Origin of the sequence: Vibrio sp. 1CM7H (genome assembly GCF_023161645.1) — a bacterium.
GTDB lineage: Bacteria > Pseudomonadota > Gammaproteobacteria > Enterobacterales > Vibrionaceae > Vibrio > Vibrio diabolicus.
Genome location: NZ_JALNTV010000001.1, coordinates 1,268,774 through 1,326,208, shown reverse-complemented (window position 1 = coordinate 1,326,208; position 57,435 = coordinate 1,268,774). Strand labels below are relative to the sequence as shown.

The window sequence follows — 57,435 nt, the reverse complement described above, 5'->3', positions numbered from 1 at the left end:
AGCTATAACCTGGTCGGTTAGAGGTTTTATCTTGGTATTGCCAGTCGGCTTGCAGCTGTACCCAGCGTTTAATTTGATAATCGATACCAAAAGATAGGGTGTAGCGATCGTCGTTTCTGGTGATCCCCGTATAGTCATCTTGTTGATAAATAGCACCTAAGCGAGTTGCAAGGTAACTATTCCAATCGTGCTTGAGGTTCAGTCGATAACGAGTTTGTAGGTTGTAATCGCCATCTTGATCTGGGTTAACTGCCGCTTGAGTGGTTTTCACGCTGACTAGAGTTTGTTCTTGAGGCAACCATTCAAAGCCGATATCCCAACTAAAGCCTTTAAATGTCTCTCGGTGAGCGCTGTCAAAATCTTTGATTTGATAACCGAGTCGAGCGATGCCTTTGGTTTTTCCTGTGACTTCCCATTCGGCACCGGTGTAATAGAAACTGGTGTTGTTATCTTTGGATGGTTGCGAAGAATTTCGGTGCTGATAGTCGGTTACTATTTGTTTTGTCCCAACCAACCAATAGGTTCTTGGCGTCGCCCTTAAATAGAATTCCAAGTGTGCATTGGGGGCTCGAAAATCGTTGTATTTTGTTTTAGCGTTTGTGCGCCCAGGCAAGCCGTCACGGTAGTTTTGATAGGTTTTATCACTGTAGCCTAAACCGAATTCGAGTCTGCCTTTTGCACCGTTAGAGCCAAAGACATAATTGGTTTTGATATCGTTACGGTTGAACTCTATTGGTGAGTCGATTGCGCTACCATTACCTTCGGTAATATCTTCTCCTCGAACTTCATGCTGGGCGCGAAAACGGTAATCAACCACTAAACGATGACGATGATTGAACTCAAAAAAGTTGGAAAACTGAAAGGTATGATCGTCGAAGTCATTGCGGTCATCGGATGAAAAACCTGCTTTCAACTTGTATAAAATATCTGCGCGATAGCGATTCCTTTCTATACGTGCTAATAAGCTTGGCTCTATACCCCAAATATTGACCGATTCTACATTGCCGGATTCCTCCGCTTTGTTGATGTTGTCATCGCCCTCGTAGAAAGTTCTTACGAGGGGAATAAACTCAATGCCAGACTCAGTTTGGTAAGCCATCGGTTCTGCGAGTAAGCCAGTTGAAAACAGACTCAATGCTATTGCCATTGTCAGTTTCTTCATAATCTCAACCTTAGTAAGCGTTAGCACCAGTGAACCCTTTGAAAACGGTCATGAAGATGATTTTGATGTCCATCCAAACAGACCAGTGGTGGATGTAATCCAAATCAAACTCGACTCTCTTTTCCATTTTTTCTAAGGTGTCTGTTTCGCCGCGATAGCCATTAATTTGCGCCCAGCCAGTAATGCCCGGTTTTACTTTGTGACGTAGCATGTAGCGGTCAACAATCTGGCGATACTCTTCATTGTGTGCCACGGCATGAGGACGTGGACCAACAATAGACATGGTCCCTTGCAGTACATTGATAAATTGAGGCAGTTCGTCCAAAGAGGTGCGACGCAGAAAACCACCAAAAGGCGTAATGCGTGGGTCGTTCTTTGTCGCCTGTTTCACGTGAGGGCCTTGATCCATGGTTGTCATTGAACGGAATTTCCAGACTTCAATCTTGCGTCCATCGAGGCCGTAACGATGCTGTTTAAAAATGACCGGACCTTTAGAGGTCAGCTTAATGCCAATCGCAATGGTGAGCAGGACTGGAGAGATCAAGGCTAAAATAATGCTCGAAAACAAGATGTCTTCAAACCGTTTTACCCAGGAAGAAATTCCAGCAAATGGCGTATCAAATACGCTGAGCGTTTGAACTTGGCCGATTTGCGCCCAACGAGAATGCAAAAGGTTATAGGTAAAGAAGTCGGGAATCAGATACGTATTTGCGGTGGTGTCTGAGAATTGGTTAAGAAGCGATGCAATACGTTCTTTTGCGTGCATTGGCATTGCGATATAGACGTAATCCACTTCCCCTTTCTTGGCTCGCTCAAGAGCGTGGTCAACTGCCCCTTTAATAGGGTAAGCAGAATTTGGCAATCTGTCGGAAGAACGCTCATCGTAAAAGCCATCAAAAAGTACACCGTGTTCAGTGTGGTTTTGAATTTCGTTAGCAAGGGTAATGCCGTGAGGAGTTTGGCCGATGATGATCGCAGTACGAGTGTTGAATCCTTTTTTTCTTAAATAGGCTAATCCGGTACGGAATGTCACTCGCCATGCCAAAAGTAGAGCGGGCGTAATCGCAAACCACAATGCCAGAATAGTGTTATCAAATAAGTCATAGACTTCCGAAAAATACAGAACAATAAAGATAAGCGCGGAAGTTACTGCCCAGGCCACACAGACAATAATCATCTGCTCTTTAAACGAACTGGTTCGCCAAGAGCGGTACAGGTTGCCGCTTTCTGCCATAAATAGAAAGGAGATGCCTCCAACAAAAGCCAGTATGACGTAATCTTTCCCCATCGCAGTATTCATGTCTTTGAACACTAAAAGCAGCATAAAAGAGACGATGACAGCAAGATCTGAGATGCGATATAAAAAAGCGAACTCCATCTCGTGAGAGCGGATAAGTCCTTTTTGTTTCATGACTCAGTTTCCCTTCTTACACGCTACCGCCCTTGGGTGTCTCCCCCAATTGCCGTGTCGTGAGCGTTATTAGTAGTTGGTGAACAGAGCATTCTGTTGAATGCTTCTGAGTTTTTTGTCACGTGTAATTTCGTTGATAAGTGTAAAAATTTGCGTTGTTGAGGTAAGTGGAAATAAGAATGAAATTTAGACCTTTGGCTAAGTTTGGCGGGTTAGGAAAAAGCTGGTACTTACTCATGAGGGATGAGGAAAAGTATTAAAAATGAAGTATCAGTACAAAGACAATGGTTTATGTAAAGGTAGAAGAAACGGGTGATCTTATTCGTTAACGATTAATGATTTAGTATCGAATTACTTATATTTATTAGGATAAAAAAATCCCTCTCAAGTGAGAGGGATTTATTGTGAATCAGGACGAATGAATTATTCGACTTCTACGCCGTTTTCTTTGTATAGGCGGCGGCATGCACGACCATCACTGTGGAACAGGTGACAACGGTGTGCTGGAATACCAATCTCGATTTTATCGCCGGTATCGACTGCGAGAGTGTCAGGCTGACGGAAAATAACGTCCGCGTCCGCACCTTCTAGGTTTAGGTATACTTGAGTTTCGTTACCTAGCTTCTCAACAATCATCACTTCACCGTGAATGCTTGCATCAGCTTCAGAAGCGGATAATAGGTGCTCAGGGCGAATGCCTAAAGACATGCGGTCGCCACGGTTAACCGTCGTGCCATCCACTGGAATCCAGAAAGATACGCCATTAGATAGTTGAACTTTGACGCGCTCTGCTTCTACTTCATCAATGAATACGCTCATGAAGTTCATTTTCGGAGAACCGATAAAGCCTGCTACAAAGCGGTTTTGTGGGTAATGGTAAAGCTCAAGCGGCTTACCAACTTGCGATACATAACCGCCGTCTAGTACAACGATTTTATCTGCCATTGTCATTGCTTCTACCTGATCGTGCGTTACGTAGATCATGGTACAACCAAGTTGACGTTGTAGCTTAGTGATTTGCGCACGCATGTTTACACGCAGTGCGGCATCCAAGTTTGATAGTGGTTCATCCAGAAGGAATACATTAGGTTGTGATACCAGTGTTCGACCGATAGCCACACGTTGACGCTGACCACCTGAAAGCGCTTTTGGTTGGCGTTCAAGTAAGTGGCCCAATTGTAGAATTTCTGCAGCTTGCTCAACACGTTTGTCGATTTCTGCTTTGTCTGCTTTTGCTAATTTTAAGCCAAATGACATGTTGTCATATAAGTTAAGGTGTGGGTAAAGAGCGTAAGATTGGAATACCATACCAACACCACGTTTGGATGGTTCGACGTCATTCATGCGCTGGTCACCAATATACAAATCACCTGAAGTAATGTCTTCAAGACCGGCAATACAACGTAAAAGGGTAGATTTACCACAACCTGATGGACCTACGAAAACAACAAATTCACCTTCGTTGATTGTTAGGTCTACGTTCTTAGAAATCAGTACGTCGCCATACGCTTTACAAACATTTTTTAACGTGACACTCGCCATGTAGCTCGTCCTCGATCAATTTTTTATTATTCACCGCTCATCATTATATGAATTATCTAGCGAGCAGTAACAGTAGGAATCGGTAAGTTATTGCGGTTGGTAAGAAAAGTAGGGTAGCACTTCAATAAAATGTCCTGAATAGAAGTGCTACCCATCATAGCCAAGTACGAGTTTCTCTCCCCCACATTATTCGTGTTGTCTCCCCCGTGAAATAATTACCACAAACAACACCAATAATGACATTCCACTCGTCTGGCAATGCAAAACCAGCAAATCTTTTTCCTAATACGTAGGCACTGCTGGGAAAGGGTTCTTACCATCCACTCTTGGATGACTGAAGTTTGTAAGATTGTGCGAGGTGCGACATCCTCCTAATAGAAATAATTGTAGGGGGAGTAGGTAGGGAGGAGTAAAAAAGGAGGAGGAATAAAGCAGTTGGTCGGAAATCACATTATTGCACCACCTAAAGTTGAAACCGATCACAGGAAGTATCCGTTTTGTGATTTGAGTCTCTTACCCTTGGCGATTTAGATCACGAAAATACGTCATAATTGTAAGGGCGTAGGGATTAGGAGGATGAGACATATTGGATTATTTCAGATGATATATGTCGAAATACGGCTGAACCTCAATGGACTAGCCCTACATCAAAAATATAAAAAGGATACGAACATGAAAAAGTTAAGCGCTGTAGCACTAGGTACTCTTGTTGCTTTGGGTTCTTTTGGTGCTAATGCTGCCATCGAAGAAGGACAACTTACTATCTGGATCAACGGCGACAAAGGTTACAACGGCCTTGCTGAAGTTGGTAAAAAATTCGAAGAAGACACTGGCATTAAAGTGACAGTGGCTCACCCAGATGGCCTTCAAGACAAATTCCCTCAAACTGCAGCGACTGGTGACGGTCCTGACATCGTATTCTGGGCTCACGACCGTTTCGGTGGTTACGCAGAAGCTGGCCTGCTAGCAGAAATTAAACCTTCTAAGAACATTCAAGAAGGTATTGTTGATTTCGCTTGGGATGCTGTACGTTACGACGGCAAATTGATCGGCTACCCAGTTGCGGTTGAGTCTCTATCTCTAATCTACAACAAAGACCTAGTTCCAAACCCACCGAAGTCTTGGGAAGAAGTTGCAGCGCTAGATGCAAAACTTAAAAAAGACGGCAAGTCTGCAATCATGTGGAACCTAAAAGAACCGTACTTCACTTGGCCACTAATGGCTGCTGATGGCGGCTACGCGTTCAAATACACTTCTGAAGGTTACGATGTTAAAGACGCTGGTATCGCGAAAGAAGGCGTTAAAGACGCGATGAGCTTTGTAAAAGGCTTGGTAGACAAAGGCGTAATCTCTGCAGATATGGACTACTCAGTATCTGAGTCTGCATTCAACCAAGGCAAGACAGCGATGACGATCAACGGTCCATGGTCTTGGGGCAACATCGAGAAGTCTGGCGTTAACTACGGCGTGACTACGCTACCTAAGTTCCAAGGTCAATCTTCTAAGCCATTCGTTGGTGTTCTAACGGCTGGTATCAGCACTGCGTCTCCAAACAAAGACCTAGCGGTTGAGTTCATTGAGAACTACCTACTAACAAACGACGGCCTACGTATGGTTAACAACGATAAGCCTCTAGGTGCGGTAGCGCTTAACTCGTTCCAACGTGAACTAGATTCAGATACTCGTATTGCTGCGACAATGGACAACGCGATGAACGGCGAAATTATGCCAAACATTCCTCAAATGAACGCATTCTGGGGCGCGGCTAAGAACGCAATCATCAACGTAGTTGATGGTCGTCAAACTGTCGATGCAGCATTGGCAGACGCAGAAAAACAAATGACTAAATAATTAAGTAAGACCTTTTTAAGGAGGGGGCAACTCCTCCTTACTTTTCTATATTTATTCTATATTCGCTAGCAGGTTCCCTATGCAGTCAGTTCAAGGTACAAATGCTATGACAGCACCAGAAGCCAGCCTTCCGAGCAGCAAAAAAGTGTTCATGAAATGGTCACTTTTAGGCACAGTCGGCATTATCAATGGCTACGCAACAATCCTTATGTATTCACGCGGTGAGATTGCGTTTGCACTACTTACGATCATTCTTACCGCTTTAGCGTTGTTCATCTTTGGTAGTAAAAAGACGTACGCACACCGTTACATCTACCCTGGTATCGCAGGGATGATCCTTTTCATTCTTTTCCCTCTGGCGTACACCATAGGTTTGGCGTTTACCAACTACAGCGCGAAAAACCAACTCTCTTTTGATCGTGCGCAGAGCGTACTTTTGGACAGAACTTATCAAAGTGGTGATAGCTACCCGTTCACTTTATATAAAACGGATCAAGGACATCAGCTTGTGGTTGAAAAAGATGGTGAGCTACTTGCTACGCCCACTTTTCAACTAGATAGCCTTTCAGCATCGGATCTTGACCTATCGCCAATTGAAGAAGCTACGGGCGAGAAAGAATCAATCAAGACGATTGTCAAGAGCCGTAATACGTTGAGCAGTGTTGATTTACATCTGCCGAGCGGTGAAGACATCCGCATGAGCGGGTTACGTAAGTTTGCGGCAGTTGTGCCTTTGTACACGCTGCAAGAAGACGGCGAAACGCTTTACAACAATCGTACTGAAGAGACGTTACGTCCAAATATGGAAGTAGGTTACTACCAACCTGTCGATGAAAATGGTCAGTTTGTTGGTAGCACAGTGTCTCCTGGCTTTGTGGTGAACATTGGCACACACAACTTTGAGCGTGTGTGGAAAGATGATGGCATCAAAGAGCCGTTTATCAGTATCTTTATCTGGACGATTGTGTTCTCAGCACTCACCGTACTATTTACGCTTGTAATTGGTCTTGTTCTAGCAAGTGTTGTTCAGTGGGAAGCATTAAAAGGCCGCTCGGTTTACCGACTCTTACTGATTCTGCCTTATGCGGTACCGGCGTTTATTTCTATCTTGATCTTTAAAGGTTTGTTTAACCAAAGCTTTGGTGAGATCAACATGCTTCTGGAAGGTTTGTTCGGTATTAGCCCTGCTTGGTTCTCAGACCCGTTCATGGCGAAAACCATGATCCTGATTGTGAACACGTGGCTTGGTTTCCCTTACATGATGATTCTATGTATGGGTCTACTAAAAGCGATTCCTGATGATTTATATGAAGCGTCAGCAATTGATGGTGCGAACTTTATTACTAACTTTACTCGTATCACGCTACCAATGATGTTGAAGCCTTTAACACCACTGTTGATTGCGAGCTTTGCCTTCAACTTCAACAACTTCGTACTTATCCAGTTGTTGACAGGCGGTGGTCCAAACATGATTGGTACGTCAGAACCTGCGGGTTACACAGACCTATTGGTAAGTTACACCTACCGAATCGCATTCGAAGGTGCGGGCGGTCAAGACTTCGGTCTAGCAAGTGCAGTAGCAACACTTATCTTCCTATTGGTTGGCGCATTGGCACTTATCAACCTACGCGTAACTAAAGTAGCTCAGGACTAAGGAGAGATTACAATGGCAATGGTACAAGGCAAGTCATTAAAGTATCGTGTTTGGGCTACTCATATTGCGATGTGGGCATTCTTGGCACTGATTATTTTCCCTTTACTGATGATCATCGCGATTTCATTCCGTGAAGGTAACTTTGCAACGGGTAGCCTTATCCCAGACAACCCAACACTTGATCACTGGAAATTGGCATTAGGTTTCTCGGTGACTAATCCAGACGGTACAGTTACACCGCCACCATTCCCAGTCATGACATGGCTGTGGAACTCTGTAAAAGTGGGTGGTATTTCTGCAATCCTAATCGTGGCGCTATCAACCACATCGGCTTACGCGTTTGCTCGTATGAAGTTCAAAGGTAAGAACACCATTCTTAAAGCGATGATGATCTTCCAGATGTTCCCTGCGGTGTTGGCATTGGTTGCTCTGTACGCGTTGTTCGACAAACTGGGTCAGTACATTCCTTTCCTTGGCCTGAACACGCATGGCGGTCTGATCTTCGCGTACTTAGGTGGTATCGCACTGCACGTTTGGACCATTAAAGGCTACTTCGAAAGTATTGACTCGTCTCTAGAAGAAGCGGCGGCTCTTGATGGTGCGACACCATGGCAAGCATTCCGTTTGGTATTGCTGCCACTGTCTGTGCCAATCCTAGCGGTAGTATTCATCTTGTCGTTCATCATGGTAATTGGTGAAGTTCCTGTAGCATCACTACTACTTTCTGATGTAGACTCGTACACACTTGCAGTGGGTATGCAGCAATACCTATATCCACAAAACTACTTGTGGGGTGACTTTGCTGCAGCTGCTGTACTTTCAGCAGTGCCAATCACTGCCGTATTCTTACTTGCTCAACGCTGGTTGGTTGGTGGTCTAACCGCTGGTGGTGTGAAAGGATAATCTCTTGTGGTCTGAGATTGATAAGAATAACTAGAAAAGGGCGACCACATGGTCGCCCTTATACGTAGCGCGGATATTACAATTTTGGTTTGGCCGCCGATCAGTAATATCTTGGCTTTTATTGGCGTTACGCATAGCTGGCTGTTAGCTTAGTTCCTTACGATTCAATCACTAACAGTTTTTGTAACCATAACCTGAGTTTAGACTCAGGTTTTTTTATACCTGTTAAATACAGTTATTCAATAAGCGGATAAAGATTAGCGGCTTTGCAATGGATTACACAGGGCTTGAATAATGCCCTGCGTAGCACTTCACATAAATAACCTGAGTTCAGGTATCAGTAAAATTGAGGTAGGTAAGGATTAAAACTCTCGACTGGAGGGGGCACATCCAACGTATTGAAGCAGCGTGTATAAGCTTTCTTGCTGTAGTGCGACGCGACGAAATAAATTTGCAAAGGTGACATCACCGCCAAAGCAGGTTTGAATGTAATGGTTAATTTCTGTTTCGTTATACCCCTCGACGTACATGGTTCTTACCCACTGGTACTCGACCGCTTTTAAATTGGTCAACGTCTCTTCACTTAAGGTCGTTTCTTTTAGTCTCAAGATCCAAACTCTATCCAACTCCAAAATAGTGGATGGATTTAAGCAAAGCTAGGTGAAGGATTTATGACAGAGGAGGCCGAGTGTGAAGCAAATGGCAAAACCATGATGTTGCTCCACACTCTGGATATAAGTAACGTTGAGGTAGTCAATAGCGTTCTTAACGGATGTAGGTTACTTGAGATACTTTACGTGCGCTTCCATCTCTTCCCCGATTTCTTTGCGCATGTTCATAAGGCGGATAGCGGATTGTTCCAAGGCTTTATCTTCATCAGATTCTGGAACCCATTTCGGTACGTCGGTTGGTTTTCCGTTTTCATCCACAGCAACCATAATAACGATACAGTGAGTGGTAAGTCTGTTTTTCATTTGCTTTGGGTCACTGGCTTGCACGTCAATCGCGATGTGCATTGAGCTTCGTCCGGTATAAATGACTTTTGCGCTAACTTCGACTAAGTTGCCGACATGAATCGGCGCAACAAAACGAATACCACCTGCGTATGCAGTAATGCAATATTTGCCACTCCACGCTGCAGAGCAGGCGTAGGCTGCTAAGTCGATCCATTTCATTACGGCGCCGCCGTGCACTTTTCCGCCGAAATTGACGTCACTGGGTTCTGCTAAAAAGCGAAGGGTAATGTCTCTTTGACCACTGCTCATCTGTCTTTCCTTGATGGGTTATTGTTTTCCCAATTTAGCAGTAAGATGAATTTTCGGGAATAGCGAATGAAACAAAATATTAACTTTTATTCGAACGCTGGAAGTGACAAGCCACAGCGTAGCTCTGTGGCTTGGGGAACTGGGATTAATTGGCGGTGGAGGCAATCTCAGAATTGGGCAATGGCTTTCTGTGTCGTATTTTTATTTGCGACAGGATAACGCCAGAGATGACTAACAACCCACCAATAATGTGGTAAGCGTAAATTTTCTCACCAATCAACGTTGAAGCAAGTACGACAGAAACCACGGGCATTAAGTTCATGAACATGGCACTTGAATCAGCGCCAATTGAATCAATCGCTTTCACCCACATTAACGGCGCAAAAATGGAAGCCGCAATGCCAGCATAGGCGATTAATGGTAGCGCGTCTTGGCTTGGTAACAGTTGCTCACTAGAGAGCCAGAGTGGTGTAAGCATCACAACCGAGAAGAAGCCTTGCATGTAAACCAGAGTCAAACTACTGAAAGGCATCTTCCAGCGTTTTAGCAGCACGCAGTAAGCCGCGTATACCATGGCTGCAATCAGCATAAGGCTATCACCTTGGGTCATGTCTTGATGTAAAAAGTAGGTGATATCACCATGACCAAGCATAAACGCCAAGCCGCCGAGCGAAATCACACCACCGACGATACTTAACATTGATACAGACTTGCCTAACAGAGGAACACTTAAAAACACACTGATCAAAGGAACCAAAGAGGTAATCAGTGCCATGTTGGAAGCCGTTGTCGTTAAACCAGCGTAGTAGCCAAGTGATTGGTTGAGCACCATGCCAAGTAACGCAAGAAATGCCAGCTTAGTTAAGTAAGGTCGAATAATGTGTCGTTGTTTGATGATCGCAGGCAGACAAAATGGAGTTAGAAGTACCATTGCGACAAACCAACGATAGAAACTCATCGCACTTGGTTCAATGGCGCTTGCTGCCATCTTATTCACAATTGAGTTACCACCCCAAATCATAACGGTGAAAAACGGAAGTAAATAAATCATGAGAACCCTATAGCACAATTATTGATGGCGCTAGTCTGGCAGGTCTTTATAATAAAAAGTATCTCTTAAAAGACATCGTAAGCGATAGGAAGACAATTTTGAAAAAGAGCGCCAGAAATCTTCATCCCTCATTATCAATCGACCGCGCACCATCGGATGTATTTATGAATTTTGAAGCCTTTCTCTCTAATACAGAAACGCGAATTCATAGCCATCCTTGGGGGCAAGTGCAGCTGATCAGCGGTGGGATCCTAGAGATGGATGCAGAAGATACAAGATTTCTAGCGCCTCCGCATCTTGCAATTTGGGTTCCTGCTGGTATCCGTCATACTAGTTACAACCGTAAACCTATCGAATATTGTTCTTTGAACATTGCCCCTGAATTGACGGCGCACTTTCCTACCAAAACGAGTCTGATCAAAGTGACTCCAATCGTGTCGTCCATTATTGAGGACTTTCGTCAACGAGACATTAACGTGGCGCAAAGTGATGAAGACAAGCGATTGGTACAAGTGTTATTGGACCAGCTTGCAAAGCAAGAAGTGGAACACCACTTTTTACCAACGACCGATAATAAGTATCTTGAACCGATTTTAAAAGCAGTAGAAGAATCGCCGACGGATGAGATCAGTTTGGCGGAGTGGGCGGAAAAAGTGCATACCACAGAACGCACGTTAGCGAGACATTGCCAGAGTGAGTTGGGCATGAGCTTTACTGAGTGGCGCTTACGTGTGCGATATTTACATTCTATGGAGTTGCTGCGTAAAGGGCAGACCGTAAAGGAAGTCGCGCTAACGTTAGGTTATAACCAAGCCAGCCCTTTTATCGCGATGTTCAAGAAATACTCCGGCATGACACCGGAGCAATATAAGAACCGCTTATTATAACTGAGCCAGAACGTAATTCAGACCACCGACCACGGCTGCAACTTGCGCATCGTTGCACTCTTCGTCGGTCACCGTTGGGCTGTCTGGGTAGACTTCCGTTGTCGTGCCGTAAACGCAATTTGTTACGCCGCCACACAGACCCAGCTTCACCATTGGGTAGTTGATAACGCCAAACTGTACGACTGGTGAACCAATGATTTCGCCATTTTCATCTGCAGGTGCAATGTGAGTCACTTTCGCAACCGATTCAATCACCGCTTTTTGAAACTCGGGTTGAGGGTTTTCACTATCTCCAACTGTGTAAAAACCGTCTGGGATCATGCCCTCGATGTACTCAATGCCATCACGAGCGGCAAGCGCAGGACGGAACTCTGTTTCATCGGAGTCTGTCGTCTCGTGCAAATCAATGTGCATTAATACATCGCCTAATGTCGCAACGAGCTTCATGAGGTTGGCAGATTCTTCGGCAGGGCTATCCTTATAGAAAGAGCGGTTTGGATCAATCGCGTTTGGGTTCCAGCGGTTGATCACCTCGTAACCCCAAGGGCTCACGCAAGGTGCAACGACAATATTGAAATGCTCTGCGTAGCGCTCTGCTTCTGTTTCTACAAACTTTAAAGCGCCATGTACACCACTCGTCTCGTAACCGTGCACGCCACCTGTGACCAAAACAACAGGCTTCGTTGAATCCCAGTTGCGAGTTTTGATACAAAACAGAGGGAAACGTGCCTCGTTGTATGAGAGCGCACCGTATTGTTCAACATCAAAACGCTCGCGTAGGGCATCGATTTTACTGACGACTTCATCTTGGTAGCTACGTTTTACTTCTTGCGTTGCTAACCAAGCTTTACGTTCCTCTTCGCTCCAAGGTTGGCCAGGGGTACCGATTGGGTAAATGTATCCACTTTTCATCTATACTTTTTCTTTTGACTGCTGAAAGGTACCACAAGACTAGACCTGTCTTATCTTAACGGCAATATAAAACACCATTTGGGATAGTATTCTTTGCAAAATCATCACTTTGATGAGTGATTTATTGGTGTTACATTTTGTTACTCACTCAATTTCATATAAGAGACAAAAAATGGCTGGAGCAAGTTTACTCACACTGTTGGATGATATTGCCACGGTACTCGACGATGTCGCCTTAATGTCGAAAATGGCGGCAAAGAAAACCGCAGGTGTGTTGGGTGATGACCTAGCGTTAAACGCTCAACAAGTGTCTGGTGTTGCATCTGAGCGAGAAATTCCAGTGGTTTGGGCGGTTGCGAAAGGCTCGTTCAAAAACAAATTGATTTTAGTTCCTTCAGCATTGCTAATTAGCGCGATTATTCCATGGCTTATCATGCCACTATTGCTAATTGGCGGCTTGTTTCTCTGCTTTGAAGGGGCAGAAAAGGTGCTTGAGAAAGTATTCCCTCACTCCCATCCGCACGAAGAAAAAGAAGAGTTAGTTAATACTGGCGAGTCGATAGAAGAGTATGAAAAACGCAAAGTTGCTGGTGCGATTCGAACGGACTTTATTCTTTCAGCGGAAATCATTGTGATTGCGTTGGGTACCGTGACTGGGGCGAGCCTTGTGACGCAAATCTTAGTGGTGAGCTTAATTGCAGTCATCATGACCATTGGTGTTTATGGCTTAGTAGCAGGCATCGTGAAATTGGATGACTTGGGCTTCTACCTTGAAATTCGCTCAAAAGGTAAGGGCTGGATGGCGAAAGTCGGCAGTGCTTTAGTTGCTTTTGCACCAAAGCTGATGAAGTTGTTAACGATTGTGGGAACTGCCGCGATGTTTTTAGTCGGCGGGGGGATTGTAGTGCACAACGTACCTGCCATTCATCACTTTGTAGAGCCGATTATTATGAACTTTAGTGGTCATTCGGTTGCTACAGCGATTCTGCCTATTTTGCTTAACGGCATTATCGGCTTTGTGGCGGGGTTGATTGTGGTTGCTGTGTGGGCTGCTGTAGAAAAAATTCGCGGCCACTAATAATCACAGCTCAAAACAAGAAAAGAACAACAAGGGTCATGACTTCTTTTCACAGAAAGGCATGACCCTCTTTTATGGATGGAACGTCAGTAAAGTACTTACTTCACTTTCCATTCGATCTGTTCATTTGCTCGAATAGGCACAACGATATCATTGCCAAATGGCATCGTTTCCGGCACATCCCAAGCGGATTTTTCTAACGTTACCGTATCTGTGTTGCGCGCAATGCCGTAAAAATCAGGACCATTGAAGCTTGCAAACGCTTCCAAGTTTTCCAGCTTGCCTTCATTCTCGAATACTTCTGCATAAAGCTCTAGCGCTGCGTGTGCGGTGTAAGAACCAGCACAACCGCAAGCTGACTCTTTTGCCCCTTTCGCATGTGGCGCAGAGTCAGTACCTAGGAAGAACTTCTTGCTACCACTGGTTGCAGCTTCGATCAGCGCTTGCTGGTGGGTGCTGCGCTTAAGAATTGGCAAACAGTAGAAATGAGGCTTAATACCACCCACAAGCATATGGTTACGGTTGAAAAGAAGGTGGTGAGCAGTGATGGTAGCAGCTACGTTATCTGAGGCGTTATTAACGAAGTTTGCTGCGTCGGCAGTGGTGATGTGTTCTAGAACGATTTTAAGATTAGGGAAGTCATTGACGATAGGAGCGAGGACAGTATCAAGGAATTCTTTCTCTCGGTCGAAGATATCAACATCGTGATGTGTTACTTCGCCATGAACCAGAAGTAACATTCCGACTTCTTCCATTGCTTCGAGAACGTGGTAAATGTTCTTCGCATTGGTCACACCGGAATCTGAGTTTGTGGTAGCGCCTGCAGGATAAAGCTTGGCAGCAACAATGTTTCCGGTGGCTTTAGCCTTACGTATTTCATCTGGTGTGGTGTTGTCTGTGAGGTAAAGCGCCATCAAAGGTTCAAACTGTTCGCCATGTTGCTCTTTTAGAATTCGGTCACGGTAGGCTAGGGCGAGCTCAGTTGTAGTAACTGGTGGGACGGTATTTGGCATGATCAGCGCACGGCCATTGTAGCGGCTGATGTCGCGAACGGTGTCTTTAAGAACTTCCCCATCGCGTAAGTGAACGTGCCAGTCGTCAGGACGAGTGATTGTCAGTGTTGTCATTAATTGCTCCCACCATTGAAAAGTTGTCTGATTGGAGCCCAAGCGCCGTATTTGCTTTTGAGCAAACGCTTGCGCTTAGGCGACAGGATGATAGAGGAATTGCCCTCACATTTCATCCCATTTTTCACTTTTCTACAGAGTGAGAGTGTAAGTGATTACTTCATTGTTAACCAAAGCGCGTGGATCGTACCCGGCAGAAAGAAGAAACACGTCAATATTAGGTTAATCAAAAAGTCTTTATTTAGACCTTTCTCCATAAACACCGCGACAGGCGGAAGAAAGATACATAACAAAATCAGAACCAGTTTTCTTGTATCCATAATTAAGCTCCAAATCAATAAATGGGGGCAGTGATAACTCAGATGAATTATGTGTGCCGTATCACACTTTATCAAACGGTATTTGGTCAGAACGATGTTAAAAAACGCGAATGTTGAGTGTAGTAAATACTTGTCGCTCAAACCAAATTTATAAGAATAGCATTCAGAAAAAATTGAGTTGGATGAAGCGGCAATAGACTCTGCACCTTAATGTGATTTGGGTATACAATACTGCAACAAATAAAAAACACCCTGTAGGAAGAAGGCTATGTCGCAACCCATTTTGTCCCAAATTAATGTTTTTCCGGTTAAGTCAGTTGGCGGATTATCGCTGTCGTCAGTATGGGTTGAGAAGCAAGGATTGAGCTTCGATCGTCGTTTTATGATTGCGAAAGCTGATGGCTCGATGATCACTGCGCGAAAGTATCCGCAAATGGTAACCATTAAGTCTGCCTTATTGTCCGATGGAGTGGTGTTTAGTAGTTTGGGGATGGAGCCGCTTAAAATCCGTTATCAAGACTTTAAAATGCAGGAAACGCCAGCAACAGTTTGGAAAGACACCTTTACTGCATATACCACCACAGATGATGCAGATGATTGGTTTAGTCGTGTATTGGGTCAACGTGTTGAGTTGTTGTTTAGTGGTGAGCAATCGAATCGTGTTCGCGAAAAGCTAGGACAAAACGTTAGCTTTGCCGATGGTTATCCGGTGTTAGTGATTAGCCAGGCTTCCCTTGATGAACTGAACCGAAGAAGCTCTGAGCAACACTCTATGGATCAGTTCCGTACTAACTTAGTGGTCTCTGATACCAAGCCGTTTGAAGAAGATTCATGGAAGCGCATACGAATCGGTGAGGTAGAGTTTGAGTCTCTCAAACCTTGCGAGCGCTGTATCCTGACTACGGTTAATACCCAAAGAGGCACATTCCGTGAGAGCAAAGAGCCGCTCAAAACCTTGCAACAGTTCCGTGCAAACGATGTCGGTGGTGTGTTCTTTGGCCAGAATCTTGTCGCGCGAAATGAAGGCATTATTCGTCAAGGCGATAAAGTTGAAGTATTGGAGTACAAAGAGCCGGAGTTTTACGCAGATAACTCGCCAGTGCGCATGACGTTAACATGTGTTGAGCGTGAAGAAATCGCCCAAGACTTCGTGACCTTATGGTTAGAACCAAACAAAGGTTCTTTACCTAATTACTTGCCAGGACAACACCTGCCAATAGAAGTGAATATTGATGGTAAGAAAGTAGGTCGACGCTATACGCTATCATCCAGTCCGTCTCGTCCGGGTCGCTATGCTATTTCTGTTAAGCGTATTGCAGGTGGAAGAGTCTCTAATTCGCTCTTAGACAATTTACAAGTCGGTGATGTTTTAGAGGCAGAAGAACCTGATGGCCAGTTCCACCTAAAAACTCATGAAGCGCAGCCTCTATTGTTACTCTCTGCAGGCAGTGGAGTAACACCAATGCTATCGATGGTACGTTTCTTAGCGGATCACAATCAGTTGGAGAACGTGGTTTTCTACCATCAATGTCGTACCGAAAATGATATTCCTTGTCGCTCAGAGTTGGAGCAGTTAAAGCGTAAGCACCCGGGGTTAGAAGTGAAAATCTGCTTGACGCAGCCTGCCGTTGATTGGTTTGGGTTAAAAGGGCGTTTAAGTTTGTCACACATTAAGCAAATCAAAGATGTTGAACAGCGCCAAGTGTTTGTGTGTGGTCCTGATGGTTTTATGGAGAAAGCGAAAAATATCCTACTAAGAAAAGGGCTGCCAGAAGAAAACTACCATCAAGAAGCGTTTGGCGTATCTTCAGTCACTTCAAGACCAGAGAAGAGCATAGCGATCGATTTTAATGGGACGAAAGTTGTAGGGAATAATCAGAAAACGTTGTTAGATCAGCTTGAAGACGCAGGGAAGGTTGTTAGCAATAGCTGCCGTGCTGGCTTATGCGGAGCGTGTAAGGTTCAGCTTACGTCGGGTCAAGTACATCATCCGGACGTGCCTGCGTTGACAGATGAGGAACGTGCGATGGGAACCGTATTGGCGTGTTGTGCTGTTCCAGAGACGGACGTGACGGTAACAAACTAAGCGAGAAGGCTCCCCGGTTCTCAATAAAAACGCTGCTAACTTTAGCAGCGTTTTGAGTTTAAAAGTGAACGGAAAATATCGCTTAGTCGTAAATCGTTGGGATTGGCTGACGTTTGTGCTGCGTTGCTTTGTAAATCGCTACCAGACGATCACTCACTTGCTGTGGAACGGGTTTGCCTTCTAAGAAGTCATCGATCTGTTCATAAGTTAAGTTCAGAGCATCTTCATCTGCTTTCTGCGGCTCTAGTTCTTCTAGATCTGCCGTTGGTACTTTCTTAACAAGTAGTTCTGGTGCGCCTAATGTTGCAGCCAACTCACGGACTTGACGCTTGCTTAAACCAAATAGAGGGGCAAGGTCGCACGCGCCGTCACCAAACTTAGTGTAAAAACCGGTGATGTTCTCTGCTGAGTGGTCTGTTCCCAATACTAAGCCGCCAACGTAACCAGCGATTTCATATTGTGCAATCATACGAGCTCGCGCTTTTACGTTACCTTTTACGAAATCAATTTTGTCGGCTTCAGTCGGGAGCAGGCCCGTTCCTTGCAACGCGGTATCAGTCGCCGCATGCAAACCGTCAACACCATCTTTAATGTTCACAGACACAGAGTGTGTTGGCTTGATGAAAGAGAGTGCCAGTTGCGCTTCATCTTCATCTTTTTGCTCACCGTAAGGCAGACGTACTGCGATAAACTGATATTTGTCAGTACCAGATTCCGCATTCAATTGTTCTACTGCAAGCTGGGCAAGGCGACCTAACGTGGTTGAGTCAACACCGCCACTAATGCCAAGCACCAGTGACTTACAACCTGCTTCTTGTAGCTTACGCTTAATAAAAGCAATACGGCGTTCAATTTCAAAATGCGGATCAATTGAAGGGAGTACACGCATTTCATCACGGATGGATTGTTCCATTTAGGGTTCCTTTTCCTGCAAATATTTCAGACACCAAAGCCCGCTTGCTCAAATGGTGATAAACCATGCAATTGAGACTGATAAACACGACTTTAGGGTCAAAAGCTGTAAAGATTAGTAGTATCATACCGAAATCATCAGATTAGAAAACTCTCTTCAACCAGGTAATCACCGGATATGAAAAAAATCGCCATTTTTGGTAGTGCATTTAACCCACCTAGTTTAGGGCACAAAAGTGTTATTGAGTCATTGAGCCACTTTGACCTTGTGCTACTTGAACCTAGCATTGCACACGCTTGGGGCAAGAATATGCTCGATTACCCAACTCGGTGCAAAATGGTTGATGCATTCATCAAAGATATGGGGCTTTCTAATGTTCGGCGTTCTGATGCAGAGCAAGCTTTGTACCAACCCGGACAAAGTGTGACAACCTATGCGTTGTTAGAAAAAATTCAAGAAATCTACCCAACAGCCGATATAACTTTTGTCATAGGTCCTGATAATTTCTTCAAATTTGCTAAATTTAGTAGAGCAGAAGAGATTATGGGACGTTGGACTGTTATGGCGTGCCCTGAAAAAGTAAAAGTCAGAAGCACGGATATACGTAACGCATTGGTTACGGGTGAAGACATAAACGCCTACACAACCCCGTCCGTCTGTGACTTGTTGCTTAACGAAGGCTTATACAAAGAAACATTATCTGGGAACTGAGAGGTCAGATTTTCATGGTCAGATTAGCCGTATTTAGTGCATGTGCGCTGCTTGTGGTAACACAAGCTCATTCTGCATGTAACTATTTTTCTGATCGTCCTGTTGTGTTTGAAGATAACACCCTTCCTATATGTGAAGAAATTTTAGATTCCATTGGCGTATTAAGTACGGATGCGTTGATTTGGTATGCTGCGGAAGCGAAATTCGAAGGGCCAACAGAAAACTATTGGGAAGAGTGGGCGATTAAGCCGGAAGACACACCACTCCTAACCCAAAATCTAGAAAAGAATTATTTTGGGCTTGGTTTTTGGATGCCGGAAGAGCTCCGAGACGAAGAGAGCAAAATGGACACAGAAGAGTGGCTCCGTAGTCATGGCCTGATGTTCAGCGTGGGTTTTGGTGATAAATCCGACGGACAGCCAAGAATGCGATTTGATTATCGTTGGCACGAATATTACGACGCTGACTGGATGATGCAGATTGAAGTTCCCTTCTAGTCACTTTGAGCGTACATAAAAAGGGCGTACATCATCCATGTACGCCCTTTTTATTTTTATTTGAGTCTCTATTCTCTGCGCGCATCACTCTGCGTAATACTGAAAAGATGGCTCGTTAGAGTGCGAGTTATAGCGCTTCTCCAAAGACCAAAAAGCAAAGTTGCTCATATTCTTCTGTGTTACCCGCAAAAAGCGTATCGACAATCTGCTCTTCTTTCTTTCCCGACAGCTTCATTTTTCTTGCTTCACGGAGTGTGAGTACCAAGCACAGCTCTTTAGAAATGTCCATGTCACAACCAGGCGTCCACTGATTGATGGTTTTTGTTAACGTTGAGTGCGCTAGTTTAGGGGAGAGAGTCAATACTTCATGTCTTACTACCGTCAGCAGATCGGTTTGCAGATCTGAGCGCTCGGCTGTTGTTGCTAGTTTCTCGACGAGGGCTTTTAGCAGTGGTGAAGGTTTCACAAACCCTGCTTGTTGTGAGAAGTCATCATTTAAACGCACAGAAAAATCACAACGATATACACGAGAATTAGGTAAAAAGGTGAGGGAGCTCAAACATCCTTGAGGAATCCAAAAATATTGGCCTGGTTCAATGGCATACTCCTGCTTACCCAATTTAATGACGGCTAACCCTTCGACGACAGACAGCAGACTGTGCTTCAGTGCTTTTTTGCGCGCAGCTACTTCAAGAAAGGGGTATTTAGCGTCGTGAAATTCAATTGCGTAGTTCATTATGAGTACCAGTGTTTTTTGGCGCTAAGGGTAACGTTAAACCTATACGATTCCAACCAGCTGAGAGAATTTTTTAGCATGAGAAATTGTAGCCTAACTGGTATGACCATGTTAAAAGTATGGGTTGAAATGCTGCTTGTCAGCAAAACTATGCGTAAAATGTGCCAGCTTTTTTTGATATGTAATGAACAATGACTGCCAATACCGATCCTTATATTGAAATTCGTCCTTACAATGACGAAGAAATTCCAGCAGCGCTGGATCGTCTAATCCAAGATGATGAATTTATCACTGCTATTCTCGATCATCGCTTTGCTAATAAAGCAGCGTGGTTTAAAACGCTAATGAGCCCGATCCTGCGCATCTATCTGAAAGCTAAATGGAGCAAGCTTGATTCAGTAGAAGCGATTCAGATTGAAGTGAAGAAGTATCTGAAAGATACATTGAATAAGACAACGGATGGCGTCACTTTTTCTGGTTTGGATAAGCTGGATAAAAACACGTCGTACTTATTCGTTTCTAACCACCGTGATATTGCGATGGACCCTGCGCTAGTAAACTATGGCTTGTACCAAAGTGGGCACCGTACGGTTCGTATTGCGATTGGTGACAACCTGCTGAAGAAGCCATGTGCGACAGAATTGATGCGACTCAACAAAAGCTTCATCGTTAAGCGCTCTGCTAAGGCGCCTAGAGAAATGATGAAAGCATTAGGGCAACTGTCGAGCTACATTAAACACTCGCTTGATACCGGTAATTCAATTTGGATTGCCCAAAAGGAAGGTCGTGCCAAAGATGGAAACGACTTTACTGATCCTGCGATTTTAAAAATGTTCCATGTTGAAGGCCGCAAGCAGAAGATCAGCTTTGGTGAATACACGCGTTCTTTGAAAATCGTTCCTGTCTCGATTGCCTATGAAAATGATCCATGTGACATTGCCAAAGCAAAAGAGCTGTACGAAAAAGCAGAAAATGGCCGTTATGAAAAAGGTGAATTTGAAGATATCGAAAGCATCATTCAGGGCATCATTGGTTATAAAGGTCGTGTGCATGTCGCGTTTGGTGATGTGATTGATCAAGAGTTTGAAACGCCAGAATCTCTTGCCGGTGAAATCGACCGCCAAATTCATAATAACTACAAGTTGTACCCAATCAACTTGTTAGCTGCTGGACGCGAAGATTCGAGCATCATCACAGAGGCGGTGAAGCGTCACCTCGCGGATAAATTGGAGCAGTTACCTGAAGGTGCAAGACCTTATTTGGTGGCGAGCTATGCCAACCCAGTGAACAATCAAGAGTAATATTCATCACTGAACTTGATGGATTATGAACGCCTTAAAGCCTCGGTTTTCCGGGGCTTTTTTTCGTCTACTTTTTAAGGAGCAACAGCCCCGCCAAGGGTTAAATTGCTAGGCCACTTGGTAATCTTGTTGCCACCTAAAAAGATATTCCCTTTCACCGTCATCGTGTCTGGAAATACTTGTAGCGCGGATCCTCCTATATAAAGGTTACCATCAACCACCAATCCTTCAGGAAGAGCAGAGATAGGAGTGCGAATAACACTTAAATCGCCTTTGACTCGAAGTTTAGCTGGGAGCGTTTTTAATGGTGTATCCGTCAAGTTCAGATAACCGCCGAGTTTGATGCCCCTAGGCCAGTTTTCGATCTTACTACCCAATAGATTCGCATAACCTTTTATCTTTGTACCTGAGCGAATGGTTTTGAGTGCGCTGTTGGTTGCTTCCAAACTGCCTCCAACATCAAGCCCCTTAGGCAGCTTTTTGATCGGGGTTTGCGAGATATTTAAGTTGCCTTTGACCACTAACCCAGAAGGTAATTGGGTGTAAGGTTTGTTTCGTAGATCAAGATTACCGTAATTATCGGTGTGACCAAACTTAGAGTAGTAATCTAGCTCATATGCGAAAGATGAGAAGCAGAGCAGCATCAAGGTAAGGAAAAGGGAAACAATACGCATAGCCAGAGACTTAGTTAAACATAGAGATCTTAAGTGCTCATCTTATACTTAAATAGACTCATTCTGCATACTTTGTTAACAGTTTTTGATTTTTAGCCCAAGAACTTCAAATTAGGGCTTTATCTGAAAGCATACACGCGCTCACGATGCCGAGTTGCTTCAGTGTGCAAGTTAGGGAATGATTAAGTGATTGATTATATAGTTTATTTAAAAGTAAATGTGAGAAAAATATCAGTAGAGATATGAAGAATATGAGGTTCTGCCAAGAACTGAACAAGCGTCCTTGTTAGTATCATGAGCGTCTGAGGGAGATTTTCATGAAGTTAAAAAGAGTGTTTATTTTTGCCGCTGGTGTTGTAGCAGTACTACTATCTGGGGCCGCTTTTGCTAAATCATACAGTACGCCAGAAAGCAAAGCGCTGGTGGTCGCTGACGGCAAGGTAGGTCAGCGTATCTGTTACTACGATGATAAAGCCTACACCACCGGAGCCGTGATTAATGTTGAGGGTGTATTACTGATGTGTACAGCTGAGAACGATTTTGAAACGAATGGTTCGTTAAAGTGGGTGGTATTCAAAAAAGATAAATAAACGCCAAAAAACGGTCTGTTTAATATTAGGATAACGGAAAAATAAAAAAGCGAGCACAGAGCTCGCTTTTTCCATTAACGCGCGAGTGAGCGAGTTTTTAATTCAAAGATAAGCTTTTCAGCACTTACTTCAAATTTGAATCGAGCCGTCGCTTGGTTTGACTCTTCTGTTATTTCAGAAACATTGTATTCAACATCAGCACATACTGATTTAGCGAGCTCAATGTATTTTTGTAGTTCAGACTCTAGCTCTGTTTTTGTCTGTGCGAAAACCGTTACGTCGGCAACTTCGTCACCTTCTTTGATGATGAAGCCAATCTCGCCTGCGCAGCCGCAAGCTTCACATACTTGGTTTTTTTCTAATTCGACACTCATAACGAATCCTCTTGTAAATACTAAGGGTATTCTATCAGGTATTTGATCTGTATCTACAAAAATGACGAGTTTTGAATAAAAAAAGAACAGAATAGGCGCTTGTTAAGTAAGGGTTAAAGATTGGATTACTAAATCATCAAGAACGTTAATGTGATATATATCAACATTTAAAATCAATTAACGAACATAGTGACGAGATTTCGCTCAGCCCAGTTGAACTAATGGACAATTTATAAGACTATTTCTTGATTGATTATTTTTAACAATTATCATTCTTGGTCTTTGAATAGTTTCGATGAATAATTGGCGCAAGGTTTTGATGAGACTAACTTTTCGCCTTATTTTGAGTAGCATGTATTGACAAAAACATAACTGCAAATTGCACATTACGCAGTGTAAAGACGTTATGATTTGGAACTTAACTTTATATTAAGTAGTCGCAGTACATATATCCAAACGGCCTTAATGCGCAGGTGTTAGCGGTTCAATTTTTAGGTTTCGCTTAACGAAGTGCCTTGGGCTAATTGGGTATAATGCTAAGAATGATTTCATTCTGGCCTCATTTAATAGTGAGTTAGATGGATTTACAAAGAGAAGAGCTTAAAATATGCCAAAGCGTAGTAAAGAAGATACCGAAATCACTATCCAAAAGATCATGGATGCCGTTGTTGATCAGCTACTAAGACTAGGTTACGACAAAATGTCGTACACGACTCTAAGTCAGCAGACAGGTATATCTCGTACCGGTATTAGCCATCACTTCCCTAAGAAAACGGACTTCACCGCCGCACTGGATGGCCGTATCTTTAAAATGTTTATTGAACACCTAGAGTTTGATAAAGGGCTAAGTGCATTTTCACAAAGTTGGATTAAAGCACTGGAAGATGCTGAGTTCCTCGCGATTTTACGACTGCTATTCCATCACATTGTCACGGCCGAAAATGCGCAAGAATTTGCTGCTAACGGTATTGACCGTTTATACAAAATGGTTGAAAGCCAGTTTGGCGCAGGTGGTGACAAAGAGCTCGAGTGGTTGATTGGTCGTTCATTGATCCAAATGAGTAAGTAATAGCAATTGAGAGCGCTAGATGAACACTTGTTTGCTGCTTTGGTTGTAAAGCCAAGGCAGAACACAGTAATTTTCTCGCCGCTCTTTTGAGCCCAAGATTCGATTAAATATCAAAGCAAAGGCCCGCAATATGATTATTGCGGGCCTTTGTCGTTTGGAAAGTAGAATAGACGGCTCAGAAGAGAGACACGCTAAGCGGCGGCGTGAACTTGAGGAAAGTCTAAAGTTGGATGTTTTCTCACGATGGAGCGGTAGCCATAAACGTGCTCAATGCGCTCTGGCGTCAGTGCATTCCATGGTGTGTCATCACAAACCAATTTTCCGTTATATAAAAGTACAAGTCGGTCTGCGTACTGGGAGGCTAAATTCAAGTCATGCAACACGACAACGACTGCGGCGTTCTGTGTTTTCGCGGCCTCACGAGCAATCTTTAACGTGTTGTGTTGGTGGGCGAGATCTAACGCAGAGGTTGGCTCATCAAGCATCAAGATTCGTTCCTCGCCAGATTGGTGTAGCTGTGTCATCACGCGTGCTAGATGTAATCGTTGCTTTTCGCCACCAGATAAAGATGGGTAGAGGCTTTCTGCCAAATGCAGTACATCGGTTTGTTTCATGTAATGTAAAGCTAACTTAGTGGTTTCTTTATTGGACAGCGATAGCGGAATCGCGCCTAATTCGACCACTTCTCTGGCTAAAAATGGGAAGGTCAACGTACTGTGCTGTGGAAGCATCGCAATGTGTTTTGCGCTTTTTTCAGGCTCCCAATCATGCTTTTGTTTACCGAAGTAGGCGATGTCATGATTTGAAGAGATTTCACCACACAGAAGCTTGAGCAAAGTACTTTTGCCCGCACCGTTGGGGCCGAGTAGGGCGGTCACTTCACCAGCTCGGATATCAATATTGATGTCATCGAGAACAATTCGCTTGCCAAATTTCATCGAAATGTTTTTACCCGATAAAACGATCTGGTTCATTACAAAATCTTCCCTTTCTGCTGGAACAATAAGTAGATGAAGAAGGGCGCACCGATCAAGGCGGTCACGATACCGACGGGTAATTCTGCTGGTGCCACGGCAATACGAGCAAACATATCAGCAGCGGTAAGAAGCAGCGCTCCCATGAGTGCAGAGATTGGCAGTAGCGTTCGATGGTCGGGGCCTGCTAGCATGCGTCCTAAGTGAGGAATCACGAGCCCGATAAAACCAATTGCACCACTAATACTCACCGTAATACCAACCCCCAATGCAGAGAGCAAAATAAGCTGTCGTTTGAGTTTTTGGACCGGAACTCCCAAGTGTCTTGCTTCGGACTCACCTAGCAACAGAGCATTCAGCGCCATCGATTTTTTCTGGAACCAGAATAATAGGACGACCAGCGTAACAGCGGATAGGCCTATCCCCGACCAATTTGCGCCAGCTAATGAGCCCATCGACCAAAGTGTTAGATCTCGTAGCATCTGATCATCAGCAATAAAGTTCATGTAACCGATCGCCGCTCCTGAAAGCGCGCTGATGGCGACCCCAGCTAACAACATAATCGTAACTGAGGTACCAAACTTACTTGTGCCGAGTTTATAAACGAGAATGGTCGTCAACGCACCACCTAGGAAAGCAAAAAGAGGCAGCGCAGCTAAGTTCATCAATTGAGGATAGTTTTGGCTAAACTCAGCAAATACAACAATAGCGAACGCACCGCCAAGTGCAGCACCAGCAGACACACCAATGATGCCGGGCTCGGCCAGCGGGTTACGGAATAAGCCCTGCATAACCACACCACAAATTGCCAAAATGGCGCCGATGAACATACACAAAATGGTGCGAGGTAATCGGATCTCGTTAATCACCAACTGAATGTGAGGAGCGAGATCAGAGCTGCTTCCTGTTAGGCTACGCAAACTGTCAGTGAAACTAATGCTCATTGGACCTACTGTAATAGAGGCGATAGCAATAAATGCTAAAAAGCCACTAAGCACGGATAACGTCGTTGAAAGGGAGATACGTCTTAACAACATGTCATGTCTCTATGGGTAAAGCAGCGCATTCAAACGCTCGGCTTCTGCAAGGCTTTTAAGACCCAAACCACCAACAAGGGCGTGACCGTCAATCGTGATGATATTTTTATTCATTCCCGCAGGTGTTGCGGCGAGAAGTGGCATTGCTTTTAAAATCGCATCGGCACCGCCCAGCGTTTCATAGCTGCGACCGCTAACGAGAATAACGTCAGGCTGCATCTCTACCATGGCTTCTGTGGATAAAGGTTTGTAAGAAGACAGATGGTCAGCAGCTGGGTTTTGTCCGCCTGCTAGCTGGATAATTGCATCGGGTGTGGTTTCTGATCCTGCAACGTTCGCAGGTCGACCTTCATGGATGAGTAGAAACAGTACTTTCTTTTTCTGAGCTTGAGCAGGTTGATTTGCATTGAGTGCTTGAACTTGTGCTTTCACATCTTGCTTTAAATCTTCCGCTTTAGCCTGGCGATTCATAAGGTTCGCAATTTGATCGATACGTTGGTAAAGGCCCTCAACGTTGGCATCGGTATTGACGATTTCTACATCTACCCCCGCCGCTTTTAATTGGTTCAATGCCGTTTTCGGTCCCATCTCAGCAGAGCCAATGACTTTTGTCGGACGTAAGGCGAGCAACCCTTCTGCTGAAAGGCGGCGATGGTAGCCTACTTTAGGCAGTTCCATGCCTTTTGGTAACTGACTGGTTACGTCGATAGCAACCAAGCTATCTTTGGCGTCGAGTTCAAGCAACAGTTCAGTGACGGCACTGCCTGCACTAACAACACGCTCTGATGATGGTGTTTCATTGGCAAAAAGTTGGCTACTCGCAAGTAGGGAAATGGCTGCCGTAACAACAGCATGAATGGTGGCACGTGTGTTCTTCATTTTGAAAGGATCTCTATCTTACTTATTTTTATGATGGCTCTTCAGTGAGTAACTGAGTTGCCTGAATTCCGTTTTCTTGTAAAAAACCGAGAAGTTGAACTAGCGACTGAATGTTCGCGGTTTTTTCTGCTCCAATCACAATCGGTTTATCGCTTGATTTACTCTCTTCTAGCAGCGCGAGAGTAAAGTTGTCCCAATCGATGTATGTCTTGCCGTTAATGGCCCAGTAAGGCTCGTCTTTGAGAATATTTACCGTGATGGATTGCTTATCGACATTTGCAACGGCCTGAGATTCTGTACTCGGTAAATTGACATCTAATGAATCGAGCTTGACCGCTGCAGTTAACATCAGGAAAACCATTACGATAAAGATGATGTCCAACAGCGGTGTTAAATCAGGAGTTAAGTCGTTACGAGTGTTGTCTTTTGGCGTTTTAATCATTGTGCTTCTGCCTCGACCTTTGCAGAAGAGCGCACTGCTAATGTTGAATTGTCTGGCGACACGTGTTGCAGAGAGATACCTTCAAGCCATAAGTTGACATAGTTTAATGTGTGTTCGAGTTTGGCGATCACACGATCCGCCCACAAACCAATGATTTGTGCTCCTGAAATCGCAGGAAGGGCGATAATAAGACCTGCTGCAGTAGTGCGCATGGCCAAACCTAGACCGTCTGCCAAATCATTCGGGGTGATATTCCCCGTTGAGACAGCGATGCCTTTGAACATCTCAATTAAGCCAAGTACCGTACCAAGCAAACCAATCAAAGGGCTAATGACGCCAATCAACGTCAGTAAGCGAAGGCCAGAATGCAGCTGATGACGTTTTTCTTGTAGCCAAATGCCTGCGGCATCTTCTCTTAGAGACTTTGAGAAAGAATGATGGGCAAGCAACATGGCAACGCCACGATAAAGGAGCGGTCGCTTATGCGACAATTCTTCTGCAAGCGTCTCAAGATCGTTTCCATTCGTTGGGTCTAACCCAATGAGTTTTTGGCGAATGGCTCGTTTCCCTACGCCAAGGCTAATCAAAACGTGGAATAACCGCTCGGTAATGATCATGACGGTGAGGGCTGAGCAAATGATCAAAGGCCATGTCATTAGGCCAAGTTGAGTTTGTAATTCTTGTAGTTGTTCCATTATCCATCCAACTTAAAACGAACAGGTACTTGTACTCGGTGAGCCACTTTTAGCCCGCCCGAAATATGTGGTGTAAATTGCCACTGTTTGATAGCACGAAGCGCTGAGGCGTCCAGCGATTCTGTGCCGGAAGACTCAATCAAAACCTGTTTAATTTGATTGCCATTTTCATCGAGCCATATTTCATATAAGGCTACGCCTTCGATACCGCGTCTTTGTGCAGATCTTGGGTAGCGAGGCTGAGTTGGTTGATTCACAAACGTAGGTTTGTCGACCAAAATAGGTTGAGACGTTGCCCCTTTGGATTGGCTCGCTGGCGCGGTTTGCTGAGCGACCATCTCTTTCTTCGCCGGTTCCGTTTTTTTCTTCGGTTTGGCTTCGGGCTGATTCTCTTGTTTTGTTACGGCTTTGGCTGGTTCCACCGTCTTAGGCTTAGATTGTTTAACCGGCTCTGTTTTTTTCTTCACTACCTTTTTCTTAACAGCGTCTTTCTTAACGACCTGTTTCTTTACGATCTTCTTTTCCGGCTCAGGCTGCTCCTGAGGATGCGGTTCTTTTGGTGGCGCCACATTTTCTGGCGTGGATGTTTCGACGGTAGGTGGTGGTGCCGATACAAGGTTTAAACTTACCGAACTTGCTGGATTTCCAGCAGGCATCGCGAACACTTTCGTTTCTTGAGAAACAAAAAGAAGTGCGGCATGGATGGCAAGGGAAGCACCTCCTGCAATGACATATCTTTGTACGTTCACGGAATATCTCGGGAAACTATGAAAACTTGAGCAGATTATTACTCACAACCGAAATAAGATCAATTATCAATTGCATTATCATTACGCTCAAATTATGATTCTTGCAGATTTTTAAAGACCAGCCTCTACCCCTTATATGGTGGGAGCTAAGCGAGTATATATGAGCGTCGATATCGATAAATTTGACGAATCAGTGTTGGGAAGCAATAGCCCTGACCCATTGCGATTTGCCTTTGTTAAGAAACATTCGGCACACGCTGGCGGAGCGAGCGTGCCTGTACCCCCACCTCAGCAGCAGGCGATTTTTTCAAGCGTTACCGCTAACTCGGTTAAAGCGACCAATAAACGTTGTCTTTATATTCACGTTCCATTTTGTCGCGTACGTTGCACCTTTTGTAACTTCTTTCAAAATGCTGCGAGCCGCGCACTGGTTGATGAGTACTTTGACGCAATGATGCAGGAGCTCAAGGAGAAAGCTGCATTGCCTTGGACACAAAACGGTATTTTCCATGCTGTGTATATCGGTGGTGGAACGCCAACGGATCTGTCTCCAGCACAGGTTCGCGTGTTAGGTCAGGTGGTTCATGATCACTTTCCTTTGGCTGCGGATTGTGAAATCACCTTAGAAGGTCGCATCAACCGTTTTTCTGATGAGCTATACCAAGGCGCTCTCGACGGTGGATTTAATCGTTTCTCTTTTGGTGTGCAAAGTTTTAATACACAAGTGCGTCGCAGCGCGAAACGATTAGATGATAGAGAAGATGTGCTAAAGCGAGTTAGCGAGATTGCCAACGAAGACAAAATTCCTGTCATTATCGATTTACTCTACGGCTTGCCTTATCAAACCAAAGAAGTGTTAGAGCAAGATTTAAATGATTTTCTCTCGACTGGCGCACACGGACTGGATTTGTATCAGTTGGTGGTTGGTGGGTCAGCTCCCATGCTCAACCTTGTAGAAAAAGGAAAAATCCCCCCACCAGCTACCACGCCAGAAAAAGCAGGCATGTATGAGCTCGGTGTGAACTTTATGGCCAAACACCATATGAAGCAACTGAGTGTGAACCATTGGGCAATCGATAACCGTGAACGTAGTTTATACAACAGTTTAGCCAAGACATATGCAGAGGTACTGCCAATTGGCTGTGGCGCTGGAGGTAATATCGGTGGTTACGGAATGATGCAACATCGCACATTGGCGACCTATATTAAAGCCATCAAAGAAGGGCAAAGCACCATCGCTATGATGATGAAGCAAAGCCCTCTAGAGCCACTATTTGCTGCACTCAAATCCGGGTTTGATCGCGGTATCGTTCAGGCAAACCAACTGCCATCGTTTATGGGGGAGGACACGTTCGGATTTTTAATGCCTCTATTTAAAGTGTGGCAGCAAAAAGGTTTAGTGGAACTGCATGAACGCAGCCTAGTTCTTACTCTTTCTGGTAGTTTCTGGGCCGTTTCGTTGGCTCAAGGTTGTATTCAGGTACTTACGTCAGAGACGAATGAAACCGTACCGAAAGTATCCAATAATTAATGAAAAAGTTGAACAAAGACGGAAAACATATGGAATCAATCAAACAACAAGTTGAAGCATTACTAGAGCAAGAACCGCAATTATTGCCAGCAGCGATGGCAGAACGTCTCGGCATTTCTGAATTTGAGGTTGTTGCGGCTTTGCCGCAGGAAATGGTGGCCATCGCTCCAGGAGCGCAAGCACAAAACATTCTAGAAGGTTTGGTTGGTTTCGGCCCGGTGACGACTATTGTTCACTCTTTTGGCTCTATTTTTGAAGTCAAAGCACCATTCCCAAAAGGAAAAGTGGCGCGTGGCTATTACAATTTAATGGGCAGAGAAGGTGAGCTACACGGTCACTTGAAGCTAGATAATGTTAAAAATGTAGCGTTGGTCAGCAAACCGTTTATGGGTAGAGAGAGTCACTATTTTGGCTTTTTCTCTGAGTGCGGAAGCAATATTTTCAAAGTTTATTTAGGCCGTAACGAAAAGCGCGAGCTACTTGAAGATCAAGTCACCGCATTCCGCGCCCTACAAGCCGAATTGAAAAAGTAATCACAAACATAATCGAGGCTCAACTCGAATACTAATTAGTAAAGTCAGGTATCAATATGGATCAACAAGTTAAACAAGAGCGTTTGCAAGGTCGTTTAGGGCCAGAGATCAAAGAGTTTCGTCAGGAGCGTCGTACGCTTCAGCTTGCAACTGTCGATGCAGAAGGTCGCCCTAATGTAAGCTACGCGCCTTATGTCCAAAATCAGGAAGGCTACTTCGTACTCATTTCTAAAATCGCTCGTCATGCTCGTAACCTTCTAGAAAATTCAAACGTTTCTTTGATGATGATCGAAGATGAAGAATCTTCAAAGCAGTTGTTTGCTCGTAAGCGCTTAACTTTTGATGCGGTAGCAAATGTGGTTGAGCGAGACACAGAGATGTGGCAACAAGTTGTTGGACAAATGAAAGAGCGTTTTGGTGAGATTATTGATGGTCTCAGCCAACTAGAGGATTTCGTGTTGTTTAACTTGAAGCCAGAATCGGGACTGTTTGTTAAAGGCTTTGGTCAAGCGTATCAAGTCTCTGGCGACGATTTAGTAGATTTTGTTCACCTTCAAGAAGGTCACAAGAAAATCGAAAGTGCTTGATTGTAAACCAGTCATGTAAATATCGAACATTCGGAATAATGAACGCATAAAGGGAGTTAGGTTATACTGGCTCCCTTTTTTATATTGGAACAAAAGCATGAAGCCTGTGAGCAAGGAATTGAGCGAGATTTGCTATCCCTTTATTTACGAGGACAGTCCGGTTTGTGACTTTGAAATCACGGCAGATGAACTTTGTAGTCGTATTGGTTTAGTTCTCGCGATGGATCTGGACGAGTTTAGCCGCGATATACTGACAAGAATGCAGCCTAATGTTTATCACCTAAATGGTTCGGTTCGCGGAAAGCTAGCGATTACAGAAGCGGAAGTTGAAGAGCTAAAGGCAGATTATGAATTACTTAAGCAACGCATTGATGGTGGATTCAAAGGTTTCGTTCTACCTGGAGGGCACCCAGCATCCAGTCAATTGCATTTGTGCCGTTGCCAAGCTAAAAAAACGGTACGAGCATTAGTTGCGATCGAACATGCAGGTAAGAAACAACCTGCCCTTATTCTATTTCGTTACGCGAACTTATTGGCGAATGTACTTTATAGCTTGGCTTCTTATATTAATCACATCAATCAAGTCGAAGAGACAGAGTTTGTATCTCGTAGTTACTCGATGCCAAAGAAGTGACCTGAGAAACTAGCAGCTGCGAACATCAAAGCTTCTGCGCGAAAAAATGGCCGCAAAACACCATATTCGACACACCATGTTCGACAATTTGCTTTTTGGCTGTTTAGTTAAGAGTTAAGAGTTAAGAGTTAAGAAGCCATAGCTTTGGCTTCTAGTTCTTTTGCACCGCGCAGCATGGCTTCAATCAGCTCACCAGCATTGAACTTCTCAAGCGCCTCGTGTGCGCCAACTTGGTGAGCTCTGTCTACACAGATTTCGCTCGATAACGACGTATGCAAAATGCGGTATGAGTGATTAAGAGCGGAGTCATTTTGTACTTCGAATGCTAGCTCGTAGCCGTCAAGCCCTGGCATCTCAATATCACTGACCAAAATATCGATTGGTCGATGAGCCTCAGCCTCGCTTTTCATCAGCTCTAATGCGTCTAAACCATTTTTACAAATTTGGTATCCGATATTGATACTATCAAGAGCATCACACAGCTGTTTACGAGCGATGGAAGAGTCATCCACCAAAAGAATGCTTAATGCTTTTAGGCGCTCACGTTCAACATCTGTCAGCATCGGGATCTTTGAGTTTTCGTATTGCGGATAAATTTTGGAAAGTAGCAGTTCTACATCCAGCATCTGAACCGTTTTGTCTTCGTAGCGAGTAATACCTGTTACGAAAATATTTTTCCCAGCGCTCGCTGGTGGGGTTTCAATGGCTTTCCAATCGCATTCAATGATCTTCTCAATACTACGAACCATAAAGGCGACCACGGTTCGCAAACAGTCTGTCACGATCAAGTAGCAATTCTTGTATTCTTCTTCACTGATAGGACGAAAGCCGACAGCCGCTGACATGTCGATCACAGGCACTGTTAAGTTACGTATTGTAACGGTGCCAATGACGTGATGATGCGAGTAAGGGATCTTCGTGGTTGGCATATACGGAACGATTTCACGGACTTTTAGCGTGCCTATCGCGAAACTCTGTTGCAGGGTGAGTTTGAACATCAACATGCCCTGAGATTGATTCGCTTTACTAACGACTTTTGCCATGAAATAACCTTATAAATACCACCGAATTGTGTCTAATCTAATCTTATCAGACGAAGGCTTCAACCATCGGAGAGACAAATGTGAGCTTTTTAGACAATCTCTTAAAGAATAGTGATTAACTGAGCAAAACTTGGTTGTATTTTAATCTTGTTATGCCGGAAGTTTGATAGTCCCATGTATTTGAACCTTGAAGCCGCCTAGGTATAAACAAGAAATGTTTGGCGTGTTAAAAGGGATTGGGTACACTTGCGCGACCAGAATAGTGAGAGATAGATCAATGGCAAATACAGCAGCCGCATTACATATTCTTGTGAAGCACAAAGAGCAAGCAGAAGACATTATCAAGCAACTGAAAAAAGGCGCAAAGTTTCAGACACTAGCGAAGAAGTATTCCACTTGCCCGTCAGGCAAGCGCGGTGGTGATCTTGGTGAGTTCCGCCGTGGTCAAATGGTACCTCAGTTCGACAAAGTGTGCTTTTCTGGCGAGGTTCTGACGCCACATTTAGTTAAAACCAAGTTCGGTTGGCATGTTGTAAAGGTGCTTTATCGTATTCCCTAAACTTTGGTAAAATCCCCAACGCTAATAGCAACAAGGGGTTACTAATAATTAGGGTATAAGAAATGACCAAGATAGCGTACAGTTACACACGTTTATCGACGGAAAAGCAAATTAAAGGACACGGATTCACTCGCCAACGCGAAGCAATCGAAAAAGTATGTTGCCAACACGGATGGCAGCTTTCAGACCAAACCTTCAATGACCTCGGTGTTAGTGCTTGGAAAGGTGCTAACGCTACCACAGGTGCACTTTCTCAGTTTATCGACCTTGCGAAGAAAGGGGCTATCAGACCCAACTCAGTGTTAATAGTTGAGTCTGTAGATAGGCTGTCTCGTCAACAAGTCGATAAGTCATTACGTTTAATGCTGGAGCTATTGGAAGTCGGCGTGAGTATATTCACATTGTCTGACAGTAAGCTCTACACTACAAACTCTGACAGCGTAATGCTCGACCTAATGATGTGGCTTATGACCGCTCAGCGAGCACATGAAGAAAGTGAGATAAAATCTCTGCGTGTGCGTGCTGCAAAGAAGAAGAACAAAGAGCTTATACGTAAGGGGATAATCGTAACGCGTAAATGCCCCGAGTGGCTTACTGTAAGTGACGACAAGTCTTGTTTCTTAGTCAATAACGAAAGGGCAGAGATAGTTCGTAAGATATTTACATGGTACAGCCAAGGTTTTAGTACAAAGCCCATAGCGCTAAAACTCAATGAGCTTGGCATCCCTTACTGGGGGAGATCATCTACATGGTCGTATAGACATATCCGCTCACTTCTCAAACACCGAGGTGTTATTGGTGAAATTCAACTACTAAAACGCATTGATGGAAGGGATGTCGCTGATGGTGACCCTGTCGAGGACTATTACCCTGCAATTATTGATAGAGGGCTATGGGCGACTTGCCAACAGATTAAGTCGAGTAAGACAACTGCTAAGGGAAGAGTCGTCGAGCGCGGTATGGCAAACCTTTTTCGAGGTCTTCTTAAGTGTGAATGTGGCAGTGGTTTAGCCATAAACTCTTCAACAGTGAAAGGCAGAACGTATCGTTTCTTAAGATGCTCTCAGCTGAAGACGACGGGTTGTCAGGCTAAGAACTGGCACTACGAAAAAACAGAACGAATTTTACTTATTGCCTTGCGTCGTTTTTTGAGCTCCTTCAATGAAGAAGGTCATGAGTCGGCTGTGAAAGAAGCGGAGACAAAGTGCGCGTTGCTCCGTGAAGAGTTGATGGAGAAGCAACGCCAAGCTACTAAATTGCTGGAAATGCTATTGGAAAAAGATAGTGACCTTATGAGGGAGCGCTTTGATAGTATTGAAACACAAGTTAACTCTCTTAAAGATGCACTTAAGTTAGCAGATGAACGAGCTGAAGCTCTATCCTATGAAAAAGACATAGCGTTTGACAAAGTTGATAAACTGCAAAGTGTACTTGAAGAGATTGCTAATGATGACGATGCACGGCACAAAGCCAACGGGTTGCTTCGTCGTATGCTTGATACCATTACATTAGGTGCTGCACCAAATCCACGGTCTAGTGTATTTAAAGAATTTTCAGACAAAGAGTATCAAGGTCTGATGCTTATCAAGCGCAGAGATGGTCACGAGATAAAAGTTGAAGTTCTAAATGACTACAAGATGGCTATCGCTTGGGACGGTGATGATTTCACGGTCATTGAGTGTATGCCAATCCAACAATTTAAGAGCCAAACAAATCCTCAAAACGTTATTGCTATAAGTGGACAGTCTATAGACTTGTTGAATGACGACGGCTGGGTAAGCAGCTTTTAAACCCAAACAATTTTATGTGTAAATTTTGAGCGCGTATTAATATCTTTAGTATGCGCTCATTCCCCCCCATACCCCCCTCTTATCTACCAGTTATACTAATTCAGTTTCCCCATACGCTGTCTCGTAACTTAGTCGAGGCTCTCATCCAGTTTCTACTTGCTGTTTTTGCTTTTTATAAAAGTATTAAGTCTCAGGTAAGAGGTTAGTTCAAGATTTGTACAGGAATAATGATAAAGTGCTATATTATTCACTCTGTCGAATATAGGGAATGAGTCTATGAATGGACAATTAGCACTTCCGTCAGTACCACTAAAGCACCAAACAGAGGCGAATGGCTTTGAAATGGGAGTCATGAGTGACGGAACTCCATACCTCACTGCCAGTGGGTTGGCGTATATTTGTGGGACTGCGAGAAGTAACATCATCACACTTGTTAATGATTGGCAGAATCAGAGGTTGCACCCAAGAGGCAGGATTATTAGCCAAATCATAGAGCGTAATGGTGGCAATCCATCAAAGGACTTACATATACCGATTAAGGTTAGAGGGAAGACGCACCATGCTGTGCCTCATGATATATGTATGGCAGTCCTTGAATACTATGCTTTTGAAAGCCGTTCAGAAGCAGATGTTGCTAGAGACAACTTTCGTAATTTGGCGTCTCAATCGCTAAAAGAGTTTATTTACAAGAGAACTGGATACAAGGGAACTGGGGCGTTACCAAGGCATTTGGAAAGGTACACCAAAAATCGCGCTAAAATCCCCTACACACACTTTTCAATGTTAAATGAGATTACGCTTAATCTCATAGCTCCGCTTGAGGAGGCTGGCTACACTCTCCCAGAAAGCTTAGTACCGGACATATCTGAAGGTAGATTGTTTTGCGACTGGTTGAGAAAGAACAGAGGTGTTGAACCTAAAGAATTTCCAGACTATGAACATGAGTATCCAGACGGGCGGGTCGTTCAGGCGAGACTTTACCCAACTGAATATCTGGAAGATTTTAGGCGACATTTTCATGAGGTATGGCTCAACGAAAAAGCAGCTAAATATTTTGGTGACAGAGACACCGTGGCTTTAGAGTTTGTCTCAAATTTGGCTTTACCAGCGCCTAGATAGAGATAGTTTTGAGTGAAGAGATGTACTAGTAGCTTCTCTTTACTCTTTTACTTTATCTAAACCTTTCGCTTAGCAATTTTTAAGCATAATAAGTTAAAACTTAATCTGAGAATTTTCCAACTTTCTTCTGTAGGCAGTGCAGCACATAAGTGTTTTTCTATACAGGACTTCCGCAGGCTATCATACGCCTATTTCGGATGACTCCTTGTTTGTGTGTTATAGGTCATGCCCAAATGCATACACTCTAACGTTGTTATTTTTGTGTGCTTTAGGTGTTGACTTGTCGATATACATACAATAAGTTAAGCATACATCAACCTAAAGCACTCGTTCGAGGTATGACAATGACAACTCAATCCAATGACAGCAACTCAATGGTCTTTGCTTATGTCCGTGTGTCGACTAAGGAGCAGAATGTGGACAGCCAATTGAGTGACATCTCAAAGTTTTACCCTGATGCGGAGATTACGACAGAGAAAGTGTCGGGTACTGTGCCAGCTAAAGAGAGGGCAGGGCTATCGGTTCTTCTTGGTAAGCTACGTAAAGGAGATACTCTAGTCGTATGGTGGGTTGACCGTTTAGGGCGTGACTATCGAGACGCTGAATCGACTATACGTGAGCTTCTCGACAGGGGCGTGTGTATTAAGACTATCAACCAAGGTCTGACGTTCTCATACTCAAACAAAGATGATGACATGCAGAACATGGTCACTGACATCCAGATTACCATGCTCACGGCTATGGCTGCGGCAGAGCGTAAGAATCGCTTAGCGTCGGCTGAGGCTGGAAGACAAGCGCTTAAAGCTAACCCTGCGAAGTGGGCTGAGAAGTTCCAAGGACGCAAAGCTAATACCAAGCAGCATCAGCGTATCATTGAGTTGTTACTTGAGGGAAAGTCTATCCGTGGTGTCGCTCAGGAGCTTGGCTGTAATGCAAGTACCGTACAGAGAGTGAAGAAGAAGGCGATTGAAGCTGGCACCGTGTTCTAAGTGTCGGCTGATTGAACAATAAGTGCTCACTTAGCAAGCTCTTGCGTGACCATATTCAAGTTATTGCATTCACTAGTGACTACACATAACACAACCAAGTTGAGTTTCGGTATCTTTAGCTCACCTTAAGCACAAAGGAGCATTGATATGAACGACGTCTTAACTATTAAAGCCTCTAATCATCTTGATACTCAAACGCTGCTTACAACGCAAGACTCGCAGCTGCACCAAGAGGTGTGGGGGAACGTTAAAGCGTTAGTAGAGCTTGGTGTCTTTGAGGACGCTACAAATGGCATTGAGAATGTCTTAGCGCCTTACATGGCAGAGCTTAACGCCGAGCTTATCTAGGTCACTTGGGCGGGTGCAACGCCTGCCCTTGTCTGTTTTAGTTAGGTCAAACCATCGAGGTATCAACGCTCTCATCCCCTGCCTTTACGCTCTCTTTGAGTCTCAACGCAATGCCAATCGAATTACGACTGCCTATAGGGCGCAGCCCGATACGGTGAGGTTAGAAGCTGGTTTAACTAGGGAATGTCACACTAAAAGGGATGTAAGTGTTATTTAGATGTAAAGACGCTAAGTGACTGAAATTAAATTATTTCCCCTTTTTTGTGTTAATAATCTGTAATTACGACTGCCTATAAGAACAAACCCAATGCGGACTGTAGCCGCCAAACCACAGCAAGAAGTCACACATCAGAGTCACGCACTGAGTGGGCTTCAAGGCCATCACCTCGTAACCTCTCGGCTTCATAGAGAGTGAGTCTTAATGCCTTGGGCAAGCAGAGAGACAAAGAGCAATACATGCACCAGACGCAAAGCTTAAGAGTTCTCTTTAAGGGAAGCTTTAAGCTTGTAAGACGTGCTGGTGTAGGGCGTGGATACTTAAAGTCTGTCTTAAAGACGTGATTGTAGTTATTAACAATAACAATCACTTACTTAAAGCTAACTCTAAGCTTAACTTGAAGTAGCTCTCATAGATACTTTAAGCTCTGCGTCTTCTATCTATCACCTCATATCATTCCTTTCAGCCCGCTTTTAGTGGGAGTGTCATGACAACGGTAATCAATCATTTCAAATCCCCCACTGGAGAGTTCCTAGTAGCGTTTAGCTTGTCTTTAAGGTTCTTCTTTGAGCTAGCTATGGTTCTCTCTTTATGTTTTCTCTTTATATAGGTGCGGAAACTAAATAAACCATGAAATACATAAACTTAATGACATTTGACGATGAAACATGGCTTGACGTTGAAGGATATGAACTACCCGACTTTGCAAGTGATGACACTACAACGACATCTAGAAGCGCGACAGGACGACCAGCCAAAAGAGTATCGATACAATTGCCCCAAATGAATACGGACAAACCACCAGCTTGGCTTGATGATGTCGTCTCTGGTGTACTCAACTGCTACTTAGAGAGGAAGAGTACAAAAGGAAGTAGCGGCAAGAAGGCTTACGTGGATAAGTACAAGTTGATGGCCTTGCTACAGCAACATTCACGAGTGTACACGTCAAAGTCAATTCAAGAGCTACTTGGTGTCAAGGAAAGGCAGGCTCAGAAGTATATGGAAGTGCTTTCAACATTAAGCATCTTTGTTAACTCTAAGAATGAGGTGGTCAATCTATCTCAAGCTGCCTGATTGGCTCTCATCACTCCACAATTCACAAAAGGCCACCACAAGGTCTACTTCACTTCAAACCCAACGCTTAACCGCAAAGCCATGCTGTCAGCTAGTCACTACGAGTCTTTCGTTGGTGTAGTTGGCTATGTGGGGCTTTCGGTGTGGCTTTACGATTAAGGACTCAATATGAATACACAACTTCAAACGACACATCTATTACACAACGCTCAGCACCCACTAAGTATCTATTGCGATGGTTCAGCACCAGACAATCAGCACGGGTGTCTTCAAGGGGGTGTTGGTATCGCGGTTTACGACGCTCTTGGTCAATGCGCCTATGAGTACTCATCCTCGGTTCGCAGGACTGGCGGTGTCACCAGCCAAAGGGCTGAGCTTCTGGCTCTCATCATTGCCTTACTTGTAGCAGGTGAGGGGGATAATGTCTTTAGTGACAGTCAGTACTGTGTGCGGGGCTTCAATGAATGGCTTGATAGCTGGAGGCGTAACGCTTGGCGCAACTCAAGCAAGAAGCCTGTCGCTAATCAGGACTTATGGATGCTGATAGATGAGCTTAAAGCTATTCGCCCATATGTTACTGTCGAGCACATAGCTGGACATTCAGGTATCAAAGGCAATGAACATTCAGACCGCTTAGCCCGTAAGGCTGTGAGCAACAGTCAAATGCTTTTATAAAATAGGTATGTAGAAGGCGCACAGCGACATGCAGCGCTTTCTATTTTTCTATATCCTTAACCCTTTTGAGGTTACAGGTTTTTCTCACAAAGTTTCAATAAGTTTTTGACGTTGATATAAACAACTGTACCAATACTGTGTGAGTTGGAAAGCAAGAATATTCATATAGGTACTTAGATATTTTCCATGATGTTTCTTAGTTTATTTCTTAATTCATATACGCTGTATGGAGGGGTTCGCCGATGAAGCATAGCGTGACAATTTGGACATACCGGTACTAAGTCTTTCACTGGATCTACCTTATATTTCTTACCTATCTCACTCATAGGAGTAATATGATGTACATGGATAAAATCTTCACCGATTGAGCCATAAGTATTCTTAAAATTAATGTCACAAACCTTACAAGAAAGACCATGATGGGCGATACAAGCTGCTCTAGCTTTGGGGTTTCGCTCAAAGCGATTTACTTTAACCTGCATAGTTGCTCCTTCAAAGTAAGATTCCAACTGTTCAGGGTAAAGCTCCCTAGTTAACACTACTTGTTCTATAAACTTTGCGTATTTCTTCAGAGCCTTAAAGCAATCGTTAGCTTCGTTGTCTGACAGTTTAGAGTAAAGGTAGAGCTTAAAGTCGAAAATAACGCCTACATCGAGTTCATAAATATCAACAACGACATTTTGTCTGAAGCAGTTATTAACGTCCTGAAGTCTCTTTACATACATCTGAGCGTCTTCATTTGTTAGTTTGATACGATTGCTATGAGTCAGATACTTGATGAACTCATCACAGAAAGGTATGTGGAGTTTGTCTGTTATTTTTTCCATCTTTATACTTGTAATCTCTCAATGTAAAGAGGCTTAGCCTCTGAGGGGATATCTATTTCACTTTCAACAATGAATCAATCGATTTAAGAGTGTTAATGATGTCACTAGTATTTTGCTCAACGTTAAACTCCTTTTCATCCCTGTAATCCCATTTGGCGTTAATTATAGATTTGTAGACCTCGACTTGGGTACTGACCTTTTCATATTGCCTGTTAGAAATAATACATTGAAGTCCATGTATAGCATTTATGTCTAAGTAGACATTATGGGGTTTATGTAGAGCCTTTGATATATTGTGCTTAACTGGAATAACAACATTGTTGTACTCTTTTCTTGTATCGCGCCATAGATTGAACCTATGCGAAAGAAGACCACCGACCAATACACCAATTAAGCCACTAGAGATTGCTGTTAGAACTTGACTCACTGCATACCCTCACTTTCTAAAACGATTAATAGGTTCTCATTTATATGATTTATTAACAATTAGTTATAAGTGATGATTGTCATACAATGTCATTTAGACTAGAGAACTAGTACCCGTAGTCTATCATTTTTAGCTCAACCCCGTGTTTGTTGAACAATTATACTTAAGAACATAACTCGCTTTGTTTTCTTGTAACGAGTGTATTCAACGATGAACAACTTTGGGTAATTGACTCAAGTATTAAGGTGCTTTACAGAACATAAGGCTTGGTATCTACCTAAACATTGTCAGATGAAACCCACAAGCCTTAAATATCATCTGTACGGCCTCTTTTCGCCAATCACTACCATTATGACATGGCAGATACATTCTGATCTGCCATGCTCAACCAAACGCTAATCTTTCCAAACTAGAAACTCATTTATATGTAGTTAACTTGGCTTTTCTCATAAGTCGTTATCCTATTTGAAGCTTTGTATGAGAATACGTTTGCTGGTTGTATCAGTTATCCATGCTATTCCTTGCTGGAGAACTCTGGTTCATGTTCGGGCGCTTGCTCAATGACAGCCTCAGCGTGTATTAGATGAGCCTTGGGTGATCACTTGGCTATCGGCGAACATCAGTAAGTTTCAAATCTTACGCTTTGCCTTGCTGATTGGTTGTGCGGGGTGGGCGTTAATGCGCGATCCTTACACCATCCACTTTACTCGCCTTGAATTGCGTTTGGTGCCGACGCCGTTGGTCGAGATCTGCTTGCTCCTGTAGGCGGCGGTATGATGTCGACGATCAAAATGGGCATCATCGCAACGTTCCTAAGTTTGGTGATTAGTTTGCTGCTCGGCTTCGTGACTCGTTATAGCCGAGGCTTAATTGAGATCACCAAAGGTGTGCCATACATTGTGGCGGGTCTGCTGACCGCTGGTCTAACGGGGATGAACCCAAACAGTGCCTTGATTGCGATTGTTATGGTGTCGTGGGCACCATTAGCGGCGCCCTGCGCGAGCTTGTTAATGGAAGCCAAAGCGCAGCCTTATACGCATCTTGCGCCCATTTGGGGAACCAGTCAGTGGCGAGTACTCCGTTACTACTTGTTGCCTTATGTGCTGCCGCCATTGATTCGTCACGCGTTTCTGCGTTTGCCGTACATTACGATCAGCCTGACTTCTCTGAGTTTTATCGGACTAGGCGTTAAGCCGCCAGAACCCGAGCGGGGTTTATTGATTGCAGAGAATCTGCCTTACATAGAGCGCTCGCCATTAGGTGTCTTGCTGCCAATCTCAGGCTTAGTTTTGATGGCAATTGCGGTGAATTTGATTTTTGATGACAAGTGACGAGCAGCGATAAAGCGAAGTGAGCGTCCATATCCAGATGTAATCAGTAATTTGGTAATTTAGAAAACAAAAGGATGTGTTTTCTGCCAGAAAGTACACAGTAAGGTCTATGTATATTGGAAGCACCTATAGATTAACGAGTATAAAAGTGACGCGAACTCAGGTGTTTAGGTAGTGTTACTCTTTATAAACACGTAATCCTTTATCCGTTAATTCTTGTGTGACCACTTCTGATAGGTTTCGATCGGTAATAATTCCGTCCAATTGCTCGATGTCTAATGCATGAAAGCTCGCTATCTGACCGTATTTAGTTGAGTCTGAGATCAGATAGTTGGTTTGTGCCGCCTTGATGATCGCTTTTTTTACGAGAACTTTATTTTCATTAGGTGTTGATAAGCCCTTCAAGCTCCAAGAAGAAGTCGAAATAAAGGCGATATCAATATTTAGCCCGTTCAAGAACTCTGCGACTTTTCCACCAATGGTAGATTGGTTTTCGCGGTCAATTTTTCCTCCTGTGTGGTAAAGCTCACATTCACTGTGCGTCATAAGGAAAGCAGCAATAGAGAAGTCATTGGTGATCACTAAAAGATCATTACGATTTGCTATTTGATGGGCGATTTCTAGAGAGGTTGTTCCCGCATCCAAGTAAATAGTAGCGTCTTGGCCAATTAACGTAGCCGCCAGCTTACCAATTTGAATCTTTTCATCCGCTTGTTGCTCGACCTTCGCATCATGGGAAAGTTCTGAATGTAGAGCTTGAGCGAGTTGCACTCCACCAGAAACAGAAACGACTTTACCTGAGGATTCAAGCTTCACGATATCACGACGAATGGTCATATGTGATACGCCAAGGTGGTCGGTTAAATCTGAAATGCTTAACACTTCTTGATGTGATAACAGGGATAATATGGTTCTTTGACGTTCTGCTGGGATCATAATTTCACTTCTATATTCTTGTTTTTCAGTATCCTACCAATCTTTTTATTTTTTGTGAATATCTGTGAATTATGTTCTCAACGTTGTAAGAACAGCCTTCGCTTGTGTTAACTGCTCGGAATGTCTCTTCCCATAAAGAGGTATATATCACGACATTGTTAATTTATGTGAAAAAATGTGATTCAAAGCGAAGTCTTAGTATTAGTCTTCACATATAATCACATCAACCAAACAAGAATTAACAAAGTTTAATAGACCAGAAGGCATTGTTTTTATGAGTGAAGTTCAATCTGTAGGTGTTATCGGTTTAGGCTCTATGGGAATGGGCGCCGCAAAGTCATGTGTGCGTGCAGGCCTAGATGTATATGGTTGCGATTTAAATTCTCAAGCGCTTGAAGAGCTAGGTTCATTCGGTGCAAAAGCTGTTTCTACAAATGCAGTTGAGTTTGCAGATAAGCTTGATTCGGTTCTAGTTCTTGTTGTGAACGCAGCTCAAGTTAACACGGTCTTGTTCAAAACCGGTCTTGCTACAGCGCTTAAGCCGAATACGCCAGTAATGGTTTCAGCAACCATCTCAGCAGAAGACGCAAAACAAATTGAAGCGAAATTGGCAGAACACAACCTTGTGATGCTTGATGCACCGGTATCTGGTGGTGCTGCAAAAGCAGAATCAGGTGAGATGACTATTATGGCGTCGGGAGCGCAAAGCACATTTGATGCACTTGAACCAGTACTCAACGCAACGGCAGCTAAGGTCTACAACATCGGTGAAGCGATTGGCCTAGGCGCAACTGTGAAGATTATCCACCAATTGCTAGCAGGTGTTCATATCGCAGCTGGTGCTGAAGCAATGGCATTAGCGGCACGTGCAAACATTCCTCTTGACCTGATGTACGACGTGGTGACGAATGCAGCGGGTAACTCTTGGATGTTTGAGAACCGCATGAAGCATGTAGTTGATGGTGACTACTCCCCTAAATCTATGGTCGACATCTTTGTGAAAGATCTAAACCTCGTATCGGACACAGCAAAAGATCTCAAATTTCCACTTCCTCTATCAAGCACAGCACTAAACATGTTTTTGAGTGCAAGCAATGCTGGTTTTGGCCAGGAAGACGACAGTGCCGTTATCAAGATTTTTGATGGTATTGAGCTTCCAGGTGTAGAAAACAAACAGAAGTAAGCGCACGTAAAACGGAGAAAAAATGATGTTATTAGGCGTTATCGCAGACGACTTTACTGGCGCAACAGACATCGCAGGTTTTCTTGTAGAAAACGGCATGCGCACAGTTCAGCTTAACGGTATTCCAAAAGAAGAGATTGATGTAAACGCAGATGCGGTCGTGATCAGTCTTAAATCTCGCTCCTGTCCTGTAGATGAGGCAATCGAGGATTCAGTAGCTGCGCTTAAGTGGCTGCAAGCAAATGGCTGTCAGCAGTTTTACTTCAAGTACTGCTCAACGTTTGACAGCACAGCAGAAGGTAACATTGGTCCTGTAACGGATGCACTGCTTGCAGAGCTAGGTGAAGCGTTCACCATTGTATGCCCATCATTACCAGTGAATGGTCGCACAGTTTACAACGGCCATCTATTTGTATTCCAAGACTTGCTAAGCGACTCAGGTATGCGTAATCACCCTGTGACACCAATGACTGATTCAAGCCTAGTTCGTATGATGGATGCTCAATCTCAAGGCAAATCTGGCCTGGTGAACTTCCAAATAATTGAACAAGGTCCAAAAGCGGTAATTGAGCGCTTTGAAGAGCTAAAAGTACAAGGCAACCGCTATGCAGTGGTTGATGCATTCAATGCAGAGCATCTTGTCACACTTGGCCAAGCGGCGAAGTCTCTAAAACTGGTAACTGGTGGTTCTGGTTTGGCTGCGGGTATTGCTAAGAACTGGATAGAGAACCTTGAAGATCAAAGTGATGCGAAGCAAGAGGGGAACCCTAAAAAGGCACCAACCGTTGTGTTATCTGGATCTTGTTCTGTCATGACCAACCAACAGGTCGCTGTTTACAAAGAAAAAGCGCCACACTTTGCTATTGATGTGAAGGCGTGTCTGACGGAAGAAGATTACTCAAATCAAGTGTTTGATTGGGTCATGACCAACATCGAAAGCGAGTTCGCACCACTGGTTTACGCAACCGCAGATGCAGCGGCGTTAAAAGCGATTCAACAAGAGTTTGGCGCGCATGCTTCAAGTCACGCGGTTGAACAATTCTTTAGCCAACTTGCAATCAAACTTCAGCAGCACGGTGTGAAAAATTTCATCGTTGCGGGTGGGGAAACCTCAGGGGTTGTAACCCAAAGCCTAGCCGTAAAAGGTTTTCATATCGGTCCTCAAATCGCACCAGGTGTACCTTGGGTGAAGTCACTTGAAGGCGAGCTTTCTTTGGCTCTGAAATCGGGCAACTTCGGCGATGAACACTTCTTTGCCAAAGCACAGTCGTTTTTTGAATAGGTGAGGTTGTGATGAATAAAGAATTGATGACAGAACAACAACTGCGAGAGCAAATGGTCACTATGGCGCGCTCTATGTTTGAACGTGGCTATGCGACTGGCGGCGCTGGCAACCTTTCTCTAAAACTGCATAATGGACACTTTCTGGCAACGCCAACTGGTTCTTCGTTCGGCCGCTTGATTGCTGAAGAGCTTTCGGTTGTGGATATTGATGGCAACCATATCTCTGGTGAAAAGCCATCAAAAGAAGTGGCTTTTCATCTGGCGATTTATCGAAATAACTCAAAGTGTAATGCGATTGTGCATCTGCATTCTACTTACTTGACGGCGCTTTCTTGTCTTGAAGGTTTAGATCGCGAGAATGCCATCAAAGCTTTCACACCTTACTTTGTAATGCGCATTGGCGAACTGCCAGTGATTCCGTACCTGCGCCCGGGCGACCCTCAGATTGCTGAAGAACTTGCGCAGCGGGCTAGTGACTACCGAGCTTTCCTCCTGGCGAACCATGGTCCAGTGATCACGGGTACGGACTTTGAAGATGCAGTGGATAACGCAGAAGAGCTAGAAGAGACAGCGAAGCTAGCGTTCATTCTTAAAGACAGCAACATCCGCTACTTAACGGATACTGAGATTCAAGACCTAAAAGGGAGAGGTAAGTAATGGCTAAATTCGCGGCAAATCTGACAATGTTATTCACAGAAGTTCCTTTTCTAGATCGTTTCGAAAAAGCACACCAAGCGGGCTTCAAAGCGGTGGAATACCTTTTCCCATACGCATTCGAAGCGCAAAAACTAGCAAGCAAGATACAGCAGTTTGGTTTTGAGCAAGCGTTATTCAACATGCCTCCAGGTGATTGGGATGCAGGTGAACGAGGTTTTGCAGCTATTCCGGGGCGTGAGGATGAATTTAAAACGAGCGTCGAGACTGCTCTGATGTACGCCAAGGCACTGAACTGTAAAAAGGTTCACGCTATGTCTGGCATTGTTGATTCTCGCTTCACTCGTGATCAGCATATTGAAACCTTTATCTCAAACATTCGTTATGCAGCGGATAAGTTTGCCGAACAAGGTGTTGAGCTGATGATTGAGCCACTCAACAATCGCGATGTACCGAACTACTTTGTTGCACATCAACGTGAAGCGGTGGAACTCATCAAACAAGTGGCTCGTCCAAACGTGAAATTGCAGCTCGATCTCTATCACGCACAAATTATGGACGGTGATCTGAGTACGTTGATTCGCGATGTGGCGCCATACACAGGCCATATTCAAATTGCTTCTGTGCCTGAAAGGCACGAACCATCGGAAGGCGAACTGAATTACCCACACCTATTCAATGTTTTGGATGACTCTGGTTACCAAGGCTGGATCGGTTGTGAATACAACCCAAGGCATAGCACGCAGCTGGGCCTTAGTTGGGTTAAACCATACCTATAACAATTTTAATTTCTATCCATAAATAACTTGAAACTAATTACAAAAACAAAGGGTCGTGACTATGAATATTATCATAACTGGAGGGGCGGGTTTTCTCGGAACCCTACTTGCCAAATCACTACTAAAAGAAAACAAAGCTGAAAGTATTACTATTGTCGACATTCAAAAGTCGCGCTTAGAGGGCATTGATGACCGAGTCGTTTCTTTAGTCATGGATATGACAAAGCGAGAAAATATAGACCAAGTTATTACTGCCGAAACGACACACATTTTTCATTTAGCGGCAATTGTATCGAGCCATGCTGAGCAAGATTTTGATTTAGGCGTAGCTGTAAACCTGACGACCACACAGTTATTGCTTGAGCGTTGCCGTAAAGTAAACCCTAATATTCGTTTTACGTTTGCTTCATCTTTAGCTGTATTTGGTGGTGAACTTCCGGAAACGATTACACCAATAACAGCACTTCATCCTCAGTCATCCTACGGGACGCAAAAAGCTATAGGTGAGTTATTGGTTAACGACTATGCCCGTAAAGGCTTTGTTAAAGCTGTATCCGTACGTTTACCGACTATTTGTATTCGCCCTGGGAAACCAAACCTTGCCGCTAGCTCTTTCGTAAGCGGAATTATTCGTGAGCCTTTGAATGCTCAAGAATCAAATTGTCCTGTAGACCCTACGCTAAAACTTTGGATATCGAGCCCGTCTAGAGTGGTGGACAATATTCAATATGCAGGGCTAATGCCTTATGAGCAGTTAAATAATCTGTCCTATAGAACGCTTAATTTACCTGGTATTCAAACTACACCAGCTGAGATGATTCAAACAATGGACACTGTAATGGGTAAACAACTTTCTAATTATATTACCTATGAGCATGATGCGGGTATTGATCGTATTGTGAGTAGTTGGCCACAAAAAATTGATTGTACTAAAGAACTGGAGCTTGGATTTAAAGCAGACAGTAATTTCAAGGATGTATTACAACAATTTATTTCTGTTAACAATATGGAGATTGTCTAATGTTACCAACCTCAGTAATTGGACTAATAGTAGCAGTATCAGTCCTTGTTTTTCTTGTATTACGTACAAAAGTACATGTGTTAATTGCGATGTTAATTGCGGCATGTATCGCAGGTATTATTGGTGGGTTAAGTGTTGACGACACGATTGCGACCGTTAGCAAAGGATTTGGTGGAACATTAGGCGGTATAGGGATTGTCATCGGTCTCGGCGTTATGATGGGGGCTATTTTAGAGGCTTCTGGAGCAGGAGAAAGTATTGCCTATAATTTTATAAAGTGGTTAGGAAAAAAGAAAGAAGAGGCCGCTCTTGCTGTAACTGGCTATATTGTTAGCATCCCAATCTTTGTGGATAGCGCGCTTATCATTCTTTATCCAATTGCGAAGTCTTTGTCAAAAACGTCCAATCGCTCGATTTTAACGCTTACGGTTGCTCTGGCGGGCGGCTTGGTCGTAGCGCATCACGCTATTCCGCCGACTCCTGGGCCTTTGGGCGTTGCTGGTATCTTTGGTGTCGATCTTGCCAGCATGTTAGGTTTTGGTTTGATGATCGCTGCGCCTTGTGTCATGGGTATTGTTTGGTATGCAAGATGGTTAGAAAAGCAGTTTCCTGAATTCATTCCAACCGAACATTTCTCGAAGTCTAGTGAGCAACTGATTAATGATCACAAAGAGTACATTGCAAGTAAAGAAGCGAAAGGCCTACCATCTTTAAGTAAATCTATCGCTCCAATTATTATCCCTATTTTACTTATACTTGCGAAATCAGTGATGGGTTTATTAGAGGGGACTTTCGGTTTCGAAGGGCTGACTGCAACAACATTTGGTCAATTTATCGCTTTTATCGGCAGCCCTACTATTGCACTATCAATAGCGACGTTATTAGCGGTTTACACATTGGGTAATAACCTTACCAAAGAAGAAGCGAATGAAAAGATGGAACAAGGAATCTCCACTTGTGGCATCATTTTGTTAGTAACAGGAGCTGGTGGCGCGTTAGGTGCCGTATTGCGTGAAACGGGTGCGGGCGCAGAGATTGCTAACCAAGTTGCAGGGCTTCCTATTTCTGCGGTTATGATTCCATTTATTATTGCGACGTTAGTTCGTATTATTCAGGGCTCTGGTACAGTCTCCATGATAACCGCTGCTTCTATATCTGCCCCAGTTTTAGTGAATATTCCTGATGTTAACCTTTTATTCGCAGCGACGGCAGCTACGATGGGATCTCTATTTGCTGGCTACTTTAATGACTCGTTATTCCATATTGTTAATCGACTAATGGGGGTGACTGAGGTTAAGAAACAACTCATTATTTGGACTATTCCAACAACAATTGCTTGGGCTATTGGTGGTTCATTAGTCATGATTCTTAACTTATTCTTCGGATCTCATGGTTCAATCTTTGATCCCGTGTTACCACTTGCTGTACTTTTGGGGTGTATTGCATTTACAAAATCTTACAGCGCTAAGCACGTCGAATTACAAGAAGTATAAAAGTTTACTTGTACTCTTCCATAAAGTCAAAACCTATCACAATATGTATTTTTAGCAGATAGTTTAGGGATTTTTAATAATATGAACGGCCCTATGTTTGGGCCGTTTTAGTTCTGATAACTAAACTATTTAACTTGAACTGATATAGTTTCTTTCAACCTAATCGATATGAAATGGAATCTCTATTTCCCGTTTAGTTAACGATTACATATAAAGGATCTATTCGAGTTTAACCCTAGTGACTTTACTCTAGCGAAGTAGGGTTACTTTATATAAGAGTCCAGTACTTTCAATACGACTTCCATATCTTTTTCACGTTGAGTTTTGTCTTCCTCAAGTACAACGTGCTCAAGTAAGTGACCTTTAATTACTTCTTTCATTAAGCCATTTACAGCCCCTCGAATTGCAGCGATTTGTTGCAACACATCTTGGCACTCATGTTCTTCTTCCAGCATTTTTTTAAGACCATTCACCTGACCCTGTATTTTGCTGACACGGGTATTGAGCTTCTTTTGATCTCTGGTTGTATGGGACATGACTTATCTTCTTTAAGTTACTGACTGCGAGATTCTAACTGATAATGTAGCACTCATCTTATACTGGGGGGTAGTATTAAATACTAGGGGGGAGTATAGTTTGGGGCAACTTTAGAAGAGCATATTGAGAATAACAATGGATTTTGTCGCATTATTACAACAAGGTAACGGATGGTTTTTTATACCCAGCGCCATTTTATTAGGAGCGTTACATGGATTAGAGCCAGGACATTCAAAAACGATGATGGCGGCGTTTATTGTGGCCGTAAAAGGAACAGTGAAGCAGGCGGTGATGTTGGGGCTGGCTGCAGCGCTTTCCCATACGGCGATCGTATGGATAATTGCTGCGGGTGGGATGTATATAAGCCAAAGATTTACTGCAGAAGCTGCGGAGCCATGGATGCAGCTTATCTCTGGGGTAATTATCGTTTCGACGGGTTTATGGATGTTCTGGAGAACGTGGAGCGATGAGCGAGCTTGGCACAAAGCTCATAAGCAAGCTCGAGACTGGAGAACGCAAGTTGTCGATACTGGTCATGGGCATCTATCGCTTTCTATCGTAGAAGAAGGGCATCACTGCCGTTTTCAGTTACGCACACTTAACGGTAAGCCTTTAACGGCTGAAAACGTTAAACTAGTGCTACCTAACGCAATCAGGCAGCCTTCTGATATTTATCACTTTATTGAGCGCGATGGCTATTTGGAATCCGCCTCCTGTATTGAAGCCTCTGATGATTTTTTCGTCACGTTGATGGTCGGGCACCATGATCACACCCACGATTTCGAGGTGCATTTTCATGCGGATTCCCACTCGGAAGGTGAGAATAAAGAGTACCAAGACGCTCATGAGCGTGCTCACGCTCTAGATATTCAAAAGCGCTTTGGCGATCGAGATGTTACCAATGGACAAATACTTCTGTTTGGTTTGACTGGTGGGTTAATACCATGCCCGGCGGCGGTCACTGTTTTACTCATTTGTTTGCAACTTAAGGCCATGACACTTGGTGCAACCTTGGTGGTGTCGTTCAGTATTGGTCTAGCGTTAACTTTAGTTGCGGTTGGTGTTGTCGCGGCAGTGGGCGTTCAAAAAGCAACATCGAAGTGGAGTGGTTTGAACGATGTGGCTCGTCGTGCACCTTATCTATCGGGGATCTTGATTAGTGCCGTTGGTATGTATATGGGCATGCACGGGTTTACGACGTTAATGAGCTAAGCTCTGTTGTAATTATTACGTCGCTTTTTGTTTATTAAAGGTAGCTCTTTCATGTTGTGGATGATTACTAAGTACGCGTTAACCGCAGGAATAGTGGTGCTGATATCTGAAGTTGCCAAGAGAAGTGATAAAGCGGGAGCGCTGATTGCCGCGCTCCCGACGGTCACTATTTTAGCTTTGATTTGGATGTATATTGAAGGTCAAGGTCAGGAAAAGCTCGCGAACCACGCGTTTTATACTTTTTGGTATGTACTGCCTACATTGCCGATGTTTCTAGTTTTTCCTTTCTTACTGAGCTGATACTCATTTTGGTTCTCTTTGGGAATTTGCGCCATTATTTCAATCGTTTGTTTCTTCATTGTGACCATCGTTATCAAAGAGTTTGGAATAGAATTAACTTAGTTGAGCAAAGGAGAATTGTAAGAATATAGGTCGAAGCGTTCGCTTATTTATATTTTCAAGGCTCTAACTAGAACTCTTTTTTAACTCTCGATGCTAGTGTGGCCGCTTACTTGAAGTTAGCGATTGCTCTCTTGTCTTTCAGCCAAACCTCGTAGAAATGTGACGTTTTGAAGACTTTTCTTCCTTCATTCTAAAGTTATCGGTAATCAGGCAGATACAGTGGCTACAAAGTTACGTCTAGCTTTGCCAGACAGGCTAAAAATACAGTTTGTGTTGGTTATAAGAGGCGAAAGGCTTAACGCTCTGTCGTGAGCATCACATTGAATTGTACCGAGACAATTAAAATGAAAAGAATCATCTTATTAGCCGTTTGCGCCATGTTTGGTATTGCTGTCGTGGCAAGTATGGCATCAACGTACCTAATTTCGAGTCAGAAAATCGATGACATCATCTTAAACAAATCCCAAGTTCAAGCTGAGTTTTTAGCAGGAAATGCAAGTTATATTTTGGAGAACTCAGCCAACCCAATGCAAGACTTACAATCGCTCGTTGAGGATTTGAAACAACGTTCAGACGTAAGCTATGCAGTCGTAATTGATCGCAATGTGACGGCGGTTGCTCACAGTGATAAGCAAAAGCTAAATAAAACCTACAATGATAACTACACCGTTGAAGGTGCAACCAAGGGTGTACAACAGTATTCAAAGTGGTATGCCGACGTCCAGAAAGTGTGGGTGTTTGATATCATGGCGCCGATCTACGTGAATGGTCAGTTGTACGGTACGTTTGATATTGGTATTCCTATTACAGAAGTAAGCCAAGCGACGAATGGAATTATTACTTCCCAACTGATTTCCATGGTGGTGATCTTCGTTCTGTGTGTTTTGGCTCTATCGCTGCTACTCAACAAACTGATGCGACCGCTCTCTGCGCTTAAGGAGGCGTTGCAAGACATCTCGAAAGGTGACGGAGACTTAACGGTTCGTTTACAAGCAAAAGGTAATGACGAAGTCGCACAAATTTCTTCGGCGTTCAACGTGTTTGTTGGCAAGGTACATGAAATCATTACACAAGTTGTAAATACTGGTGTGGATCTGAATGGTTCCGCTGTCGCGCTGCGTGGACAATCTCAACAAGCGCTTGCAAGAGGGCAGGAGCAGAATGAGCAAACCATGCTGGTTGTCACGTCTATGAACGAAATGATCGCGACCGTCAACGAAATCGCGTCAAATGCTGCTGGTGCAGCAAGTGCTGCGAGCACGGCAAGTAATGAGACTCAAGATGGCTACAAGACGCTAGAACGCACTAAGACGGCGATGACGAATCTTGAAAACGAGATGAACAGTACTTCCAATATTATCGTAAGTCTTGCGGACAACACTCAGTCGATTGGTAGTATTCTCGAAGTCATTAGAGGGATCTCTGAGCAAACGAATCTATTGGCGTTAAATGCCGCTATTGAAGCAGCGCGCGCCGGTGATGCCGGACGAGGTTTCGCCGTAGTGGCAGACGAGGTTCGTAATCTTGCAACTAAAACGGCTCAGTCCACTGATGAAATTGACAACATGATCCATCAGTTGCAAACCGAAGCCCAAAGTGCGGTTAATTCAATGAGTAATAGTAGAACCCTAATTGAAGAAGGCACTGCAGAAACGGAGCTCGCTCGACAAGCACTAGAGGCTATTGCAGATCAAGTGACCACCATTTTGGATATCAATACTCAGGTGGCAACGGCAACAGAACAGCAATCGACGGTAGCAAATGAAATTAACATGAATATGGATACCGTCAGTCACTCCGTGAAAAACGCGCTAACGGCGAGTGAGCAATTGGAAGAATCAAGTCAACAACTTGCGGAATTATCGAGAACTCTCGATCGTCACGTAGGAGCGTTTAGAATTTAAACGCCAACGGAAATCCTTTTGCAAAAGCCAGTAAATCTCGATTGCTGGCTTTTTTATTTGAGAAAATCGAATGTCGATTTGCTCTACCATGCCAGTTTTTATAGTTATTGGGATAAATGATTAGTGATTAACTAGACGTTAAGTTTCACGAGTTGTTTTAAGTGCTCAACAAACATAGAGATTTTCTTGGCTAAGTGTTTTCTAGAAGAGTAAAACGCATAAAGCACTAAATCTTCAGGTTCGTATTCTAGAGGGATGACTTCAAGCTTGCCGCTCTCGATCTCGTCTTTGCATGACTCTATTGGAAGTATTGCGTATCCAAGCCCTGATAACGCGCCAGATTTAGCGAGATGGCCACTGTTTACTTTGAACGATGATTGTACTGTTTGCGTAATATGACCTCCGTCGGGATTTTTAAACACCCAGGGAGCGCCATTTACTGCAGTAAGTGTCGTGATACAGGGAACATGATTTAAATCCGTAATTTTGTAAGGGCTGGCGTACTTATTAAGCAGTTGAGGCGCAGCCAAAATAGCACTGGGCCAGCGTTTGATTTCCCTTGCCACCCAATTGCTGTCAGACAAAGTCCCTCTATGAAAACTTAAAATGACATCAAAGCTATCAATAACATCATCTTTAGGGTTTAGCGTTGTATCGCAAGACAAAGAGATTGACGGGTATTGCGTGCAAAAGGTGACAACCGCTTTGGCCAGTACAGGTGTGTCTGGCATAAGAATACGTAGCTCTCCCGTTACGGTGTGCGAGTGGCGAGTCACGGTTTCTAGCGCGTTGTTGAGTTGTTCTAATAGTGGACGAGTGCTGCTATAGAGTTCTTCTCCAGCCTCGGTAGGCGTCATTCGCCTTGTCGTTCTATTGAACAACCTGATGTTTAACTTTTCTTCAAGCAGGGCAATATGTCGGCTGACATTCGATGTTGGTATATTCAAACACTCAGCGGCTCGCTTAAAGCTGTTGTTTTCATACACACAGTGAAAACTTTTTAACCAGATTTGGTCGACGTCATCAAACATTCTATTGTCCCACTTTATTGGATTATCAAGCCAGCATATTGCACTTTATCCTCAGACTGAGTTGCATACAATTTTATTTAACAGTCAGAGCGGGCAAACGATGCAGATGTCGTGCTACGAGGTGATCAATAATGAGGTACTCATGAGTTGGCTAGAAAGGTTATTTGAGAATAAGAATATAATAGGTTCGCGCAAAGCGTCTATTCCAGAGGGCGTTTGGACAAAATGCCCTGAATGTGAACAAATACTTTATCGCGCGGCATTAAAAGAGAATTTGGAAGTATGTCCTAGGTGCTCTCATCACATGAGAATGGCTGCACGTCAAAGGTTGAACACTTTTCTGGATCATGGAACACAGCAAGAGTTGGCAAGTGAGTTGGAACCGCAGGATATTTTGGGTTTTAAAGACTTAAAGCGATATAAAGAGCGAATTGCCATCGCGCAGAAAACGACTGGAGAAAAAGATGCCTTGGTTGTGATGCAGGGGAAGTTGCTAGGCTTGCCTGTTGTAGCTTGTGCGTTTGAATTCTCTTTCATGGCTGGGTCGATGGGGGCGGTGGTTGGCGAGAAATTTGTCCGCGCCGTTGAAACTGCGATTAATACAAAATCTGGGCTAGTGTGTTTTTCTGCTTGCGGAGGGGCGCGCATGCAAGAGTCTTTGGTAGCACTAATGCAAATGTCAAAAACCAGCGCCGCGTTAAACTACTTATCTGAGCACAGATTACCCTATATCTCAGTATTGACGGACCAAACTTATGGTGGCGTCTCGGCGAGTTTAGCCATGTTGGGAGACATCAATATTGGTGAGCCTAAAGCAAGCATCGGCTTTGCGGGAAGGCGTGTTATTGAACAAACGGTACGTGAAAAGCTACCAGACGAGTTTCAAAGAAGTGAGTTTTTATTGGCACATGGTGCATTAGATATGATTGTAGACAGACGTGAAATGCGTGATCGCGTTGGCGGCTTATTGGCTAAGTTAACCAACGCGAGGGTGGTCTCAGAATAGGTTGTATTAAAGTTAGACTTAGTACTTGCGTTTATTGAGCCGTAATCATTACAAACCGTTCATTTTGGCCCCATCTTGGTTCCGCATTCATTAGGCTGAGATCCAACGCCGTTTGGTATGGGTCAACAGCAAAATGGTCGCTTACTAAACCCCAGAGCATCCAGTTGATTGCGGTTTCATTCTCGGTAAGCTCTTCGAGTGGCGCTTGGAGGAAAAAGTACTCATCTTCGCCATCGTAACCGAGCAGATCATAGATAATGTTGCGTAGCTCTCGATCCAAATCATGTTGGAGATTGATTGAGTCGCACAGTTGCTCTTCTGTTGGGCCATTCTCATGGCGATAAACATTGCGTTTTGACTCTTTGCGTAAAGTACCTGTGCCAGTTTCAATGCTTACTTTCTTTTGCGAGTGTTGCTCAAGAACTTGAATGATTTCATCCTCTAGTTGATCGAGTTTACTCAGCAAAACTTGATTGTTTATGTCACCAGCGGGGGAGGCCATCATTTGGAAGGCTTTCACTCTCTCGTAGACTGCTTTCCCGTGAGGAAGGGCTGCAAAACACTGTTCTCGGAGCGCTTCATTGGCTTGCCAAATGCCCGAGTAGAGCTCGTAATCATGTGTATATGGTGGAAGATCTTCAGTATCTTCCCCTAATAATTCTCGCCAGCGCTTTTGCCACTGTTCTTCTTTTGCGTGTTTTACACGCGCGTATTGCTTAACCCAGCGGTTACGAAGTTTTACCCCAAAAATGGCAAGTCCCCATGGAGCGAGCAAATAAAAATAATAGTGAGAAGAGTTATCCCAAAAGTAACCGTAAACGTAAACACCAAAAGCAAGCACCCAAGTTCCAATAGTACAAGCAATAACCCCGGACATTATTGATGATTGGCGCTTTGTTTCTCTTAATGTATTACCTTCAGCACATAACCAAAAAATGCCGCCAAAAACAAAGGCAAACGTTGTCATGAAGTAGGCAATCCCCGCTCCCAAAAATCCCCAAAGTGACATGTATTATCCCTAGCCAAATGTCTGCTTTATTCACTCATCAATGACTCGAGGAGTAAATGTGTTTGATGTGGCGGAGAATTTACCATTAATGCCAACCTTTTGATATGCACTCGATGACTTATTGGGAATGAGTCACAAATAAAAATAGATGGTATCAAGCATCAAAATTTAATTTAGAACCTTTGATTGTCGTGAACTCTATCTGGAAGAGTTAAGGGGGCGTTTAAGGGCAATTTTCCTCATAAAGTCGTTATTTAGAAAAAGGTAAATTAATGTTTTTATTGATAATTGTGAGAAATCTTGGGTTGGGATTGATCCCATAAATTTAGAGTAAAAAGCCTATTTTTGGGAGCGATTTCATAAATTTTATGATACTGATTTCACTGTTTGAGCTGTAAAGAATATAAACC

At 43.8% G+C, this 57,435-nt stretch carries 56 protein-coding genes and 2 pseudogenes (1 of these 58 running past the window's edge); 33 read left to right on the top strand and 25 right to left on the bottom strand.

Annotated features, from left to right (window positions below):
- The 3 genes from MSG33_RS05810 to malK all read right to left on the bottom strand — a co-directional run.
- Positions 1–1,162, bottom strand: the 5' portion of a protein-coding gene (locus tag MSG33_RS05810) for an outer membrane beta-barrel protein (protein WP_065645719.1). The gene continues 44 nt to the left of window position 1, outside the view; only the first 1,162 of its 1,206 coding nucleotides appear in the window; the start codon lies at positions 1,160–1,162; its stop codon lies beyond the left edge, outside the window.
- A 10-nt stretch (positions 1,163–1,172) separates the two neighbouring features.
- Positions 1,173–2,573 carry an undecaprenyl-phosphate glucose phosphotransferase gene (locus MSG33_RS05805; protein ID WP_005392488.1) on the bottom strand — a complete coding sequence of 467 codons (1,401 nt, stop codon included), beginning with the start codon at positions 2,571–2,573 and terminating at the stop codon, positions 1,173–1,175.
- Between the two features lie 423 nt (positions 2,574–2,996).
- Entirely contained in the window at positions 2,997–4,115 is a 1,119-nt protein-coding gene (gene malK, locus MSG33_RS05800; protein WP_005375271.1) for a maltose/maltodextrin ABC transporter ATP-binding protein MalK, read from the bottom strand.
- A gap of 672 nt (positions 4,116–4,787) precedes the next feature.
- Here malK and malE point away from each other — a divergent pair.
- The 3 genes from malE (at position 4,788) to malG (ending at position 8,523) form a co-directional block, all read left to right on the top strand.
- The gene (gene malE / locus MSG33_RS05795; protein WP_005375272.1) at positions 4,788–5,966 is read left to right on the top strand and encodes a maltose/maltodextrin ABC transporter substrate-binding protein MalE; all 1,179 of its coding nucleotides are present in this window, start codon (positions 4,788–4,790) and stop codon (positions 5,964–5,966) included.
- 79 nt (positions 5,967–6,045) lie between these two features.
- Positions 6,046–7,620, top strand: a complete 1,575-nt coding sequence (gene malF, locus MSG33_RS05790) for a maltose ABC transporter permease MalF (RefSeq protein ID WP_031780258.1) — start codon at positions 6,046–6,048, stop codon at positions 7,618–7,620.
- Positions 7,621–7,632: 12 nt separating this feature from the next.
- Positions 7,633–8,523, top strand: a complete 891-nt coding sequence (gene malG, locus MSG33_RS05785; protein ID WP_005375275.1) for a maltose ABC transporter permease MalG — start codon at positions 7,633–7,635, stop codon at positions 8,521–8,523.
- A 362-nt stretch (positions 8,524–8,885) separates the two neighbouring features.
- Here malG and MSG33_RS05780 read toward each other — a convergent pair whose 3' ends face one another.
- From MSG33_RS05780 to MSG33_RS05770, 3 genes are all read right to left on the bottom strand, one after another.
- Positions 8,886–9,131: a hypothetical protein gene (locus MSG33_RS05780; protein ID WP_005375277.1), complete on the bottom strand. Its 246-nt coding sequence runs from the start codon at positions 9,129–9,131 to the stop codon at positions 8,886–8,888.
- A 171-nt stretch (positions 9,132–9,302) separates the two neighbouring features.
- Positions 9,303–9,788 (bottom strand): acyl-CoA thioesterase, encoded by a 486-nt coding sequence (locus MSG33_RS05775; protein ID WP_005392490.1) that lies wholly within the window; start codon positions 9,786–9,788, stop codon positions 9,303–9,305.
- A gap of 145 nt (positions 9,789–9,933) precedes the next feature.
- Entirely contained in the window at positions 9,934–10,839 is a 906-nt protein-coding gene (locus tag MSG33_RS05770; RefSeq protein ID WP_074189861.1) for a DMT family transporter, read from the bottom strand.
- A gap of 98 nt (positions 10,840–10,937) precedes the next feature.
- On the opposite strand from MSG33_RS05770, the gene MSG33_RS05765 reads away from it, so the two are divergent.
- Complete coding sequence (locus MSG33_RS05765; protein ID WP_048625321.1) at positions 10,938–11,726, top strand: helix-turn-helix transcriptional regulator; 789 nt, start codon at positions 10,938–10,940, stop codon at positions 11,724–11,726.
- Here MSG33_RS05765 and MSG33_RS05760 read toward each other — a convergent pair.
- The gene (locus MSG33_RS05760) at positions 11,721–12,638 is read right to left on the bottom strand and encodes a M14 family metallocarboxypeptidase (RefSeq protein WP_104972838.1); all 918 of its coding nucleotides are present in this window, start codon (positions 12,636–12,638) and stop codon (positions 11,721–11,723) included. The two genes, MSG33_RS05765 and MSG33_RS05760, sit on opposite strands and share 6 nt — an antisense overlap.
- Positions 12,639–12,810: 172 nt before the next feature.
- On the opposite strand from MSG33_RS05760, the gene MSG33_RS05755 reads away from it, so the two are divergent.
- Complete coding sequence (locus MSG33_RS05755) at positions 12,811–13,716, top strand: DUF808 domain-containing protein (protein WP_005392495.1); 906 nt, start codon at positions 12,811–12,813, stop codon at positions 13,714–13,716.
- 98 nt (positions 13,717–13,814) lie between these two features.
- Here MSG33_RS05755 and pyrC read toward each other — a convergent pair whose 3' ends face one another.
- Together pyrC and MSG33_RS05745 are read right to left on the bottom strand one after the other, a co-directional pair.
- Positions 13,815–14,843 (bottom strand): dihydroorotase, encoded by a 1,029-nt coding sequence (gene pyrC / locus MSG33_RS05750; RefSeq protein ID WP_046873770.1) that lies wholly within the window; start codon positions 14,841–14,843, stop codon positions 13,815–13,817.
- 155 nt (positions 14,844–14,998) lie between these two features.
- Positions 14,999–15,163: a YqaE/Pmp3 family membrane protein gene (locus MSG33_RS05745; RefSeq protein WP_005375297.1), complete on the bottom strand. Its 165-nt coding sequence runs from the start codon at positions 15,161–15,163 to the stop codon at positions 14,999–15,001.
- A gap of 268 nt (positions 15,164–15,431) precedes the next feature.
- Between MSG33_RS05745 and MSG33_RS05740 the strand changes: the two genes are divergently transcribed.
- Positions 15,432–17,249 (top strand): hybrid-cluster NAD(P)-dependent oxidoreductase, encoded by a 1,818-nt coding sequence (locus MSG33_RS05740; RefSeq protein WP_248380200.1) that lies wholly within the window; start codon positions 15,432–15,434, stop codon positions 17,247–17,249.
- Positions 17,250–17,331: 82 nt separating this feature from the next.
- Here MSG33_RS05740 and nadE read toward each other — a convergent pair whose 3' ends face one another.
- A complete protein-coding gene (gene nadE, locus MSG33_RS05735; protein ID WP_006742205.1) occupies positions 17,332–18,162 on the bottom strand; it encodes an ammonia-dependent NAD(+) synthetase in 831 nt (276 codons plus the stop codon).
- Positions 18,163–18,339: 177 nt separating this feature from the next.
- On the opposite strand from nadE, the gene MSG33_RS05730 reads away from it, so the two are divergent.
- Both MSG33_RS05730 and MSG33_RS05725 read left to right on the top strand, forming a co-directional pair.
- Positions 18,340–18,873, top strand: coding sequence for a nicotinate-nicotinamide nucleotide adenylyltransferase (locus tag MSG33_RS05730; RefSeq protein WP_248380199.1), 534 nt, complete (start codon positions 18,340–18,342; stop codon positions 18,871–18,873).
- 14 nt (positions 18,874–18,887) lie between these two features.
- Complete coding sequence (locus MSG33_RS05725) at positions 18,888–19,370, top strand: hypothetical protein (RefSeq protein WP_248380198.1); 483 nt, start codon at positions 18,888–18,890, stop codon at positions 19,368–19,370.
- 127 nt (positions 19,371–19,497) lie between these two features.
- Here MSG33_RS05725 and MSG33_RS05720 read toward each other — a convergent pair whose 3' ends face one another.
- Positions 19,498–20,106 carry a hypothetical protein gene (locus tag MSG33_RS05720; protein ID WP_047008435.1) on the bottom strand — a complete coding sequence of 203 codons (609 nt, stop codon included), beginning with the start codon at positions 20,104–20,106 and terminating at the stop codon, positions 19,498–19,500.
- Positions 20,107–20,297: 191 nt separating this feature from the next.
- Here MSG33_RS05720 and MSG33_RS05715 point away from each other — a divergent pair, with 191 nt between their 5' ends.
- Positions 20,298–21,407 (top strand): 1-acyl-sn-glycerol-3-phosphate acyltransferase, encoded by a 1,110-nt coding sequence (locus MSG33_RS05715; protein WP_006742201.1) that lies wholly within the window; start codon positions 20,298–20,300, stop codon positions 21,405–21,407.
- Between the two features lie 74 nt (positions 21,408–21,481).
- On the opposite strand, the gene MSG33_RS05710 is transcribed toward MSG33_RS05715, so the two are convergent.
- The gene (locus MSG33_RS05710) at positions 21,482–22,081 is read right to left on the bottom strand and encodes a hypothetical protein (protein ID WP_104972836.1); all 600 of its coding nucleotides are present in this window, start codon (positions 22,079–22,081) and stop codon (positions 21,482–21,484) included.
- Positions 22,082–22,398: 317 nt separating this feature from the next.
- Between MSG33_RS05710 and MSG33_RS05705 the strand changes: the two genes are divergently transcribed.
- Positions 22,399–22,671 (top strand): YnjH family protein, encoded by a 273-nt coding sequence (locus MSG33_RS05705; RefSeq protein WP_005392505.1) that lies wholly within the window; start codon positions 22,399–22,401, stop codon positions 22,669–22,671.
- Between the two features lie 74 nt (positions 22,672–22,745).
- On the opposite strand, the gene MSG33_RS05700 is transcribed toward MSG33_RS05705, so the two are convergent.
- On the bottom strand, positions 22,746–23,045 hold the full coding sequence (locus MSG33_RS05700; RefSeq protein ID WP_005375307.1) for a YfcZ/YiiS family protein: 300 nt from the start codon (positions 23,043–23,045) through the stop codon (positions 22,746–22,748).
- A gap of 607 nt (positions 23,046–23,652) precedes the next feature.
- On the opposite strand from MSG33_RS05700, the gene MSG33_RS05695 reads away from it, so the two are divergent.
- The gene (locus tag MSG33_RS05695) at positions 23,653–24,114 is read left to right on the top strand and encodes a TetR/AcrR family transcriptional regulator (protein WP_005392508.1); all 462 of its coding nucleotides are present in this window, start codon (positions 23,653–23,655) and stop codon (positions 24,112–24,114) included.
- A 191-nt stretch (positions 24,115–24,305) separates the two neighbouring features.
- Here the strand turns inward: MSG33_RS05695 and MSG33_RS05690 are convergent, their stop codons facing one another.
- From MSG33_RS05690 to MSG33_RS05665, 6 genes are read right to left on the bottom strand one after another with little or no spacing between them, the layout of a single operon-like run.
- A complete protein-coding gene (locus MSG33_RS05690) occupies positions 24,306–25,088 on the bottom strand; it encodes a heme ABC transporter ATP-binding protein (protein WP_248380197.1) in 783 nt (260 codons plus the stop codon).
- A complete protein-coding gene (locus tag MSG33_RS05685; RefSeq protein ID WP_248380196.1) occupies positions 25,088–26,125 on the bottom strand; it encodes an iron ABC transporter permease in 1,038 nt (345 codons plus the stop codon). The genes MSG33_RS05690 and MSG33_RS05685 overlap by 1 nt, the downstream gene beginning before the upstream one ends.
- A gap of 9 nt (positions 26,126–26,134) precedes the next feature.
- Positions 26,135–27,004 carry a helical backbone metal receptor gene (locus tag MSG33_RS05680; RefSeq protein ID WP_248380195.1) on the bottom strand — a complete coding sequence of 290 codons (870 nt, stop codon included), beginning with the start codon at positions 27,002–27,004 and terminating at the stop codon, positions 26,135–26,137.
- Between the two features lie 28 nt (positions 27,005–27,032).
- Positions 27,033–27,446, bottom strand: coding sequence for a biopolymer transporter ExbD (locus tag MSG33_RS05675; protein WP_248380194.1), 414 nt, complete (start codon positions 27,444–27,446; stop codon positions 27,033–27,035).
- Complete coding sequence (locus MSG33_RS05670; RefSeq protein ID WP_005392513.1) at positions 27,443–28,141, bottom strand: MotA/TolQ/ExbB proton channel family protein; 699 nt, start codon at positions 28,139–28,141, stop codon at positions 27,443–27,445. Before MSG33_RS05670 ends, MSG33_RS05675 begins: the two co-directional genes overlap by 4 nt.
- Positions 28,141–28,890: an energy transducer TonB gene (locus tag MSG33_RS05665; protein WP_248380193.1), complete on the bottom strand. Its 750-nt coding sequence runs from the start codon at positions 28,888–28,890 to the stop codon at positions 28,141–28,143. Before MSG33_RS05665 ends, MSG33_RS05670 begins: the two co-directional genes overlap by 1 nt.
- Positions 28,891–29,050: 160 nt before the next feature.
- Between MSG33_RS05665 and hutW the strand changes: the two genes are divergently transcribed.
- The 4 genes from hutW (at position 29,051) to MSG33_RS05645 (ending at position 32,175) form a co-directional block, all read left to right on the top strand.
- On the top strand, positions 29,051–30,421 hold the full coding sequence (gene hutW, locus MSG33_RS05660) for a heme anaerobic degradation radical SAM methyltransferase ChuW/HutW (protein ID WP_248380192.1): 1,371 nt from the start codon (positions 29,051–29,053) through the stop codon (positions 30,419–30,421).
- Positions 30,422–30,450: 29 nt separating this feature from the next.
- On the top strand, positions 30,451–30,954 hold the full coding sequence (hutX, locus tag MSG33_RS05655; protein ID WP_046873925.1) for a heme utilization cystosolic carrier protein HutX: 504 nt from the start codon (positions 30,451–30,453) through the stop codon (positions 30,952–30,954).
- Positions 30,955–31,010: 56 nt separating this feature from the next.
- The gene (gene hutZ, locus MSG33_RS05650; protein ID WP_248380190.1) at positions 31,011–31,541 is read left to right on the top strand and encodes a heme utilization protein HutZ; all 531 of its coding nucleotides are present in this window, start codon (positions 31,011–31,013) and stop codon (positions 31,539–31,541) included.
- Positions 31,542–31,638: 97 nt separating this feature from the next.
- A complete protein-coding gene (locus tag MSG33_RS05645) occupies positions 31,639–32,175 on the top strand; it encodes an ATP:cob(I)alamin adenosyltransferase (protein ID WP_176319683.1) in 537 nt (178 codons plus the stop codon).
- Between the two features lie 128 nt (positions 32,176–32,303).
- On the opposite strand, the gene MSG33_RS05640 is transcribed toward MSG33_RS05645, so the two are convergent.
- On the bottom strand, positions 32,304–33,218 hold the full coding sequence (locus MSG33_RS05640; protein ID WP_005392519.1) for a chemotaxis protein: 915 nt from the start codon (positions 33,216–33,218) through the stop codon (positions 32,304–32,306).
- A 214-nt stretch (positions 33,219–33,432) separates the two neighbouring features.
- On the opposite strand from MSG33_RS05640, the gene ppiC reads away from it, so the two are divergent.
- From ppiC to MSG33_RS05605, 7 genes are all read left to right on the top strand, one after another.
- On the top strand, positions 33,433–33,777 hold the full coding sequence (gene ppiC / locus MSG33_RS05635; RefSeq protein WP_258629022.1) for a peptidylprolyl isomerase PpiC: 345 nt from the start codon (positions 33,433–33,435) through the stop codon (positions 33,775–33,777).
- 62 nt (positions 33,778–33,839) lie between these two features.
- Positions 33,840–35,567 (top strand): recombinase family protein, encoded by a 1,728-nt coding sequence (locus MSG33_RS05630; protein ID WP_248380188.1) that lies wholly within the window; start codon positions 33,840–33,842, stop codon positions 35,565–35,567.
- 276 nt (positions 35,568–35,843) lie between these two features.
- Positions 35,844–36,686: a hypothetical protein gene (locus tag MSG33_RS05625; protein ID WP_203506003.1), complete on the top strand. Its 843-nt coding sequence runs from the start codon at positions 35,844–35,846 to the stop codon at positions 36,684–36,686.
- Between the two features lie 344 nt (positions 36,687–37,030).
- The gene (locus MSG33_RS05620) at positions 37,031–37,675 is read left to right on the top strand and encodes a recombinase family protein (RefSeq protein ID WP_213895283.1); all 645 of its coding nucleotides are present in this window, start codon (positions 37,031–37,033) and stop codon (positions 37,673–37,675) included.
- Positions 37,676–37,822: 147 nt separating this feature from the next.
- Positions 37,823–38,023 carry a hypothetical protein gene (locus tag MSG33_RS05615; RefSeq protein ID WP_213895284.1) on the top strand — a complete coding sequence of 67 codons (201 nt, stop codon included), beginning with the start codon at positions 37,823–37,825 and terminating at the stop codon, positions 38,021–38,023.
- Positions 38,024–38,870: 847 nt separating this feature from the next.
- Positions 38,871–39,314, top strand: a complete 444-nt coding sequence (locus MSG33_RS05610) for a hypothetical protein (RefSeq protein WP_213895285.1) — start codon at positions 38,871–38,873, stop codon at positions 39,312–39,314.
- Positions 39,315–39,482: 168 nt separating this feature from the next.
- Positions 39,483–39,989 (top strand): RNase H family protein, encoded by a 507-nt coding sequence (locus MSG33_RS05605; protein ID WP_213895286.1) that lies wholly within the window; start codon positions 39,483–39,485, stop codon positions 39,987–39,989.
- Between the two features lie 173 nt (positions 39,990–40,162).
- On the opposite strand, the gene MSG33_RS05600 is transcribed toward MSG33_RS05605, so the two are convergent.
- Complete coding sequence (locus tag MSG33_RS05600) at positions 40,163–40,816, bottom strand: HNH endonuclease (RefSeq protein ID WP_203505992.1); 654 nt, start codon at positions 40,814–40,816, stop codon at positions 40,163–40,165.
- A gap of 971 nt (positions 40,817–41,787) precedes the next feature.
- Between MSG33_RS05600 and MSG33_RS05595 the strand changes: the two are divergent.
- Positions 41,788–42,574 (top strand): annotated as a pseudogene (locus MSG33_RS05595) (ABC transporter permease subunit); the annotation flags it as partial.
- A 177-nt stretch (positions 42,575–42,751) separates the two neighbouring features.
- On the opposite strand, the gene MSG33_RS05590 reads toward MSG33_RS05595, so the two are convergent.
- On the bottom strand, positions 42,752–43,510 hold the full coding sequence (locus tag MSG33_RS05590; protein ID WP_005375354.1) for a DeoR/GlpR family DNA-binding transcription regulator: 759 nt from the start codon (positions 43,508–43,510) through the stop codon (positions 42,752–42,754).
- 274 nt (positions 43,511–43,784) lie between these two features.
- Here MSG33_RS05590 and ltnD point away from each other — a divergent pair, with 274 nt between their 5' ends.
- From ltnD to MSG33_RS05560, 6 genes are all read left to right on the top strand, one after another.
- Positions 43,785–44,693, top strand: coding sequence for an L-threonate dehydrogenase (ltnD, locus tag MSG33_RS05585; protein WP_248380186.1), 909 nt, complete (start codon positions 43,785–43,787; stop codon positions 44,691–44,693).
- A 25-nt stretch (positions 44,694–44,718) separates the two neighbouring features.
- Positions 44,719–45,975 (top strand): 3-oxo-tetronate kinase, encoded by a 1,257-nt coding sequence (gene otnK / locus MSG33_RS05580; RefSeq protein WP_048625565.1) that lies wholly within the window; start codon positions 44,719–44,721, stop codon positions 45,973–45,975.
- An 11-nt stretch (positions 45,976–45,986) separates the two neighbouring features.
- On the top strand, positions 45,987–46,634 hold the full coding sequence (locus MSG33_RS05575; RefSeq protein WP_248380184.1) for an aldolase: 648 nt from the start codon (positions 45,987–45,989) through the stop codon (positions 46,632–46,634).
- Positions 46,634–47,410: a 2-oxo-tetronate isomerase gene (gene otnI / locus MSG33_RS05570; RefSeq protein WP_017635261.1), complete on the top strand. Its 777-nt coding sequence runs from the start codon at positions 46,634–46,636 to the stop codon at positions 47,408–47,410. The genes MSG33_RS05575 and otnI overlap by 1 nt, the downstream gene beginning before the upstream one ends.
- A 61-nt stretch (positions 47,411–47,471) precedes the next feature.
- Complete coding sequence (denD, locus tag MSG33_RS05565) at positions 47,472–48,431, top strand: D-erythronate dehydrogenase (RefSeq protein ID WP_176319682.1); 960 nt, start codon at positions 47,472–47,474, stop codon at positions 48,429–48,431.
- A complete protein-coding gene (locus tag MSG33_RS05560) occupies positions 48,431–49,924 on the top strand; it encodes an SLC13 family permease (protein WP_248380183.1) in 1,494 nt (497 codons plus the stop codon). The genes denD and MSG33_RS05560 overlap by 1 nt, the downstream gene beginning before the upstream one ends.
- Positions 49,925–50,187: 263 nt before the next feature.
- Here the strand turns inward: MSG33_RS05560 and rcnR are convergent, their stop codons facing one another.
- Positions 50,188–50,460 (bottom strand): Ni(II)/Co(II)-binding transcriptional repressor RcnR, encoded by a 273-nt coding sequence (gene rcnR, locus MSG33_RS05555; protein WP_085344497.1) that lies wholly within the window; start codon positions 50,458–50,460, stop codon positions 50,188–50,190.
- Between the two features lie 136 nt (positions 50,461–50,596).
- Between rcnR and MSG33_RS05550 the strand changes: the two genes are divergently transcribed.
- The 3 genes and pseudogenes from MSG33_RS05550 (at position 50,597) to MSG33_RS05540 (ending at position 53,979) form a co-directional block, all read left to right on the top strand.
- Positions 50,597–51,673 (top strand): nickel/cobalt efflux protein RcnA, encoded by a 1,077-nt coding sequence (locus MSG33_RS05550; RefSeq protein WP_248380181.1) that lies wholly within the window; start codon positions 50,597–50,599, stop codon positions 51,671–51,673.
- Positions 51,674–51,724: 51 nt separating this feature from the next.
- Positions 51,725–52,075, top strand: a pseudogene (locus tag MSG33_RS05545) (DUF3147 family protein).
- Positions 52,076–52,419: 344 nt separating this feature from the next.
- Positions 52,420–53,979 carry a methyl-accepting chemotaxis protein gene (locus MSG33_RS05540; protein WP_248380179.1) on the top strand — a complete coding sequence of 520 codons (1,560 nt, stop codon included), beginning with the start codon at positions 52,420–52,422 and terminating at the stop codon, positions 53,977–53,979.
- 131 nt (positions 53,980–54,110) lie between these two features.
- Here the strand turns inward: MSG33_RS05540 and MSG33_RS05535 are convergent, their stop codons facing one another.
- On the bottom strand, positions 54,111–55,010 hold the full coding sequence (locus MSG33_RS05535; RefSeq protein ID WP_248380178.1) for a LysR family transcriptional regulator: 900 nt from the start codon (positions 55,008–55,010) through the stop codon (positions 54,111–54,113).
- Positions 55,011–55,152: 142 nt separating this feature from the next.
- Here MSG33_RS05535 and accD point away from each other — a divergent pair, with 142 nt between their 5' ends.
- The gene (accD, locus tag MSG33_RS05530) at positions 55,153–56,016 is read left to right on the top strand and encodes an acetyl-CoA carboxylase, carboxyltransferase subunit beta (protein ID WP_104973033.1); all 864 of its coding nucleotides are present in this window, start codon (positions 55,153–55,155) and stop codon (positions 56,014–56,016) included.
- A gap of 31 nt (positions 56,017–56,047) precedes the next feature.
- Here the strand turns inward: accD and MSG33_RS05525 are convergent, their stop codons facing one another.
- Complete coding sequence (locus MSG33_RS05525; RefSeq protein WP_248380177.1) at positions 56,048–57,025, bottom strand: hypothetical protein; 978 nt, start codon at positions 57,023–57,025, stop codon at positions 56,048–56,050.
- Positions 57,026–57,435 lie beyond the last annotated feature (410 nt).

Coding starts and splice junctions, on each gene's coding strand:
- MSG33_RS05700 (WP_005375307.1), bottom strand. CDS start 23,045: ATGAGTGTCGAATTAGAAAAAAACCAAGTATGTGAAGCTTGCGGCTGC.
- MSG33_RS05535 (WP_248380178.1), bottom strand. CDS start 55,010: ATGTTTGATGACGTCGACCAAATCTGGTTAAAAAGTTTTCACTGTGTG.
- denD (WP_176319682.1), top strand. CDS start 47,472: ATGAATATTATCATAACTGGAGGGGCGGGTTTTCTCGGAACCCTACTT.
- MSG33_RS05600 (WP_203505992.1), bottom strand. CDS start 40,816: ATGGAAAAAATAACAGACAAACTCCACATACCTTTCTGTGATGAGTTC.
- MSG33_RS05770 (WP_074189861.1), bottom strand. CDS start 10,839: ATGATTTATTTACTTCCGTTTTTCACCGTTATGATTTGGGGTGGTAAC.
- accD (WP_104973033.1), top strand. CDS start 55,153: ATGAGTTGGCTAGAAAGGTTATTTGAGAATAAGAATATAATAGGTTCG.
- MSG33_RS05730 (WP_248380199.1), top strand. CDS start 18,340: ATGAAAAAAATCGCCATTTTTGGTAGTGCATTTAACCCACCTAGTTTA.
- MSG33_RS05645 (WP_176319683.1), top strand. CDS start 31,639: ATGAAGCCTGTGAGCAAGGAATTGAGCGAGATTTGCTATCCCTTTATT.
- MSG33_RS05760 (WP_104972838.1), bottom strand. CDS start 12,638: ATGAAAAGTGGATACATTTACCCAATCGGTACCCCTGGCCAACCTTGG.
- MSG33_RS05590 (WP_005375354.1), bottom strand. CDS start 43,510: ATGATCCCAGCAGAACGTCAAAGAACCATATTATCCCTGTTATCACAT.
- pyrC (WP_046873770.1), bottom strand. CDS start 14,843: ATGACAACACTGACAATCACTCGTCCTGACGACTGGCACGTTCACTTA.
- rcnR (WP_085344497.1), bottom strand. CDS start 50,460: ATGTCCCATACAACCAGAGATCAAAAGAAGCTCAATACCCGTGTCAGC.
- MSG33_RS05695 (WP_005392508.1), top strand. CDS start 23,653: ATGCCAAAGCGTAGTAAAGAAGATACCGAAATCACTATCCAAAAGATC.
- MSG33_RS05680 (WP_248380195.1), bottom strand. CDS start 27,004: ATGAAGAACACACGTGCCACCATTCATGCTGTTGTTACGGCAGCCATT.
- MSG33_RS05525 (WP_248380177.1), bottom strand. CDS start 57,025: ATGTCACTTTGGGGATTTTTGGGAGCGGGGATTGCCTACTTCATGACA.
- MSG33_RS05640 (WP_005392519.1), bottom strand. CDS start 33,218: ATGGCAAAAGTCGTTAGTAAAGCGAATCAATCTCAGGGCATGTTGATG.
- MSG33_RS05775 (WP_005392490.1), bottom strand. CDS start 9,788: ATGAGCAGTGGTCAAAGAGACATTACCCTTCGCTTTTTAGCAGAACCC.
- nadE (WP_006742205.1), bottom strand. CDS start 18,162: ATGGAACAATCCATCCGTGATGAAATGCGTGTACTCCCTTCAATTGAT.
- MSG33_RS05685 (WP_248380196.1), bottom strand. CDS start 26,125: ATGTTGTTAAGACGTATCTCCCTTTCAACGACGTTATCCGTGCTTAGT.
- MSG33_RS05540 (WP_248380179.1), top strand. CDS start 52,420: ATGAAAAGAATCATCTTATTAGCCGTTTGCGCCATGTTTGGTATTGCT.
- otnI (WP_017635261.1), top strand. CDS start 46,634: ATGGCTAAATTCGCGGCAAATCTGACAATGTTATTCACAGAAGTTCCT.
- MSG33_RS05705 (WP_005392505.1), top strand. CDS start 22,399: ATGAAGTTAAAAAGAGTGTTTATTTTTGCCGCTGGTGTTGTAGCAGTA.
- MSG33_RS05725 (WP_248380198.1), top strand. CDS start 18,888: ATGGTCAGATTAGCCGTATTTAGTGCATGTGCGCTGCTTGTGGTAACA.
- MSG33_RS05615 (WP_213895284.1), top strand. CDS start 37,823: ATGAACGACGTCTTAACTATTAAAGCCTCTAATCATCTTGATACTCAA.
- hutW (WP_248380192.1), top strand. CDS start 29,051: ATGAGCGTCGATATCGATAAATTTGACGAATCAGTGTTGGGAAGCAAT.
- ppiC (WP_258629022.1), top strand. CDS start 33,433: ATGTTTGGCGTGTTAAAAGGGATTGGGTACACTTGCGCGACCAGAATA.
- MSG33_RS05715 (WP_006742201.1), top strand. CDS start 20,298: ATGACTGCCAATACCGATCCTTATATTGAAATTCGTCCTTACAATGAC.
- MSG33_RS05755 (WP_005392495.1), top strand. CDS start 12,811: ATGGCTGGAGCAAGTTTACTCACACTGTTGGATGATATTGCCACGGTA.
- malE (WP_005375272.1), top strand. CDS start 4,788: ATGAAAAAGTTAAGCGCTGTAGCACTAGGTACTCTTGTTGCTTTGGGT.
- MSG33_RS05630 (WP_248380188.1), top strand. CDS start 33,840: ATGACCAAGATAGCGTACAGTTACACACGTTTATCGACGGAAAAGCAA.
- MSG33_RS05805 (WP_005392488.1), bottom strand. CDS start 2,573: ATGAAACAAAAAGGACTTATCCGCTCTCACGAGATGGAGTTCGCTTTT.
- hutZ (WP_248380190.1), top strand. CDS start 31,011: ATGGATCAACAAGTTAAACAAGAGCGTTTGCAAGGTCGTTTAGGGCCA.
- MSG33_RS05670 (WP_005392513.1), bottom strand. CDS start 28,141: ATGGAACAACTACAAGAATTACAAACTCAACTTGGCCTAATGACATGG.
- MSG33_RS05620 (WP_213895283.1), top strand. CDS start 37,031: ATGACAACTCAATCCAATGACAGCAACTCAATGGTCTTTGCTTATGTC.
- MSG33_RS05550 (WP_248380181.1), top strand. CDS start 50,597: ATGGATTTTGTCGCATTATTACAACAAGGTAACGGATGGTTTTTTATA.
- otnK (WP_048625565.1), top strand. CDS start 44,719: ATGTTATTAGGCGTTATCGCAGACGACTTTACTGGCGCAACAGACATC.
- MSG33_RS05675 (WP_248380194.1), bottom strand. CDS start 27,446: ATGATTAAAACGCCAAAAGACAACACTCGTAACGACTTAACTCCTGAT.
- MSG33_RS05740 (WP_248380200.1), top strand. CDS start 15,432: ATGTCGCAACCCATTTTGTCCCAAATTAATGTTTTTCCGGTTAAGTCA.
- MSG33_RS05710 (WP_104972836.1), bottom strand. CDS start 22,081: ATGCGTATTGTTTCCCTTTTCCTTACCTTGATGCTGCTCTGCTTCTCA.
- MSG33_RS05745 (WP_005375297.1), bottom strand. CDS start 15,163: ATGGATACAAGAAAACTGGTTCTGATTTTGTTATGTATCTTTCTTCCG.
- MSG33_RS05605 (WP_213895286.1), top strand. CDS start 39,483: ATGAATACACAACTTCAAACGACACATCTATTACACAACGCTCAGCAC.
- MSG33_RS05575 (WP_248380184.1), top strand. CDS start 45,987: ATGAATAAAGAATTGATGACAGAACAACAACTGCGAGAGCAAATGGTC.
- MSG33_RS05610 (WP_213895285.1), top strand. CDS start 38,871: ATGAAATACATAAACTTAATGACATTTGACGATGAAACATGGCTTGAC.
- MSG33_RS05720 (WP_047008435.1), bottom strand. CDS start 20,106: ATGAACTACGCAATTGAATTTCACGACGCTAAATACCCCTTTCTTGAA.
- malG (WP_005375275.1), top strand. CDS start 7,633: ATGGCAATGGTACAAGGCAAGTCATTAAAGTATCGTGTTTGGGCTACT.
- MSG33_RS05625 (WP_203506003.1), top strand. CDS start 35,844: ATGAATGGACAATTAGCACTTCCGTCAGTACCACTAAAGCACCAAACA.
- MSG33_RS05690 (WP_248380197.1), bottom strand. CDS start 25,088: ATGAACCAGATCGTTTTATCGGGTAAAAACATTTCGATGAAATTTGGC.
- malF (WP_031780258.1), top strand. CDS start 6,046: ATGCAGTCAGTTCAAGGTACAAATGCTATGACAGCACCAGAAGCCAGC.
- MSG33_RS05560 (WP_248380183.1), top strand. CDS start 48,431: ATGTTACCAACCTCAGTAATTGGACTAATAGTAGCAGTATCAGTCCTT.
- hutX (WP_046873925.1), top strand. CDS start 30,451: ATGGAATCAATCAAACAACAAGTTGAAGCATTACTAGAGCAAGAACCG.
- ltnD (WP_248380186.1), top strand. CDS start 43,785: ATGAGTGAAGTTCAATCTGTAGGTGTTATCGGTTTAGGCTCTATGGGA.
- malK (WP_005375271.1), bottom strand. CDS start 4,115: ATGGCGAGTGTCACGTTAAAAAATGTTTGTAAAGCGTATGGCGACGTA.